The 54101-nt window shown below is 69.4% G+C and carries 59 protein-coding genes (1 of these 59 running past the window's edge); 22 read left to right on the top strand and 37 right to left on the bottom strand.

Annotation, left to right across the window (positions count from 1 at the left end):
• Positions 1–606, top strand: partial view of an AbrB family transcriptional regulator gene (locus Q0C38_RS12670; protein ID WP_291297465.1) — the 3' portion only. Its footprint begins 474 nt before the window's first position; 606 of the gene's 1080 nt are visible here — the last part of the coding sequence; its start codon lies beyond the left edge, outside the window; the stop codon is at positions 604–606.
• On the opposite strand, the gene Q0C38_RS12665 is transcribed toward Q0C38_RS12670, so the two are convergent.
• From Q0C38_RS12665 to Q0C38_RS12605, 14 genes are all read right to left on the bottom strand, one after another.
• A complete protein-coding gene (locus Q0C38_RS12665; protein WP_291297464.1) occupies positions 592–1434 on the bottom strand; it encodes an alpha/beta hydrolase in 843 nt (280 codons plus the stop codon). The two genes, Q0C38_RS12670 and Q0C38_RS12665, sit on opposite strands and share 15 nt — an antisense overlap.
• Positions 1435–1471: 37 nt before the next feature.
• A complete protein-coding gene (locus Q0C38_RS12660; RefSeq protein ID WP_291297463.1) occupies positions 1472–2512 on the bottom strand; it encodes a hypothetical protein in 1041 nt (346 codons plus the stop codon).
• Positions 2513–2580: 68 nt separating this feature from the next.
• The gene (locus Q0C38_RS12655; protein ID WP_291297462.1) at positions 2581–3267 is read right to left on the bottom strand and encodes an ABC transporter ATP-binding protein; all 687 of its coding nucleotides are present in this window, start codon (positions 3265–3267) and stop codon (positions 2581–2583) included.
• Positions 3260–4003 carry an ABC transporter ATP-binding protein gene (locus tag Q0C38_RS12650; protein ID WP_291297461.1) on the bottom strand — a complete coding sequence of 248 codons (744 nt, stop codon included), beginning with the start codon at positions 4001–4003 and terminating at the stop codon, positions 3260–3262. Before Q0C38_RS12650 ends, Q0C38_RS12655 begins: the two co-directional genes overlap by 8 nt.
• Positions 3996–4973, bottom strand: a complete 978-nt coding sequence (locus Q0C38_RS12645; RefSeq protein WP_291297460.1) for a branched-chain amino acid ABC transporter permease — start codon at positions 4971–4973, stop codon at positions 3996–3998. The genes Q0C38_RS12650 and Q0C38_RS12645 overlap by 8 nt, the downstream gene beginning before the upstream one ends.
• A complete protein-coding gene (locus Q0C38_RS12640) occupies positions 4966–5886 on the bottom strand; it encodes a branched-chain amino acid ABC transporter permease (protein ID WP_291297459.1) in 921 nt (306 codons plus the stop codon). The genes Q0C38_RS12645 and Q0C38_RS12640 overlap by 8 nt, the downstream gene beginning before the upstream one ends.
• A 40-nt stretch (positions 5887–5926) precedes the next feature.
• Positions 5927–7114 carry an ABC transporter substrate-binding protein gene (locus Q0C38_RS12635; RefSeq protein WP_291297458.1) on the bottom strand — a complete coding sequence of 396 codons (1188 nt, stop codon included), beginning with the start codon at positions 7112–7114 and terminating at the stop codon, positions 5927–5929.
• A gap of 35 nt (positions 7115–7149) precedes the next feature.
• Positions 7150–7788: a nitrile hydratase subunit alpha gene (gene nthA / locus Q0C38_RS12630; RefSeq protein WP_291297457.1), complete on the bottom strand. Its 639-nt coding sequence runs from the start codon at positions 7786–7788 to the stop codon at positions 7150–7152.
• Positions 7778–8086 carry an SH3-like domain-containing protein gene (locus tag Q0C38_RS23275; protein ID WP_366937263.1) on the bottom strand — a complete coding sequence of 103 codons (309 nt, stop codon included), beginning with the start codon at positions 8084–8086 and terminating at the stop codon, positions 7778–7780. Before Q0C38_RS23275 ends, nthA begins: the two co-directional genes overlap by 11 nt.
• Complete coding sequence (locus Q0C38_RS23270) at positions 8086–8412, bottom strand: nitrile hydratase (RefSeq protein WP_366937262.1); 327 nt, start codon at positions 8410–8412, stop codon at positions 8086–8088. The genes Q0C38_RS23275 and Q0C38_RS23270 overlap by 1 nt, the downstream gene beginning before the upstream one ends.
• Before the next feature lie 9 nt (positions 8413–8421).
• Positions 8422–9939: an amidase gene (locus Q0C38_RS12620; RefSeq protein ID WP_291297456.1), complete on the bottom strand. Its 1518-nt coding sequence runs from the start codon at positions 9937–9939 to the stop codon at positions 8422–8424.
• A gap of 11 nt (positions 9940–9950) precedes the next feature.
• Positions 9951–11552, bottom strand: coding sequence for a gamma-glutamyltransferase (gene ggt, locus Q0C38_RS12615; RefSeq protein ID WP_291297455.1), 1602 nt, complete (start codon positions 11550–11552; stop codon positions 9951–9953).
• A gap of 21 nt (positions 11553–11573) precedes the next feature.
• Positions 11574–12359, bottom strand: a complete 786-nt coding sequence (locus tag Q0C38_RS12610) for an SDR family NAD(P)-dependent oxidoreductase (protein WP_291297454.1) — start codon at positions 12357–12359, stop codon at positions 11574–11576.
• 42 nt (positions 12360–12401) lie between these two features.
• Positions 12402–13160, bottom strand: coding sequence for an SDR family NAD(P)-dependent oxidoreductase (locus tag Q0C38_RS12605; protein WP_291297453.1), 759 nt, complete (start codon positions 13158–13160; stop codon positions 12402–12404).
• Positions 13161–13288: 128 nt separating this feature from the next.
• On the opposite strand from Q0C38_RS12605, the gene Q0C38_RS12600 reads away from it, so the two are divergent.
• The 6 genes from Q0C38_RS12600 (at position 13289) to Q0C38_RS12575 (ending at position 17716) form a co-directional block, all read left to right on the top strand.
• A complete protein-coding gene (locus tag Q0C38_RS12600) occupies positions 13289–13642 on the top strand; it encodes a tRNA-binding protein (RefSeq protein ID WP_291297452.1) in 354 nt (117 codons plus the stop codon).
• A gap of 154 nt (positions 13643–13796) precedes the next feature.
• The gene (gene phnD, locus Q0C38_RS12595; RefSeq protein ID WP_291297451.1) at positions 13797–14777 is read left to right on the top strand and encodes a phosphate/phosphite/phosphonate ABC transporter substrate-binding protein; all 981 of its coding nucleotides are present in this window, start codon (positions 13797–13799) and stop codon (positions 14775–14777) included.
• Positions 14778–14815: 38 nt separating this feature from the next.
• Positions 14816–15610: a phosphonate ABC transporter ATP-binding protein gene (phnC, locus tag Q0C38_RS12590; RefSeq protein ID WP_291297450.1), complete on the top strand. Its 795-nt coding sequence runs from the start codon at positions 14816–14818 to the stop codon at positions 15608–15610.
• A gap of 2 nt (positions 15611–15612) precedes the next feature.
• Positions 15613–16431: a phosphonate ABC transporter, permease protein PhnE gene (phnE, locus tag Q0C38_RS12585; protein ID WP_291297449.1), complete on the top strand. Its 819-nt coding sequence runs from the start codon at positions 15613–15615 to the stop codon at positions 16429–16431.
• A 16-nt stretch (positions 16432–16447) separates the two neighbouring features.
• Positions 16448–17266 carry a phosphonate ABC transporter, permease protein PhnE gene (gene phnE / locus Q0C38_RS12580; protein WP_291297448.1) on the top strand — a complete coding sequence of 273 codons (819 nt, stop codon included), beginning with the start codon at positions 16448–16450 and terminating at the stop codon, positions 17264–17266.
• Between the two features lie 159 nt (positions 17267–17425).
• Positions 17426–17716: a DUF1330 domain-containing protein gene (locus tag Q0C38_RS12575; RefSeq protein WP_291297447.1), complete on the top strand. Its 291-nt coding sequence runs from the start codon at positions 17426–17428 to the stop codon at positions 17714–17716.
• A gap of 73 nt (positions 17717–17789) precedes the next feature.
• Here Q0C38_RS12575 and Q0C38_RS12570 read toward each other — a convergent pair whose 3' ends face one another.
• From Q0C38_RS12570 to Q0C38_RS12555, 4 genes are read right to left on the bottom strand one after another with little or no spacing between them, the layout of a single operon-like run.
• Complete coding sequence (locus Q0C38_RS12570) at positions 17790–18509, bottom strand: haloacid dehalogenase type II (protein WP_291297446.1); 720 nt, start codon at positions 18507–18509, stop codon at positions 17790–17792.
• Complete coding sequence (locus Q0C38_RS12565) at positions 18506–19309, bottom strand: ABC transporter ATP-binding protein (protein WP_291297445.1); 804 nt, start codon at positions 19307–19309, stop codon at positions 18506–18508. Before Q0C38_RS12565 ends, Q0C38_RS12570 begins: the two co-directional genes overlap by 4 nt.
• Complete coding sequence (locus tag Q0C38_RS12560) at positions 19309–20115, bottom strand: ABC transporter permease (protein ID WP_291297444.1); 807 nt, start codon at positions 20113–20115, stop codon at positions 19309–19311. Before Q0C38_RS12560 ends, Q0C38_RS12565 begins: the two co-directional genes overlap by 1 nt.
• Positions 20116–20128: 13 nt before the next feature.
• Positions 20129–21118 carry an ABC transporter substrate-binding protein gene (locus Q0C38_RS12555; protein ID WP_291297443.1) on the bottom strand — a complete coding sequence of 330 codons (990 nt, stop codon included), beginning with the start codon at positions 21116–21118 and terminating at the stop codon, positions 20129–20131.
• Between the two features lie 157 nt (positions 21119–21275).
• Between Q0C38_RS12555 and gpt the strand changes: the two genes are divergently transcribed.
• The 12 genes from gpt (at position 21276) to Q0C38_RS12495 (ending at position 31060) form a co-directional block, all read left to right on the top strand.
• Entirely contained in the window at positions 21276–21761 is a 486-nt protein-coding gene (gene gpt / locus Q0C38_RS12550) for a xanthine phosphoribosyltransferase (RefSeq protein ID WP_291297442.1), read from the top strand.
• Between the two features lies 1 nt (position 21762).
• Positions 21763–22983, top strand: coding sequence for an acyl-CoA dehydrogenase family protein (locus Q0C38_RS12545; RefSeq protein WP_291297441.1), 1221 nt, complete (start codon positions 21763–21765; stop codon positions 22981–22983).
• A gap of 5 nt (positions 22984–22988) precedes the next feature.
• Positions 22989–23450, top strand: coding sequence for a MaoC family dehydratase (locus Q0C38_RS12540; RefSeq protein ID WP_291297440.1), 462 nt, complete (start codon positions 22989–22991; stop codon positions 23448–23450).
• Positions 23447–24310, top strand: coding sequence for a CoA ester lyase (locus Q0C38_RS12535; protein WP_291297439.1), 864 nt, complete (start codon positions 23447–23449; stop codon positions 24308–24310). The genes Q0C38_RS12540 and Q0C38_RS12535 overlap by 4 nt, the downstream gene beginning before the upstream one ends.
• Before the next feature lie 91 nt (positions 24311–24401).
• On the top strand, positions 24402–24731 hold the full coding sequence (locus Q0C38_RS12530) for a hypothetical protein (RefSeq protein ID WP_291297438.1): 330 nt from the start codon (positions 24402–24404) through the stop codon (positions 24729–24731).
• 203 nt (positions 24732–24934) lie between these two features.
• Positions 24935–25465, top strand: a complete 531-nt coding sequence (locus tag Q0C38_RS12525) for a TRAP transporter small permease (RefSeq protein ID WP_291297437.1) — start codon at positions 24935–24937, stop codon at positions 25463–25465.
• Positions 25462–26751 carry a TRAP transporter large permease gene (locus tag Q0C38_RS12520; protein WP_291297436.1) on the top strand — a complete coding sequence of 430 codons (1290 nt, stop codon included), beginning with the start codon at positions 25462–25464 and terminating at the stop codon, positions 26749–26751. The genes Q0C38_RS12525 and Q0C38_RS12520 overlap by 4 nt, the downstream gene beginning before the upstream one ends.
• Positions 26752–26777: 26 nt before the next feature.
• Positions 26778–27824 carry a DctP family TRAP transporter solute-binding subunit gene (locus Q0C38_RS12515; RefSeq protein WP_291297435.1) on the top strand — a complete coding sequence of 349 codons (1047 nt, stop codon included), beginning with the start codon at positions 26778–26780 and terminating at the stop codon, positions 27822–27824.
• A gap of 3 nt (positions 27825–27827) precedes the next feature.
• Positions 27828–28790 carry a C-terminal binding protein gene (locus tag Q0C38_RS12510; protein ID WP_291297434.1) on the top strand — a complete coding sequence of 321 codons (963 nt, stop codon included), beginning with the start codon at positions 27828–27830 and terminating at the stop codon, positions 28788–28790.
• Positions 28791–28812: 22 nt separating this feature from the next.
• On the top strand, positions 28813–29433 hold the full coding sequence (locus tag Q0C38_RS12505) for a bifunctional 4-hydroxy-2-oxoglutarate aldolase/2-dehydro-3-deoxy-phosphogluconate aldolase (protein ID WP_291297433.1): 621 nt from the start codon (positions 28813–28815) through the stop codon (positions 29431–29433).
• A gap of 23 nt (positions 29434–29456) precedes the next feature.
• Positions 29457–30104, top strand: coding sequence for an RraA family protein (locus Q0C38_RS12500; protein WP_291297432.1), 648 nt, complete (start codon positions 29457–29459; stop codon positions 30102–30104).
• A 26-nt stretch (positions 30105–30130) separates the two neighbouring features.
• Positions 30131–31060, top strand: coding sequence for a sugar kinase (locus Q0C38_RS12495; protein WP_291297431.1), 930 nt, complete (start codon positions 30131–30133; stop codon positions 31058–31060).
• A 9-nt stretch (positions 31061–31069) separates the two neighbouring features.
• On the opposite strand, the gene Q0C38_RS12490 is transcribed toward Q0C38_RS12495, so the two are convergent.
• From Q0C38_RS12490 to Q0C38_RS12460, 7 genes are all read right to left on the bottom strand, one after another.
• Positions 31070–32539 (bottom strand): M81 family metallopeptidase, encoded by a 1470-nt coding sequence (locus Q0C38_RS12490; protein ID WP_291297430.1) that lies wholly within the window; start codon positions 32537–32539, stop codon positions 31070–31072.
• Positions 32540–32552: 13 nt separating this feature from the next.
• Positions 32553–33785, bottom strand: a complete 1233-nt coding sequence (locus Q0C38_RS12485; RefSeq protein ID WP_291297429.1) for a Zn-dependent hydrolase — start codon at positions 33783–33785, stop codon at positions 32553–32555.
• Positions 33785–35071, bottom strand: coding sequence for an ArgE/DapE family deacylase (locus Q0C38_RS12480; protein ID WP_291297428.1), 1287 nt, complete (start codon positions 35069–35071; stop codon positions 33785–33787). The genes Q0C38_RS12485 and Q0C38_RS12480 overlap by 1 nt, the downstream gene beginning before the upstream one ends.
• 13 nt (positions 35072–35084) lie before the next feature.
• Positions 35085–36698, bottom strand: coding sequence for an ABC transporter ATP-binding protein (locus Q0C38_RS12475; RefSeq protein ID WP_291297427.1), 1614 nt, complete (start codon positions 36696–36698; stop codon positions 35085–35087).
• Positions 36695–37540, bottom strand: a complete 846-nt coding sequence (locus tag Q0C38_RS12470) for an ABC transporter permease (RefSeq protein WP_291297426.1) — start codon at positions 37538–37540, stop codon at positions 36695–36697. The genes Q0C38_RS12475 and Q0C38_RS12470 overlap by 4 nt, the downstream gene beginning before the upstream one ends.
• Positions 37537–38520 (bottom strand): ABC transporter permease, encoded by a 984-nt coding sequence (locus Q0C38_RS12465; protein ID WP_291297425.1) that lies wholly within the window; start codon positions 38518–38520, stop codon positions 37537–37539. Before Q0C38_RS12465 ends, Q0C38_RS12470 begins: the two co-directional genes overlap by 4 nt.
• Before the next feature lie 151 nt (positions 38521–38671).
• On the bottom strand, positions 38672–40276 hold the full coding sequence (locus Q0C38_RS12460) for an ABC transporter substrate-binding protein (protein WP_291297424.1): 1605 nt from the start codon (positions 40274–40276) through the stop codon (positions 38672–38674).
• A gap of 113 nt (positions 40277–40389) precedes the next feature.
• On the opposite strand from Q0C38_RS12460, the gene Q0C38_RS12455 reads away from it, so the two are divergent.
• Positions 40390–41427, top strand: coding sequence for a histone deacetylase family protein (locus tag Q0C38_RS12455; RefSeq protein WP_291297423.1), 1038 nt, complete (start codon positions 40390–40392; stop codon positions 41425–41427).
• On the opposite strand, the gene Q0C38_RS12450 is transcribed toward Q0C38_RS12455, so the two are convergent.
• Genes Q0C38_RS12450 through Q0C38_RS12420 form a run of 7 tightly spaced genes read right to left on the bottom strand, consistent with a single transcriptional unit; the run spans position 41428 to position 47416 of the window.
• Positions 41428–42474: a low specificity L-threonine aldolase gene (locus Q0C38_RS12450; RefSeq protein WP_291297422.1), complete on the bottom strand. Its 1047-nt coding sequence runs from the start codon at positions 42472–42474 to the stop codon at positions 41428–41430. It abuts the gene before it with no gap.
• A 25-nt stretch (positions 42475–42499) separates the two neighbouring features.
• The gene (locus tag Q0C38_RS12445) at positions 42500–43165 is read right to left on the bottom strand and encodes a histidine phosphotransferase family protein (protein ID WP_291297421.1); all 666 of its coding nucleotides are present in this window, start codon (positions 43163–43165) and stop codon (positions 42500–42502) included.
• 42 nt (positions 43166–43207) lie between these two features.
• The gene (glp, locus tag Q0C38_RS12440; RefSeq protein ID WP_291297420.1) at positions 43208–44416 is read right to left on the bottom strand and encodes a gephyrin-like molybdotransferase Glp; all 1209 of its coding nucleotides are present in this window, start codon (positions 44414–44416) and stop codon (positions 43208–43210) included.
• Positions 44413–44946, bottom strand: coding sequence for a cyclic pyranopterin monophosphate synthase MoaC (gene moaC / locus Q0C38_RS12435; RefSeq protein WP_291297520.1), 534 nt, complete (start codon positions 44944–44946; stop codon positions 44413–44415). The genes glp and moaC overlap by 4 nt, the downstream gene beginning before the upstream one ends.
• 9 nt (positions 44947–44955) lie before the next feature.
• Positions 44956–45741, bottom strand: a complete 786-nt coding sequence (gene trpC, locus Q0C38_RS12430) for an indole-3-glycerol phosphate synthase TrpC (RefSeq protein WP_408870027.1) — start codon at positions 45739–45741, stop codon at positions 44956–44958.
• 32 nt (positions 45742–45773) lie between these two features.
• Entirely contained in the window at positions 45774–46823 is a 1050-nt protein-coding gene (trpD, locus tag Q0C38_RS12425; RefSeq protein WP_291297418.1) for an anthranilate phosphoribosyltransferase, read from the bottom strand.
• Positions 46820–47416, bottom strand: a complete 597-nt coding sequence (locus Q0C38_RS12420) for an aminodeoxychorismate/anthranilate synthase component II (protein WP_291297417.1) — start codon at positions 47414–47416, stop codon at positions 46820–46822. Before Q0C38_RS12420 ends, trpD begins: the two co-directional genes overlap by 4 nt.
• A 110-nt stretch (positions 47417–47526) precedes the next feature.
• Here Q0C38_RS12420 and Q0C38_RS12415 point away from each other — a divergent pair, with 110 nt between their 5' ends.
• The gene (locus Q0C38_RS12415) at positions 47527–48450 is read left to right on the top strand and encodes a divergent polysaccharide deacetylase family protein (protein ID WP_291297416.1); all 924 of its coding nucleotides are present in this window, start codon (positions 47527–47529) and stop codon (positions 48448–48450) included.
• Between the two features lie 56 nt (positions 48451–48506).
• Complete coding sequence (locus Q0C38_RS12410) at positions 48507–49697, top strand: amidase (RefSeq protein ID WP_291297415.1); 1191 nt, start codon at positions 48507–48509, stop codon at positions 49695–49697.
• A 4-nt stretch (positions 49698–49701) separates the two neighbouring features.
• Here Q0C38_RS12410 and Q0C38_RS12405 read toward each other — a convergent pair whose 3' ends face one another.
• The 5 genes from Q0C38_RS12405 to Q0C38_RS12385 form a co-directional block, all read right to left on the bottom strand.
• Positions 49702–50328 carry a glutathione S-transferase family protein gene (locus Q0C38_RS12405; RefSeq protein ID WP_291297414.1) on the bottom strand — a complete coding sequence of 209 codons (627 nt, stop codon included), beginning with the start codon at positions 50326–50328 and terminating at the stop codon, positions 49702–49704.
• A 58-nt stretch (positions 50329–50386) separates the two neighbouring features.
• Positions 50387–50863, bottom strand: a complete 477-nt coding sequence (locus tag Q0C38_RS12400) for a type II toxin-antitoxin system RatA family toxin (protein WP_291297413.1) — start codon at positions 50861–50863, stop codon at positions 50387–50389.
• Between the two features lie 55 nt (positions 50864–50918).
• Positions 50919–51902, bottom strand: a complete 984-nt coding sequence (gene lipA / locus Q0C38_RS12395; protein ID WP_291297412.1) for a lipoyl synthase — start codon at positions 51900–51902, stop codon at positions 50919–50921.
• A 4-nt stretch (positions 51903–51906) separates the two neighbouring features.
• Positions 51907–53304, bottom strand: coding sequence for a dihydrolipoyl dehydrogenase (gene lpdA / locus Q0C38_RS12390; RefSeq protein WP_291297411.1), 1398 nt, complete (start codon positions 53302–53304; stop codon positions 51907–51909).
• Between the two features lie 30 nt (positions 53305–53334).
• On the bottom strand, positions 53335–54101 hold a 767-nt coding region (locus Q0C38_RS12385; protein WP_291297410.1), incomplete at its 5' end, for a 2-oxo acid dehydrogenase subunit E2.

Raw genomic sequence — 54101 nt, 5'->3', positions numbered from 1 at the left:
GTGCTGATCTATCCGGCAGCGATGGCCGCGATCGCCACACCCGGCGGCGACATCTTCTCCTTCACCCCTCCCCCCGTCTCCTGGCCCATGGTGCCCGTGCTGCTGGCACTCACCGTCGCGGGTGCCTTCGCCACCAACCTCACCGGCATGGCGAACCCGTGGATGATGGGGCCGGTGTTCGTCTCGCTCGCGCTGGCCGTCATCGGCACGCCGCTGACGGGGCTGCCGGGGCCGGTGATCGACGCGGCCCAGGTGGCGATGGGGGCGACGCTGGGTGCGCGCATGACGCGCGAGTTCCTGCTGAAGAGCCGACGCCTGCTGATCGCGAGCGTGGTGAACATGCTGCTGATCGGGCTTCTCTGCGGCCTCATCGGGCTTGGCTGCATCGTCTTCGCGGGCCTGCCGGTCGGTGCGACCCTTCTCGGTACCGCGCCCGGCGGGATGCCGGAGATGGCGATCACGGCCAAGGTGATGAACCTCGGGGTGCCGCTCGTCCTCGGCTTCCACCTCGTGAGGCTGCTCATCTGCAACCTTTTCGTCGGGCCGTTCTACCGCTTCTATGCGTGGACGGAACGCAAGCTGGGGCTCGCCTCAGACCCCAAGTAGCCCCATCCCGGCCGCGAACAGCGCGCCCTCCGGTTCCGCCCAGGCATCCTGCACCGTGAAGTGGTTCCGCCCCGGCAACTCCAGCGCGGCCGCCTCCGCTCCGGCACGAGCCCAGCGGCGGGCGAGGCCCTGGCTCTGGCGCAGGAACTCCGCACTCTCCGCCCCGCCGACCGCGGCGATGATGCGCAGGCCCTTCGGCGGGGCGAGGTAGAGGGCCGAGAGGCGCGTCGCTTCCGCGAAATCGAGGTCGAGCGCCTGGTTCAGCGTGGTGCCGAGCAGCGGCGGCAGGTCGAACACACCCGAGGTCGGCAGGCAGCCCGCGAAGCCAAGGTCGTGCGCCCCGCGCGTTGCCCAGTCCGTCGCCGCGAGCGTGGCCGCGAGATGCCCGCCGGCGGAATGCCCACCCACCAGCCAGCGCCGCGAGAGGCCGAGCGCGTCTGCCTCGCGCCAGAGCGTGACGGTCGCTGTCCTCACATCCTCGATCAGTGCGGCGAGCGACACTTCCGGGCAGAGTGGATAGCCAGGCAGTGCCACCGCCACACCGCGGGCGAGCCAGGGCTCGACCATGAAGGCGAAGTCGCGCCTGTGCCGCCGCTGCCAGTAGCCGCCATGGATGAACACGAGAACCGGCGGCGCGCTCACCCCTTCGGGGCGGAACACGTCGATCATCCGCCGCTCGCCGGTGCCGTAGGGCAATGAGACGGGGCGATGCCGCAGCACGGAGGCGGCGGAGGTGGCGGCCCACCGCGCGGCGATGGCCGGATACTCCGGCACCATCGGAACGGTGGCGTATTGCTTTTCCAGGTAGCCGAAGGTCAAATCAGTCATGGTGTCCTCAATTCGAGATAGAATCCATGTTCCCCAACTAGATTTTGTGGCCTCTCTTACCTTTTTCGCTAACACAATACTTTCCAATATCCTGAAATTTAAGCAGACTCAAATCTTGAGTTGGCCATTTCTGTACATGGGAATCTTCCTTTATCCACGACAGTAAATGTTTCTGGATTTCGGAATCCGACAAAAAATCTGCTTTCGACACTTCAAGAGAAACGTGCTGATGTGGCTTGTCACGTGCACTCCTTCTTTTGCCATCTGGAATAGGTGAATCAGAATATTGGTTTTTTCGATATATCGGACCGCCGCTTTTAGTCTGTGCCAGTTCATCTATAAATTTTTTCTTGCTTCGTGCCGACGGGGCTATCTCGAGGAAATAATCGTAGGCTTCGTCCCCGGCGCGCTGGATGGTTTGCCCCTTCCAAAATTCACGGTCGATCGCGGGCATGGTGGTGATGGCCTCGTTGAAGATCGCCGGCACCTGCGCGGCGAGGAGAGCGGCCGCCAGGGGCGCGAACAGCGCCTGCTTGGCAACGAGGGTGGCTGCGAAGAAGTCGGCCATCTTCGCGGTGCCGTGCGCCCAGGCCTTCGGCACGGCCCAGACCCGGAAGCGCGTGGGGATGCGCGGGTCGGTGAAGTGCATCAGCTTCTCGCCCATGGCGAAGCGCGTGCGCTCGGCGACCGTGGTCATCGGGGTGGTGGCGTCATAGTCGATCACCACGACCATCACCTGCTGCAGCGCACGGGTGGCGGTGTCGGCGTCGACGAGCGTCTTCTCCATCCTCCGCCAGGCGCCGTTCGCGTTGCCCTGCCATTGGCCGTATTGCGGAACGATGTTCTCCGACACGTCGCAGCCGCCAAGCTCCAGCGCCATGATGTGGCCAAGGGCGAAGGCGGTGCCGGCGGTGTCGAACCCGTTGGCGCAGAGGGGGGGATTGTCGCGCCCCTGCGAGCTCTGCCGGACGATCTCGCCCACCATCATCACCGGGTTGGCGAACCCGGCCCCGTCATCGAGGAGGATGAAGCAATTGTCGGAAGCCTGTGTCAGCCCACGCCCGCCTGTGACGATCATTGCCTCGCCTCCATTGCACGCATGCAGCGTAGCAGCGCACCGGCGGACGCGGCAAAGCCCACGTTCCCCTACACGCCGATCAGGGCATGCAGGGTCTCGCGTTCATTCAGCAGCGCAGCCCCGGTGCCCTGCCAGGCGACGGCCCCCTTCTGCAGCACGGTGAAGCGCTCGGCGAGGCCGCTCAACGCGCGCACGTCCTTGTCGACGACCAGGATGGCCAGCCCCTCGGCCTTGAGCCTCGCAAGCACCGCCCAGATCTCCGCCCGCACCAGCGGGGCGAGCCCCTCCGTCGCCTCGTCGAGGATGAGCAGGCGCGGGTTGGTCATCAGAGCGCGGCCGATCGCGAGCATCTGCTGCTCGCCGCCAGAGAGCGTGCGCGCCGACTGTCCCGCACGCTCGCCCAGCCGCGGGAACAGCGCGGTGACGCGCGCGGCGTTCCAGTGCCCCGGGCGGGCTGTGGCGATGAGGTTCTCGCGCACGCTGAGGGTGGGAAACACCTGCCTGCCCTCCGGCACGAGGCCTAGGCCGAGCCGCGCGATGCGGTGGGGCGGCAGCCCGTTCAGCGCCACGCCGCCGAACCGCACGCGCCCGCTGGCCGGCGGCGTGAGGCCGAGGATGGTGCGGATGGTCGTCGTCTTGCCCATGCCGTTGCGGCCGACGAGCGCGACAGCCTCTCCCTCGCCCACGCTGAGGGAGACGCCGAACAGCACCTGTGCCGCGCCGTAGAAGGCGGTGATGTCGTTGGCTTCAAGCATCAACCACGTCACCGAGATAGGCCTCGCGCACCGCGCGGTTCGCACGGATCTCGGCCGGTGCGCCCGAGGCGATCACCCGCCCGCCGGCCAGCACGGTAATGCGGTCAGCCAGCGCGAACACGGTGTCCATGTCATGCTCGACCAGCAGCATCGCGATGCGGCCCTTCAGCGCCGCGAGCCGTGCGGCGAGCGCGGGGGTCTCGGCCGCACCCAGCCCCGCGGCGGGCTCGTCGAGCAGCAGCACGCGGGGGGCCTGCGACAGGGCGATGGCGAGTTCGAGCTGCCGCTGCTCGCCATGGCTGAGCAGCCCCGCCGGGATGTGTGCGCGGGAGGCGAGCCCCGCTGCGGCGAGTGACGCATCGGCATCGACGGTCAACCCCCGGTCGTTCCGCGCAGCGCGGAGAAAGCCCCAGTGCCAGCCCGATGCCGCCTGCACCGCGAGCATGACGTTCTCCCGCACCGTCAGGTCACGGCAGAGCTGCGTGATCTGGAAGCTGCGCGCGATGCCGCGGCGCGCGCGTGCGGCAGGGCCGAGACTGGTGATGTCTTCGCCAGCGAGCATCACGCTGCCACCATCGGGCCGCTGCTCGCCGGCCAGCATGGCGACGAGGGTGGACTTCCCAGCCCCGTTCGGGCCGATCACCGCGTGGCACTCTCCGGCCGCAAGCGTGAGCGTCACGTCCTCGTTCGCCGCGAGCGCGCCGAAACGCCGCGTCAGCCCTCGCGCTTCAAGCATGGCCACCCTTCCCCGCGACGACGCGCCAGAGCCCGCCGCGGAAGAAGAGGACGACGACCAGCAGCGCCGGCCCGAGGATCAGCATCCAATGCTCGGTCAGCGCCGCGAGCTCCTCCTCCGCCGCGAGAAGCGCGATGGCGCCGAGAACGGGGCCGAACAGCGTTCCCTGCCCGCCGAGGATCACCATCACCATCAGCTCGCCCGAGCGTTGCCAGGAGAGGAGATCGGGCGAGACGAAGGAGGATTGGTTGGCGAGCACCGCTCCCGCGAGCCCCGCGACCGCACCCGAGAGCGTGAATGCCGCGAGCCTGATGCGGTAGACCGGAACGCCAAGGGCCAGCGCACGACGCTCGTTCATCCGCGCGCCCTTCAACGCGAGGCCAAAGCGTGCGGCCATGGCAGAGCGTGCAAAGGCGAGGAACGCGACGAGAAGCGCGAGCGCGGCCCAGTAGAGCGGCGCGTCACCCGCCAGCGATGCGCCCACAAGAACGTTCCGCCCCGGCACCATCAGCCCGTCCGTCCCGCCGTATTGTGGGAGCGCGAGGACGAGGAAGAACACCATCTGCGCGAACGCCAGCGTGATCATGATGAAGTGCACGGCCCGCGTGCGCAGGCTGATCGCCCCGATCGCGGCGGCAAGCAACCCCGAGACGAGGGCGGCTGCCGGCCAGGCGACCAGCGCTTCCGCCGTGCCGCCGATGCGCACCGGCCAGTCGATCACCGCGGTGCCATCCGCCCTGTGGTGCAGCAGCACGCCGGCGACATAGGCGCCGGTGCCGAGGAAGGCGCCGTGGCCGAAACTCACCATCCCGCCATAGCCGAGCACGAGGTCGAGTGCGGCGGCCGCCAGCGCGTACGCCAGCATGCGCGTCAGCACCGACAGCAGGAACGCCTCGTCCATCGCCTCCAGCACGAAGGGTGCCGCGACCAGCAGCGCGAGGCCGACCGCGACGGCGGCGCGTTCACGCATGGCGGGGGAACAGACCCTGTGGCCGCACCGCGAGCACCACCGCCATCAGCAGGTAGACCGCGACGGAGCCGAGATTGGCCGCGACCTGGTCAGCGCTCGCGGGCGGCAGGAGGCCGCGCAGCAGCGTTGGCAGCAGCGCGCGTGCCCAGGTGTCGGTCAACCCCACCAGCAGGGCGCCCGCCATCGCCCCGCGCACGCTGCCCAGGCCACCGACAACGACGACGACGAAGGCGAGAATGAGGATCTGCTCGCCCATGCCCACCTGCACGGCGAGGATGGGGCCCGCCATCACGCCCGCCAGCCCCGCAAGCGCGCCACCCACCGCGAAGACGAGCGCGAAGAGAAGCCCGACATCGACGCCGAGTGCCTGCACCGTCTCGCGGTTCGTCGTGCCCGCGCGGATCAGCATGCCCGCCCGCGTCCGGCCGATCAGCCAGCCGAGGAACAGCGCCGCCCCGATGCCGGCGGCGATCACCACGAGCCGGTACGTGGGATAGGGGATGCCCGGCAGCACCTCGATCGTTCCGGCCAGCGCCGCCGGGGCAGAGAGGAAGATCGGTGCCGGGCCCCACAGCACCTTCACGCCTTCGTTGAAGGTGAGGATCAGCGCGTAGGTGGCGAGCACCTGGTCTAGATGGTCGCGCGCATAGAGGCGCCTGATGATGGTGAGCTCGAGGATCAGCGCGATCAGCGCGCCCGCCGCGGCGCCCGCGAGCACGCCGAGGGTGAACGAGCCGGTGCGCGCGGTGATGGTGGCGCCGACGAAGGCGCCGGCCATGTAGAGGCTGCCATGGGCGAGGTTGATCACGTCCATGATGCCAAAGATCAGCGTCAGGCCGGCGGCCATCAGGAACAGCATGACGCCGAACTGAAGCCCGTTCAGCGTCTGCTCGACGAAGAGTGTCGCGGTCATGAGAGAACGGCGGGAGGCCTGCGCCCCCCGCCCTGGGGGGTCAGGCCGGCAGCTTGCACTGCGCGGCGTAGGCGTCCTGGTGCGCCTCGAAGGCGGTGGCGATGGTGCGGTTCACCACGCGGCCCTGCGCGTCCTTCACCACCTCGCGCATGTAGATGTTCTGGATCGGGTGGTTGTTGTTGCCGAACTTGAACGATCCGCGGACGGACTGGAAATCCGCCTTCTTCACCGCCGCCGCAAAGGCGGCACGGTCGCCCACCCGCCCGCGTGTTGCCGCGATCGCCGAGCCGATCAGCAGCGCGACATCGTAGCCCTGGCTGGCATAGAGGCTCGGCAGGCGCTTGTACTCGGCCTCGAACGTGTCGACGAACTGGCGGTTCGCCGGCAGCGGCAGGTCGAGCGCCCACTGCGAGGAGTTGAAGCAGCCGAGCGCATCGTCGCCCACCGCCGGCAGAACGTCCTGGTCGAAGGAGAAGCCTGGGCCGAACAGCGGCGTGCGCGCGCGAAGTCCCGCGGCGGCGTACTGCTTGATGAAGTTGATGCCGAGCCCGCCCGGCAGGAAGATGTAGACGGCATCGGGTGCTGCCGCGCGAACGGCTGCAAGCTCGGCGGCGTAGTCGAGCTGGTCGAGGCGCGTGTAGGTCTCGCTTACCACCTCGCCCTTGAAGAAGCGCTTGAAGCCGGTGAGCGCGTCGCGGCCCGCCGGGTAGTTCGGCGCGATGAGGAAGGCGCGGCGGAGGCCCTTCTGCGTCACGTACTGCCCGACGGCCTCGTGGAGATTGTCGTTCTGCCAGGCGGCGTTGAAGTAGTTGGCGTTGCAGCCTTCGCCGGCGAGCTGGCTCGGCCCCGCATTGGCGCTGATATAGGTCGCGGCCGGCAGGATCACGGGCGCGGCGGCGAGCATGACGTTCGAGAACACGATCCCGGTCAGAACCTGGATGCGCTCACGCCGCACCATCCGCTCGGCGATCGCGCGGCCGTTTTCGGGCCGCAGCGCATCGTCAGCCACCACGACCTCGACGGGCACGCCGCCGAGGCGTCCGCCGGCGTTCTTCACCACGAGGTTGAACCCGTCGCGGATGTCGTTGCCGAGCGCGGCACCGGGGCCCGACAGCGTGGTGATCATGCCCACCTTGAGCGGGCCGGACTGGGCGATCGCGGGCGCGGCGAGGCCAAGAACGGGAAGTGCTGCGGCGGTGCCGAGCAGGCGCCGCCTCGAGGTCGTCATGCGAGCAATGGTCATGATGTGGTCCCCCAGGCAGATTATGCAGACGGAATGGCCGTGCCGATCATCGCATCGCGCGTCACGATCGCGGCGAGCTTCTCCTCGCTCCATCCCTCCGTTCCGGCAGGGCGCGCGGGCAGCACGAGGTAGCGCAGGTCGGCGGTGCTGTCATGCACCCGCACCTCGATCTCCTCCGGCACGGCCACGCCGAACTCGGCGAGGACGGCGCGCGGCTCGATCACGGCGCGGGAGCGGTATTCATAGGATTTGTACCAGTCGGGCGGGATGCCGAGCAGCATTTTCGGGTAGCAGGAGCAGAGGGTGCAGACGATGACGTTGTGCACCGACGCGGTATTCTCGACCACGTGCAGGTGAGTGCCCTGCAGGTCGACGCCAAGCTCGGAGCAGGCAGCGACGGGCGTGGCGATCAGGCGATCATGGAACGCAGGATCAGCCCAGGCGCGGGCGACGACGGCAGCGCCCATCGATGGCTGGATGCCGTCCATCCTGTCGATCTGCCGTGCCACCTCGCCGGGCGCAAGGATGCCGGCTTCCTCGAGCAGGAGCCTCAGCGCCCGTGCGGCGATCGCCTGGTCGGACGAGAACGACGGATCGTCCGGCGGCGGCGCGTGATCATGGTCATGCCCATGGTCATGGTCGTGCCCATCATGCGGCATGGATCGGCTCCAGCCAGTGCTCGTAGATCTCGACTTCGAGTGTGTCCTTCGCCGGCCCCTCGTAGCCCTGCCACAGCTGCGCCTGGGGAAAGCGCACGCGGTAGAGAACCTGCATCGGCAACCCGTCACCCCCAGTCGCCAGGCCCTCGGGGTTGCGGAACGGGCCCATCACTTCGGCCACCATCCCGTCCTGCCCGCGCACGTAGTGCGGCGTGCGGATATGCGCCCGGCCGACCGAGATGGCAGGCCGCGCGGCGACCACGCGCACGCGGTCACCGGGGCGGAAACGCGCGCCCATCAGCGTTGCCCCTTCAGCGCAGCGACCTTCGCCGCAAAGGCACCGGGCGCGATGATGCCCTTCAGCTCCATCGTGTGCACGACCGACCGCGTCCACCGCTCGTAATAGGAGAGGCGCGCGTAGTCCTCGCCCGACAGCTTTTCGATGCCGAGGCGAAGCTCATCGGCCGTCTGCAGCCCCTTGCGGCCGAGGAGGGTGCGGATCGCGTCCACCTCCTTCTCCCACGGCGCCAGCACATGTTCGGCGCGCGGCACGGGGCCTGACCAGCGATGGTCAGGATCGCCACCCATGTCATGCATGCCGCGTCGTTCAGGGTTCTCGCTCATGGCCTGACCTTAAGCCGCCTTGCCGACATGGGCGAGCATATCCGCACCAGGCAGGGTGTGGATTGAGGGCGCGCGGGCAAGCGTCTCGAGGTCGGGCAGCGGCCGGGCACAGGCCTCAATGCCTGCGAGCGCACGCTCGATCGCCGCGGCGGCCGCGAGCAGGAACGCATCCCCCCCACGCGGCCCGACGATCTGGATGCCGAAGGGAAGCCCGCGCGAATCGACGCCGCACGGAAGCACGATCGCCGGGTGGGTGGAAAGCGTCACGCCATAGGGCAGCGCCAGCCAGGAGTAGTAGGTGGCGAGCGTCTTACCGTCGATCTCCCGGGGGGCGAGCTCGGTCCACAGCGTCGGCTGCACCGTCATGGCCGGCGAGATGATGAGGTCGACATCACGGAAGAAGGCGCCCATCCGGCGATAGATGCCGGTGTGCAGCGTATGCGCCTCGGCCATGTCGGCGAGGCTGTAGCCGAGCCCCTCCTCCACGTTCGCGATCACGTTCGGCCCCAGCATGTGCGGGGCCGAGCGATAGACGGGCAGGTGCTTGGCCAGGAACGCCTCGGCGCGCAGCACGCCGAAGGCACGATCAGCACCCGCCATGTCGGGGCTGCCCTCGCCGGCCGAGGCGAAGATGCCCTTGAACTGGGCGATGCGGTCGGCGAACAGCGCGCGCACCGCGTTCGAGGTCGGCGCGAAGCCGAAATCGGGCGTGTAGGCAACGCGCAGCGTGCCGGGGTCGAGCTCGGCCAGCGGGTGGAACTCCTCCTCGCTCACCATCTTCCGCCCGAACACCGCGCGCGACAGCGGATCACGCGGATCGTCCGACGCCATCGCCGCGAGCATCATCGCAAGGTCGGGCACGTTGCGCGCCATCGGGCCCAGCATCGACGAGGGGTACCAGCCGAGGCCCCGCTTCTCCGACGGCACGAGCCCTGGCGAGGGCCGGAAGCCGACGATGCCGCAATAGGCAGCGGGGTTCCGCAACGATCCGCCAAGGTCGGAGCCGGAGGCCATCGGCACCATGCCGGTTGCCAGCGCGACGGCCGAGCCGCCCGAGGAGCCCGCGCAGGAGCGGGCCGGGTCGAACGGGTTGCCGGTCGGGCCGAAGACGGGGTTGATCGTGTTCGCACCCGCGCCGAATTCGGGCGTGTTGGTCTTGCCGAGGATCACCGCGCCGGCGGCGCGCAGGTTGGCCACCATGCCGCAATCGGCATCCGGCACGAAATCGGCGTATTGCGGGCTGCCATAGGTGGTGCGCAGCCCCTTGGTCTCCTCAAGGTCCTTGATGCCGACCGGGAGACCGTGCAGCAGCTCCAGCTTGTCCCCTTTCAGCACCGCCGCCTCGGCCGCCTTCGCGGCCGCGCGCGCGAGCGGCTCGTCGACCGACACCATCGCGTTGACGGCAGGATCGACGCGCTCGATCCGGCGCAGATGCGCATCGAGCAGATCGACCGGGCTGATCGCCTTCCGCCCGATCAGGCGCCGCTGCTCGATCGCGGTGAGGTCGCAGAGTGCCGTGTCGGTCATCCCGTATCTCCTCAAAAGCCCATCGCGCAGCCATCCTTGCGCGGGTCGGAGGCACCGCAGAGCGCGCCCGCCTTGTGATCGATCCAGATGGCCTGGCCGCCGCCATGCGGCTTGTCGAGCAGCTTCGGCGTGTGGCCCATCCGGGCCAGCACATCGACGGTGGCCGAGGGGATGCCACGCTCGACCTGCACCTCGCCCGCCCAGGGGAAGAGGCGCGGCGCGTCGAGCGCCTCCTGGATGTCCATGCCGTAGTCGAACACGTTGGCGAGGAGCGAGGTCTGCCCCATCGGCTGGTAATGCCCGCCCATCACGCCGAAGGGCATCACCGCGCGGCCATCCTTCATCAGCATGCCCGGAATGATCGTGTGCATCGGCCGCTTGTTCGGCGCGATGCAGTTCGGGTGCCCGCGCTCGACCCGGAAGCCGAAGCCGCGGTTGTGCAGCATCACGCCGGAGCCGGGGGCAAGGATGCCCGAACCGAAGCTCTGGAACAGCGAGTTGATGAACGAGCACGCATTGCCCTCGCCATCGACGACGCAGAGATACACCGTGTCGGCGTGCGCGGGCAGGATCTCGGCCATGCCGGCCGGCGGCAGCTCGCGCAGCGCCTTCCCTGGGTCGATCGCAGCCCGCAGCGCCGCGAGATAGCCGGGCGCTGTCAGTCGTGCGACGGGAACCTCGATCTGCGCCGGGTCGGCGAGGAAGGCGTCACGGTCACGATACACAAGGCGTGCCGCCTCGATCGCCCTGTGCCAGCGCTCCGGCGACATCGCCCCGGCCTCGGCCGGATCGAAGCCTTCGAGAATGCCGGCGAGCATGAGCACGAGCAGGCCCGAGCCGTTTGGCGGGCACTGCACGATCTCGTGGTCCTTCCACCTGCTGCTGATCGGCGTGACGAACTCGGCCGACGCGTTCGCAAAATCCTCCTCCGTGTGCAGCCCGCCACGGGCGCGCAGCTTCGCCACCATGTCGGCCGCCACGGCCCCCTCGTAGAAGCCCTTGGAGCCCGCGCGCGCGATGCGGCGCAGCGTCTCGGCAAGCTCCGGCTGGCGGAACACGTGGCCAGCCCTTGGCGCTGCGCCGCCCATCAGGAAGCGCTGGCGGCTGTCAGGGTCGGCGGCAAGCTTGTCAATCGCCCCCGCCCAGTCCGTCGCGACGCGGTCATGCACAGGGTGGCCATCCTCGGCGAGCCGGATCGCAGGCTGGAGCAGTTCGTCGAGCCCCTTTCGCCCATGCGCGGCGAGCAGTGCCTCCCACGCGCGCACGGCACCCGGAACGGTTACGGAATGAGCCGTATTCGGATCGAGAGCGGTGATGCCGTTGTTCTCGAACCAGTCGATCGATGCCCCGGCCGGCGCCTTGCCCGAGCCGTTCATCGCGATCACGCGGCCTGTGCCCGCCGGTGCGTAGAGGCAGAAGCAGTCACCGCCGATGCCGGTCGAGTGCGGCTCGACCACGCCGAGCACGGCGCAGGCAGCGATTGCGGCATCGAGCGCGTTGCCCCCCTGCCGCAGCACGTCGAGCGCGGTGAGTGTCGCGACGGGCATTGACGTCGCCGCCATGCCGCGCGTTCCGCGTGCTGGGCTCCGGCCGGCAGAATGGAAGTCACGCATCCGGATCGTTTCCTTGACTGGTCAGAGACAGCACATGCCGCCATCGATGAGAAGCGAGGCGCCGTTGATCAGCCCCGCCGCGGGAGAGGCAAGAAACACCGCTGCGCCCATGACATCCTCCACCTGCCCGATGCGGCCCATCGGGATGGCACGCACCGCGCGCGTCATGAACGCCTCGTCCGACAGTACGCCAGCGGTGAGCGGCGTCTCGATGAACGTCGGGCAGATGGCGTTCACGCGGATGCCCTTGGGGCCGAGCTCGGCCGCCATCGCCTTCGTCAGCCCCTCGAGCGCGTGCTTGGTGGCGGTGTAGATCGCGCGGTTGATGCCCGCGACATGGCCGTTGACGGAGGAGAGGTTCACGATCGCACCCCCCTTCCCTGCCGCCACCATCCCCTGCGCCACGGCCTGGGCCACCGTGACGGCGGCGGTGATGTTGAGGTCGATCAGCGCATCGACCGAGGCATCCTTCACCTCAAGGAACGGTTCGCGGATGTTCGTTCCCGCATTGTTCAGCAGGATGTCGAACGGGCCCATTGCGGCCACGAGGGCGCGCACGGCGGCACGATCCGTCACGTCGAGCGTATGCGCCGATGCCTTCAGCCCCTTGGCGGCGAGGCCGGCGACGGTCGCGTCCATCTCGGGGCGCGAGCGGGCGGCGAGCACCACCTCGGCTCCGGCCTCGGCGAAGGCGATGGCGATGGCCCGGCCGAGGCCCCTGCTCGCCCCCGTCACGAGGGCGCGCTGGCCATCGAGCCGGAAGCTTGGCGTCGTCGGAAACCGCGTCTCTGAGCCTGCAACGGCCATCCCGTTTCCCCCTTCTGTCACAGCTTTCTCGATGCCACGCTCCTACTGCGCGGTCCAGCCGCCATCGACCAGGAGGTGGGTGCCGGTGACCATGCCGGCCGCGGGCGAGCAGAGGAACACCACCGTCTGCGCGATCTCCTCCACCGTTGCCGGCCTTCCCATCGGGATGCGCCGGATCACACTCTGCCTTGCGGCATCGTCGGCGAAGGCGGCGGCGGTGAGTGCCGTCTCGACGAAGGTCGGGCCCACTGTAACCACGCGGATGCCATGGGGGGCGAGCTCGACCGCCATCGCCTTGGTCATGCCTTCCACCGCATGCTTGGTGCCGCAATAGACCGCCCGGTTCGGCCCGCCCACCACCCCCATCTGCGAGGAGGTGTTGACGATCACGCCAGGCCTGCCGGCATCGGCCATGCCCTTCGCCACCGCCTGCGCGACGAAGAAGGCCGCGCGCACGTTGATGCCGTAGACCTCGTCATAGGTCGCCTCGTCGACGGCCAGGAAGGGCTGCGGCCGGTTGATGCCGGCATTGTTGAACAGCGCATCGAACGGCCCGGCGGCAGCGATCGCGGCACGCACCGACGCCGTATCGGTCACGTCCAGCACCAGCGCCTCTGCCGACCCGCCGGCGGCGGCGATGCCGGCGACCGCTTCGTCAAGCTCATCCTTCGCCCGGGCGGCCAGCACCACGTGGGCGCCGGCCTCCGCCATCGCCTCTGCCGCCGCACGCCCGATGCCGCGGCTCGCGCCGGTGACGAGGGCGCGCATGCCATCGAGCCGGAAGCCTGGAAACCGTGCCATCATGCCACTCCCTTGCCGGGGCCACTGCGCCCCGGCAGGCGCGCGACGTCAAGCCATGGGCAACGTCAAGCCATGACAGCACGGGGGCGGCCGCGCATCATCGCCCCGCGCATGGGAGGGCGCCCCCGATGGAGAACGAGCCACAGCCACAGATTGCATGGGATGATTTCGCCCGCGTCGAGATCCGCGTCGGCACGGTGGTCGACGCGCAACCGTTCGCCGATGCGCGGAAGCCCTCGATCAAGCTCTGGGTCGATTTCGGGCCCGGCATCGGCACGCGGCAGACCTCGGCGCAGTTGACGGTGCACTACAAGCCCGATGCGCTGATCGGCCGCCAGGTGGCCGGCGTGCTGAACTTCCCGCTCAAGCGCATCGCCGGGTTCGAGAGCCAGTTCCTTGTGCTTGGCTTTCCCGACGAGAATGGCGGGGTCGTGCTGGTTCGGCCCGATTTCGCGGTCCCGAACGGCGGCAGGCTGTTCTGAGCACAGCCTCGGCGGCACGCACCATCCCCCCCTGGACGAAGGTGTCATGGTTCTGTCATTTGTGCGGACAACCGGGGCCACTTATGTGCGCCGCAGCAATGCCCGTGGGGAAACGGGTCGTGCTGCCAATGCCGGGAACAGGGAGACGGATAGGATGAAGACCATCGCCACGCTTGCCGCGATCGGCGTGATCGCTGGCGGCCTAGCTGCGGCACCCGCCGCGGCGCAGGAGCAGTGCCCCCGCGGCGCTCTCGACGCGCGGTTCTGCGACCGTGACGGCGACCTCGTTGCCGACGTGCCGACCGATCCGCGCCAGCTTGTCGATCCCGCGACGCTGATCTTTGCCTATACCCCGGTCGAGGACCCCGCTGTCTACCGCTCGGTGTGGCAGGGCTTCATGGATCACCTCGCGAAGGTGACGGGCAAGCGCGTGCAGTTCTTCTCGGTGCAGTCCAACGCCGCGCAGATCGAGGCGATGCGGGCAGGGCGCCTGCACATCGCGGGCTTCAACACGGGCTCGAATCCGCTGGCGGTGAACTGCGCCGGGTTCGTTCCGTTCGCGATGATGGCCTCGCGGCAGAACGAGTTCGGCTACAACATGGAGTTCATCGTCCAGGCCGACGGCCCGATCCGGCGGATGGAAGACCTCCGCGGGCGCACCGTTGCCTTCACCGCGCAGACCTCGAACTCGGGCTACAAGGCACCCTCTGCGCTGCTGCAGCAGAGCTTCGGCCTGATCGCCGACCGTGACTTCAAGCCCGCCTTCTCGGGCCGCCACGACAACTCGATCATCGGCGTCGCCAACCGCGACTACGACGCGGCGGCGATCGCCAACTCCGTGATGGCCCGCATGGTCGCGCGCAACGCGGTGGATGCGACGAAGATCCGCTCGATCTACAAGAGCGATCCGTTCCCGACCACGGGCTACGGCCACGCCCACAACCTCCGCCCCGAGCTTTCCGCGAAGGTGCGCGAGGCCTTCTTCAGCTTCGACTGGACCGGAACACCGCTGCTCGCCGAGTTCGAGAAGAGCCAGCCGCCGCAGGAGAAGTTCATGCCCATAACCTACCAGGAGCACTGGAAGGTAGTGCGCGAGATCGATTCCGCGATGAACGTTTCCTACGCCTGCCGCTAAGGAACATGGGGGCGGCGGAAACGCCGCCCCCTGGGCTCATGCTCCAGATCTCAGGCCTCACCAAGCGCTACGCCACCGGCGACCTTGCGCTGACCGACGTCTCCCTCACCGTGCCGGACGGCCAGGTGATGGCGCTGATCGGCCCCTCCGGCGCGGGGAAGTCGACGCTGATCCGCTGCGTCAACCGCCTCGTCGAGCCAACGGGCGGCAAGGTCGTGCTTAACGGCGATGACATCACCGCCCTCGGCCAGGGCGCGCTTCGCCGTGCACGGCGGCGGATGGGGATGATCTTCCAGGAATACGCGCTCGTCGAACGCCTCTCGGTGATGGAAAACGTGCTGTCCGGCCGGCTCGGCTATGTCGGGTTCTGGAGGAGCTATTTCCGCCGCTTTCCGCAGGCCGACATCACGGAAGCCTTCCGCCTGCTCGCGCGCGTCGGCCTCGACCACATGGTCGACAAGCGCGCCGATGCGCTCTCGGGCGGACAGCGGCAGCGCGTCGGCATCGTGCGCGCGCTGATGCAGAACCCCGAGCTCCTGCTCGTCGACGAGCCGACCGCGAGCCTCGACCCGAAGACGAGCCGCCAGATCATGCGGCTCGTCGTCGAGCTCTGCGGCGAGCGTGGGCTGGCCGCCATCATCAACATCCATGACGTGGCCCTGGCGCAGGCCTTCGCCCAGCGCATCGTTGGCCTCCAGGGCGGCCGCATCGTCTATGACGGCCCGCCCGACGGGCTCACCGCCGAGGTGCTGACGACGATCTACGGCGAGGAGGACTGGTCGAAGACCATGTCAAAGGTCGAGGAAGACGCCGAGACGGAACCGGCGGTCTGACCATGGAAGCCTCGATCGCTCTTTCCGGCGGTCCGATCCGCCGCTGGCGCCCGAAGCCGCTGATCGAGAACCCGTGGACGCGCTATGCCGTGTATCTCGCGGCCATCCTCTACGCGGGCATCGCGTTCGGGACACTCGACATCAACTGGGCCCGCGCGGCAGAAGGGTTCGAGCGTGGCGGGCGCTTCATCGCCGGCTTCTTCCCGCCCGATTTCGTCTCCAAGCGCGTCGAGATCACCGAGGGGCTGATCGAGAGCATCACCATGACGGTGGTCTCGACCGCCATCGGCATCGTGCTCTCGATCCCTGTCGCGCTCGGGGCAGCGCGGAACCTCGCACCGCTGCCGATCTACCTGTTCTGCCGCGCCATCATCGCGCTGAGCCGCACCTTCCAGGAGATCATCATCGCCATCGTGTTCGTGGCGATGGTGGGGTTCGGGCCACTCGCCGGCATGCTCACCCTCGCCTTCGCCACGATCGGGTTCATGGCCAAGCTGCTCGCCGAGGATATCGAGGACATCGAGGTCGCGCAGGCGGAAGCCGTGCGTGCCACCGGCGCCTCTTGGTTCCAGCTTCTCGCCTGGGGCATCCAGCCGCAGGTGCTGCCGCGGCTCATCGGGCTGTCCGCCTACCGGCTCGACATCAACTTCCGCGAGAGCGCGGTGCTCGGCCTCGTCGGGGCGGGCGGCATCGGGGATACGCTGAACAACAGCTTCGAACGCTACGAGTTCGATACGGCGGCGGCGATCATGCTGATCATCATCATCATCGTCATGGGCTGTGAATACAGCTCCTCCTGGATCCGCCGGAGAGTCCAGTAATGCCGAAGGTGCAGTAATGCCCGTCGCGGTCAGGGGCGGTGGCGAGAAGCTCTGGATGCGGCGCACCCGCGCAGGCGACATCGTCGCGTGGTTCGGCTGGCTCGTCGGTGTCGCGATCGTCGTCGCCTCATTCGAGCTGATCTCGCAGGTCACGATCTGGGCCTTCGTGTGGGATGCGCCGGCCCAGGGCGCCGACCTGATCGGGCGGATGTTCCCGCCGCGCTGGAGCTATGCGAGCCAGCTCTGGAAGCCGATGTGGGACACGATCAACATGGCGACGCTCGGCACGGGGCTTGCCGTGCTGCTGGGCGTTCCCGTTGCCTTCCTCGCCGCGCACAACACGACGCCGAGCGTGGTGTTCGTGCGCCCGACCGCGATCTTCGTCATCGTCTTCTCACGCTCGATCAACTCGCTGATCTGGGCGCTGCTGCTCGTCGTCGTGTTCGGTCCGGGAACGCTTGCCGGCATCCTCTCGATCGGGCTGCGCTCGATCGGCTTCATCGGCAAGCTGCTGTACGAGGCGATCGAGGAGATCGACACGACGCAGGTCGAGGCAATCACCGCCACGGGTGCGGGCCGCGGCCAGGTGCTCGCCTGGGGCATCGTGCCGCAGATCATGCCCGCCTTTGCCGGCATCACCGTGTTCCGGTGGGACATCAACATCCGGGAGGCGACGGTGCTGGGCCTCGTCGGCGCGGGCGGCATCGGGATGCAGCTGCAGGCGAGCATCAACGTGCTGGCCTGGCCGCAGGTGACGGTGATCTTCGCGCTGATCCTGGTGACGGTGCTGGCCAGCGAATGGCTGTCGGCCCGCGTGCGCCACGCGGTGATCTGAGGCGCCGACCCGCGGGCCATCGGGCTGCGCCCAGACACCACCAGCCGATCACGCTTGCGTCGCAACGCCTGGACGATCAGCCTGACGGCGCGCACGCCGGTCACTGGTCTTATCTCGCGTGCAGGAACGCATCGACAGCACAATGAGGAGACGGCGACGATGGCGAAGGCCTATTGGGTCGCGATGTATCGTTCGGTCAGCAACCCGGACGCGCTGGCTGCTTACGCCAAGCTCAGCGGTGCGGCCGTCACCGCCGCTGGCGGGCGCATCCTCGTGCGGGGAATGCCCGCGCACCTGTACGAGGCGGGGCTCCAGCAACGCACAGTGGTCATCGAGTTCGATAGCGTGGATCAGGCCCGGGCAGCGCATGACAGCACGGCCTATCAGGAAGCGCTGGCCGCGCTCGGTGATGGCGCCGAACGCGACATTCGCATCGTCGAAGGGGTGTGAGGGACCTTCGTAACAGCGGCGGCACGGAGGGCGGACGCGAGGTCGGACGACGGCTCGCGGCGTCGTCCGGGCGTCAGGAGCCGTGCAGGAGCGTGTCTGCGAGCGTCTCGAAGTCCGGCGCGACCACGTCCCAATCCCCCTCGGGGTGGAGGTCCTTCTCCTGCGCCGGGCCGTACTCGGTCAGGCGAGGGACGAAGGCGGTCGCGAGCCCGCGCGCCTGGGCGGCGGCGAGGTCGTTGTTGTGCGCCGCGACCAGCATCACCTCGCCCGGCTCGAGCCGGAGCATGGAAGCGGCACCGTCATAGGTGCGAGGGTCCGGCTTGTAGGCGCGGAAGCTCTCCGCCGAGAAGATGACGTCCCACGGCAACGCGGCGTGTTTCGCCATGTTCACCAGCAGAGCGACATTGCCGTTGGACAGCGTGCCGATGACGAAACGACGCTTCAGCCGCGCGAGGCCGGCGACGCTGTCGGGCCAGGGATTGAGCCTGTGCCAGGCGCGGTTCAAGTGCGCGCGCGCCGCCTCGTCGAGCCCGGCAAGGTCGAAGCGCGGCAGCAGGGCATCGAGCGCGGCGCGGTGCAGGTCATCGATCACCGTCCAGGGCAGTTCGCCGCGCGCGACGCGCTGCATCGCGGGCGCATATTCGCCGCGCCAGGCATCGGCGAGCGCGAGCCCGTCAGTCTCGACGCCGATCGTGCGTGCGGCGGCGGCGACTTCGCGCGCAACGGATGTGCGCCAGTCGACCACCGTGCCGAACACGTCGAACACGAGTGCCTTCACCGGCAGCGGCGTCATTTCCGCGCCCTCTCCTCCTCCTCGAACGCGCGGGTCGCCTTCGAGGCCTCCTCGCGGATCTGGTGGAGGATGTCGGCGCGCAGCGCGTTGAAGCGCGGGTCGGTCAGCACCTCGATGGTGCGTGGGCGCGGCAGGTCGACCACGATGCGCGAGCGGATGCGGCCAGGCCGCGCCGTCATCACATAGACCGTGTCGGCGAGGAAGATGGCCTCGTCGATGTCGTGGGTGATGAACAGCACCGTGCCACGCGCCTCGTCCCACACATGCAGCAGCAATTCCTGCATCTGCATCCGGGTCTGCGCGTCGAGCGCGCCGAAGGGCTCATCCATCAGGAACACGCGGGGCTTCAGGATCAGGCATCGGGCGATGCCGACGCGCTGCTTCATGCCGCCGGAGAGCTGGTCCGGAAGGTGGTTCTCGAACCCAGCGAGGCCGACGAGGCCGAGGAAGCGGCGGGCAAGCTCCTCCGTCTCCGGCTTCGGGCGGCCGAGCATGCGCGGCCCGAAGGTGACGTTCTCCCACACCGTCAGCCACGGAAAGAGGCTGGCTTCCTGGAACACCACCGCACGGTCGGGCCCGGGCTTCGACACGCCCTGGCCGAACACCCGCGCGCTGCCCTCCGTCAGGTCCTCGAAGCCGGCGATGACGTTCAGCAGCGTCGACTTGCCACAGCCCGAGGGGCCCAGGATGCAGGCGAACTCGCCTTCGGCGAGCGTCATGTCGATCGCGGCAAGGGCCTCGACGGCGCCTGCGCGTCCACCAAAGACCTTCCTGACGCCCTCGATGTCGACCGCTGCCATCAGCGTGCCCCGAACTGCTTCCAGTGAAGGACGCGATGGCCGGCGGCGACCAGCACGCGGTCGGAGATGAACCCCGCGAGCCCGATCGAGATCATGTCGGCGATCACCACGTCCATCCGCCCCACGTAGTAGGCATCCCAAAGCACGTAGCCGAGGCCGGATTTCACCGCGACGATCTCGGCCACGATCACCGCCGTCCAGGCGATGCCAAGGCCAAGCCGCATGCCGGTGAAGATCGACGGCAGCGCGTTGGGCAGAACGACGCGCAGCAGCAGTTGCCGCTCGGACGCGCCCATCATCCGTGCCGCGCGGATCAGGTTCTTCGGCGTGTCCCTGGCGCCCGCCGTGGTGTTGACCACGATCGGGAAGAACGCGCCGAGGCTGATCAGGAACACCGCCCCCGCATCGCGGATGCCGAACACCGCGATCGAGAACGGCAGCCAGGCGGTGATCGGGATCGGGCGGAGCGACTGGATCAGCGGGTCGACCGCCCCGGCGACGAGGCGGTTCCACCCGATCATGATGCCGATCGGCACGCCGAGGACGATCGCCGTGAGGAAGCCCATGAACACGCGCTTGGTGCTGAACAGCACCGTCTCGGCCCAGGTGCCGAGATAGGGGTTGAACCCCATGCCCCGCGCGCCGAAGGCCCAGTCCCACCACGTGGCGGCAACGAGGCTCGGCGCGGGGAGGATGCCCTGCGGCACCACGCCGGTCTGCCCGAGCACCTCCCACACCGCGACGAGGATGGCGGGGATGGCGAGCCCGAGCAGCGCCGGCGGTGCCGCGTTGGCAGCGACGGCCATCAGCGGCCAACCATCAGCGGCGGACGGACCGGATGATGCTCTCCTCGAAGAACTGGCCCATCTCGCCCGACACATCGCGCTGCAGCACGCCGAGGCGGTGGAACTCGCGCGCCTGCGCCTGGATCTGCGCCAGCGTGAGCGACTGTTCGAGCGTGAGATCATTCGCGACGTTGCGCGCCACCGCGGCATCGAGCCCGGTCCAGGCCGAGATGGCGGCGCCGAGCGCCTCCTTCGACGCCGACACCTCGTTCTGCGCCTGGAGATAGGCGAACACGAGCCGGCGCACCGCCTCGCGCTTGTTGTCGACCGCCGCGCGCGTCGCGCCCACCATGCCGAGCTCGGCGCCGACAGCCTTCGACTTCGAGTAGTCGAGAGCGGTCTGGCGGAACGCGACACCTTGCGCGATCGCCATGCTCTCGAACGGCTCCCAGCCGATGAAGAGGTCGATGTCGCCGCGCTGCATCGCCTGCACGAAGGGCTGGCCGCCGCCCTGGATATTCACGATGTTGAGCCGGCCGTAGTTGATGCCGGCTTCCGTCACGGCAGCGGCGAACTGGAACCACACGCCCGAGCCTGGTGCGATCGCCACCCGCTTGCCGTAGAGGTCCTCCCAGGTGTTCAGCGCCACGCCGTTGCGCACGATCGGGTTCTTGGGCGAAACCCCGACTCCGAACAGGCCGACGATGCCGCGCAGGTTCTGGCTCACCGCGATCGGCACGTCGGCCGGGCCGATCGAGCCGACCTCGATCGAGCCGGAGGCGAGTGCGGTGCGCACATCGGCGTAGCGGACGAAGTTCACCATCTCGACCTCCACGCCGAGCGGGCGGACGAGATCGGCAACGCGCGAGAACGGCGCGACATGCGGCACCTTCACGGCACCGACGGTGAGCTTCACCGGCGGGTTGAGGGGGGCGGGCGCGTCGATCAGCGACACTTGCGCGAAAGACGGCGTGGCGGCGAGGCAGAGCGCAAGCGCGCAGGCCACAGCGAAGCGGTTCGACATCCCGGAACTCCCCGTTTGCCCCGAAGGGCCGCCCAGTCGTTGCGCGGAACGCTAGCCGCTGTGGCGCGGCCTGTCACCCCACCGCCTCCCATGCTAAAGCGCCAGGGGGACAGGATCGGCCTTGCAGGACTGGCCGGAAAGCATCGGGAGGGGGCGCGTGAGCCCGAAATACTACACCGTCACGTGGGACCAGCTGCACCGCGATGGCAAGGCGCTGGCGTGGAAGCTGCTGCCGCGCGGGGCGTGGAACGGCATCGTCGCGATCACGCGCGGCGGCCTCATCCCGGCAGCGATCATTGCGCGCGAGCTCGATTGCCGGATCATCGAAACGGTCTCGATCATGACCTATGACGAGGAGGCCCGTGGCGAGCCGACGTTGACCAAGCCGCCCGTCGCTGCCGGCACGGGCGTTGGCTGGCTGATCGTCGATGACCTGGTAGACACGGGCACGACGGCAAAGGTCGTGCGTGCGCTGCTGCCGGACGCGCATTTCGCGACTGTCTACGCCAAGCCTGCCGGCAAGCTGCTGGTCGATGATTTCGTGACCGAAGTGAGCCAGGACACATGGATCCTGTTTCCCTGGGACACCGAGCCGCAATTCACCCCGCCGATCGCGAAAGTGGGCAACGGAGGGGCGCGCTGAGATGCGCGTGCTGCTACCCGCCACCCCCCTGCCCGACCATCTCGCCGCGGTGCGTGACACCGTCACCCGTCTGTTCGCCGCCCGGATCGTTCCGGAGATTGGCGGGTTCGAGGCGCGCGGCGAGTTTCCCCGCCCACTGGTGCGCGCGATGGGCGAGGCTGGCCTTTTCGGTGCGGCGTTCCCCGAGAGCATCGGCGGCTCCGACATGGGGTTCATGGCGGTGGCGGTGATCGCCGAGGAGATCAGCCGCATCCGCCCCGACCTCGGCTACTGCATGAACCTCCAGGCGATGACGTGCCCCTTCACCATCCTGAACTGGGGAACCGAGGAGCAGATCGCCCGCTTCGTTCCGGCCCTGATCGGCGGCGAGCGCATCGGGATGTTCGCGCTCACCGAACCCGGCGGCGGCTCAGACCCGGCGGGGGCCATGCGTACCACCGCGCGGCGGGAGGGTGACCGCTACATCCTCGACGGCTCGAAGCAATGGATCACCTTCAGCCACGAGGCGGACGCAGGGGTTCTCTTCGCCAAGACCGACGCTTCGGCAGGCCACAAGGGCATCACCGCCTTCATCGTCGAGCCGAAATCGGGGCCAGGCTACCGCGCCGACAAAATCCCGATGCGCAACCTCTCGCCCGTGCTGTCCTCCTGCTCGGTGTTCCTCGATGGCTTCGCCGTTCCGGCCGCGAACCGGCTTGGTGCCGAGGGAGAAGGCTTCCGCATCGCGATGAACGCGCTCGAGTATGGGCGGCTGACCGTCTCCGCCCGCCTGGTGGGTGCGGCGCAGGGCTGCCTCGACCACGCGCTCCTCTACGCCCGCGAGCGCGAGGTCGGCGGCCGCGCGATCGGGCGCTACCAGCTCGTGCAGGGCCTCGTCGCGGACATGGTGGCCGAGATCGCTGCAGCACGTGCGCTGGTGCGCGAGCTCGGCGAGACGATGGACGCAGGGCTTCCCGCCAACCGCATCGCGTCGCTCGCGAAATATGTCGCCTCGCGCGCGGCCAAGACGGCGGTCGCCAACGCGACCGAGATCTTCGGCGGCTATGCGCTGGCTGACGAGTATCCGATCAGCATGTTCAAGGGGTTCATCGAGATGCTGAATGTCGGCGAGGGATCGACCAACGTGCAGAAGGTGCTGATCGCGGAGGATGCGTTGGGCTTCAAGGATGCGAACCGTGCGTCGTTGCCCGCGCGGAAGTTCCGATCCTCCGTGGCGGAGTAGCGGCGATGGCGGGTCTCTGGTTCGAGGACTTCGCGGAAGGCATGGTGTTCGACCATCCGATCCGCCGCACCGTGACGGAGGGCGACAACGTCCTCTTCTGTTCCATCACCATGAATCCCGCCGCGCTGCATCTCGATGCTGAGGCAGCGAAGACAACGCCGTTCGGGCGGCCGATCGTGAACTCGCTCTACACGCTTGGGCTCATGGTCGGCATCTCGGTGCATGACACGACGCTGGGCACCACGGTCGCCAATCTCGGCTTCGAGGAGATCGCCTTCCCCGCGCCACTGTTCCACGGCGACACGGTGAACATCCGCTCCACGGTTCTCGGCGTTCGCGAGAGCAAGTCGCGGCCGAGCGAGGGGATCGTGACGTTCCTGCACGAGGCGTTCCGGCAGGATGGCGTTCTCGTCGCACGCTGCCGCCGCGCGGCGTTGATGCGGAAACGCCCGGAGGCATCGCCATGACCGCGCCGCGCGCCTTCCTGTTCGTGCCGGCCGACAGCGAGCGCAAGCTCGCAAAGGGGGCGGAGACCGGTGCGGATGCGCTGATCCTCGACCTCGAGGACAGCGTCGGCGCCGACCGCAAGCCGATCGCGCGCGACATGGCGGCGGCGTGGCTGGCCGCGCGCGCGGGGTCCGCGCCCCAGGGCTGGGTGCGGGTGAATGCATTCGACACTGGGCTGACCATGGGCGATCTCGCCGCCGTGGTGCGTGCGCGCCCCGATGGCATCGTGCTGCCCAAATGCACGGGCCCGGCCGATCTCCGCACGCTCGATGCCGCGCTCTCGGCGCTCGAGGCGCGCGAGGGGCTCGCCGACCGCGGCATCCGCGTGATGCCGATCGCGACGGAGACGCCAGCCGCCCTCTTCACCCTCGGCGGCTACGCAGGCTCCCCGCGCCTCGCGGCGATGACCTGGGGCGGCGAAGACCTCGCCGCGGGCGTGGCGGCGAAGGCCAACCGGCGCGACGACGGCAGCTGGGACGAGCTCTACCGGCTCGCCCGGAGCCTGACGCTCGCCGGTGCGGCGGCGGCCGGGGTGCCGGCGATCGACACGATCTACGCCGATTTCCGCAACGAGGCGGGCTTCGCCGCCGAATGTGCCGATGCCCGCCGCATGGGCTATGCCGGGCGCATGGCGATCCACCCCGCCCAGGTGCCGGTGATCCTTTCCACGTTCAGCCCGACGGCGGCGGAACGTGCCTGGGCCGATGCCGTGGTTGCCGGCTTCGCGGCATCGCCTGCCGCTGGCGTAATCTCGATCGAGGGGAGAATGGTCGATCGCCCGCATCTGGTGCAGGCGCGCCGAATACTCGGCCTTGGCTAGGCAAACCGCGGTGAATACACACGCGTGGATTGCAATTCTGCGGATTTTTACCTCTTATTAACCAAGACATGAATCAACCGGAGAGACGGCGATGGACGGTTCAGCGACAGTCATCCCCTTCCGCCCCCGCGCGGCGCTGGCCACGGCACCGACGCCGATCGCGACGGAAGCAGCCGACGGCCAGGCCCGCCTCGCCGCGGCGCTGGCCATGCTCGACACCGCACTTGCCGAACAGCGCGCGGCGATGGACCAGTTCCGCCTCGCCATCGGTGATCTCGACCGCGCCGTCTCAGGCCTCGAATGCGGCCTGGTGCGGTACGGCGACGAACTCGCCTGCCTGAACCACGATCTCGACCGACTCGGCATCGAGGCCCGCGCGCTCGAGGCCTGGGCCGACGAGGCGATCTCCAGCGGCCGCTGAGGTCCCCACGCGGGCGAGGACACGGCGTTGACGCGGCAGCATTGCATGCCCTGATATTCCCGCCGACGGTGGCGCGCCACCGCCGAGGGAACATCACGAAGGGCCAAGCATGCGCGCGCCGGTCGCCGCCACAGGGGGCATGAGCCCCGCGGAAAGCGGCACGTCGCCGTTCCCTCGTCTCGGGCGGCCGGGCGGGCCGCGCGGTGGCTGAGCCGCCGCCGCCGCCGTCGTTTCTGCACCGGGCCGACCGCGCCTTCATCGCGCTCAACCAGGCCGTGCTGGCGGCCCTGCTCGCGGCGATGGCGGCGCTCGTCTTCGCCAACGTCGTCGCGCGCTATCTCTTCAACGCCTCCTTCGGGTGGGTCGAGGAACTCACCCGCTACATGATGATCTGGCTCGCCTATCTCGGGGCCGGGCTGGCGTTGCGCCATGGCAACCATGTCGCGGTGATGCTGCTGGTCGATGCACTGCCGCGCACGCCCGCACTGCTGCTGCGCGGCCTCGTCGGCCTCGTGCTGGCGGGCTTCGTCGCGGCCCTTGCCTGGATCGGCTGGGAATACGCCGACTTCGCGATGCGGCAGCGCACCCCCGTGCTGCAATGGCCCACCGGCTATGTCTACCTCGCCATCCCGATCGGCTGCGTGCTGATGGCCGCCCACCTGCTGCTGTCGTTCCGCAGCTTTGCTGAAGGCCGCGCCGATCTCGCCCTACGGGGGCCGGACAGCGCCACATGAGCGGCCTGCTCGCCCTCGTCTTCGCCGGCGGCATGCTCGCGAGCCTGCCGATCGCCTTCGCCATGGGGCTGGCGGGCGCCGTCGTTCTCATCGCCGCCGACATCGCGAGCCCGCTGATCATCGCCCAGCGCCTGTTCAGCGGCATCGACAGTTTTCCGCTGATGGCGATTCCCTTCTTCATCCTGGCGGCCGAGCTGATGTCGGGCGGCGGCATCACCGACCTTTTGCTACGCTTCGCGGTGCAGGCGATTGGCCGCATCAAGGGCGGGCTCGGGCACGCCAACATCCTGATGAGCATCTTCTTCGCCGGCATCTCGGGCAGCGCGCTGGCCGATGCCGCGGGGCCGGGCAGCATCATCATCCGCATGATGCGCCAGGCGGGCTACGCCGCGCCCTACGCCGCGGCCGTGACGGCGGCGAGCGCGATCATCGCGCCGATCATTCCGCCCTCGATCATCATGGTGATCTACGCGCTCACGGACAATTCGGTCTCCGTCGGCGCGCTCTTCATGGCGGGTATCGTGCCCGGGCTGCTGATGGGCCTCGTCCTGGCCGTGACCAACCACCTGATCAGCGCCCGCCGCGGCTATGGCGGCGGCCAGCCGCGCAGGCCCTGGGGCGACTACCTGCGCCGTGACTGGACCGTGTTCCCCGCCCTCCTCCTGCCCTTCATCATCCTGGGCGGCATCCATGGCGGCGTGTTCACGCCGACCGAGGCGTCGGCCGTCGCGGTGTTCTACGCGCTGCTGATCGGGCTCGTCGTCACCCGCACGCTCACGCTGGCGATGCTGCCCGGCATCCTCGTCCGCACCGCGCTGATGACATCGGCCGTGCTGCTCATCATCTCGATGGCGAGCGTGTTCGCCTGGATGCTCACCTCGCTGCAGATCCCACAGGACATCTCGCGCTTCCTGCTGAGCCTCGGCCTGCCCAGGCTCGGGCTGCTCGTGGTGATCGCGCTGTTCCTGCTCGCCTGCGGCCTCGTGATCGATACGCTGCCGGCGGTGATCATCCTCGTGCCGATCCTCGCGCCCGTCGCGACGGCGGCCGGGATCGACCCGCTGCAATTCGCGATGGTGGTGATCCTGAACCTCACCATTGGCATGATCACGCCGCCGGTGGGCGGCGTGCTCTTCGTCATCACAGTGGTCGCACGCATCCCGATGGGGCAGATAGTGCGCGCCATCTGGCCCTTCCTGCTCGCCCACCTCGTGGTGCTTGCGGCGATCATCCTGTTCCCCGGCATCTCCAATGGGCTGCCCGGGCTGATGGGCTATACTCGGTGACAACAATGAACCCAGGAGGGAACATCATGACCACCATCTCGCGGCGCGATGCGCTGCTGCTGGCAGGTGCCGCCGGTGCCGCAACCCTCGCCGCTCCTGCGATCGTGAGCGCGCAGGCCACGCGAACGATCCGCTTCACCCATTTCCAGCCCGGCCGGCTCGACCAGCCGAAGCACGCCGCGGCGCTCGCGTTCAAGGCACATGTCGAGGCGGCGACAGGCGGGCGGCTGAAGGTGGACATCTTCCCCGCCGGGCAGCTCGGCAACGCGAACTCGGTGATGGAGCAGCTCGCCCTCGGCTCCCTCGAGATGGCGGTGGTGCATGACGGCGGCATCGCGCCGATCTTCAAGACGTTCGGCGTGTTCGCGCTGCCCTTCGCGTTCGATGACCAGTCGGTCGCCTGGTCGGTGCTCGACGGCGCCTATGGGCGGGAGGTGGCGGAGGCGATGCGGCGCGACACGCGCATCCGCCTCATGGCCTATGCCGACAACGGGGTGCGGCACTTCACCAACTCCAAGCGCGTGCTCAACAACCCCGAGGATCTGCGCGGCCTCAAGATCCGCGTCCAGCCGGCGCCGGTCTTCCTCCGCCTCGTCGAGGCCTTCGGCGCGTCGCCGTCCGCGATCGACTGGGCGGAGCTTCCCGCAGCCCTCGCCCAGGGAACGGTGGATGGCCAGGAGAATGGCGTGACCAACATCCTCGCCGGCTCGCTGTTCCAGCATCAGAAGTTCATCACGCTGAACGGCCATGTCTACTCGCTGCACGCCTACCTGATGAGCGACCGGTTCTGGGGCCGCCTCTCGGCCGAGGAGAAGGTTGCGGTGGCGCAAGGGGTCGACATCGCCAAGTGGATCCACCGCGGCATGACGACGGCCCAGGACGCGAACGCCGAAAGCATCCTGAAGGAGAAGGGCATGACCGTCACGGCACTCACCCCCGCGCAGCGTGACGCCTGGCGCCGCGTCGCGCAGCCGCCCGTGCGCGCCTATCTCGAGGGCGAGGTGGGCAAGGACTGGGTGGAGAAGCTGGTCGCGGCTGTTGAGCAGGCCAAGGCAGCGCAGCGGGCGGCCTGAGCCATGGCCCCGCAGCACCGCGTCGTCATCCTCGATGACGGCTACGCCGATTACGAGGCCGAGGCGGCGGTGCTCGCCACGATGGGGGCCGAGCTTCTGCTCCGCCCCTGCCGCGGCGATGCGGCGAAGGCAGCAGCGGAGATGGCAGAGGCCGACGCCGTGATGGTGCGGGAGACGCAGATCGATGCCGCGGCGATCGCGGGCACGAAGGCGCGCGTCATCGTCCGCTACGGCGTTGGCTACGACAACATCGACATCGCCGCTGCCGCCGCGCGCGGCATCCCCGTCTGCAACGTCCCCGACTACGGCATCGAGGAGGTGTCGGACCACGCGCTCGCGCTGATGCTCGCCGCCATCCGCCGCATCGCCGAGGCCGACAGGCGGGTGCGCGCGCAGGGCTGGGGCGTGCCGATGGACCGCAAGGTGCACCGCATCCGTGGCGGCACGCTCGGCCTCGTCGGCTATGGGCGCATCGGGGCGGCGTTCCACCGCAAGGCGGCCGCCCTCGGCTTCGCGCGCGTTCTGGTGCACGACCCGTTCCTGAAATCCCCGCCCGAGGGGGCCGAGCTGGTGAGCCTCGATGCCATCGCACGCGAGGCGGACGCGATCAGCCTGCACGCGCCGGCGACGAACGCGACGCGCCACATCATCGGCCGTGCCTTCCTCGCGCAGGTCAAACCCAACGCCGTTCTCGTGAACACCGCCCGCGGCGCGCTGGTCGACGAGGACGCACTCGCCGCCGCGCTCGCCGAGGGCAGGCTTCTCGCCGCCGGCCTCGACGTGTTCGAGAGCGAACCGCTCCGGCGCGATAGCAGGCTGCGCGGCCTCGACAACGTGGTGTTGACCGACCATGCCGCGTGGTACAGCGAACAGGCCATCGCCGATCTCCAGCGCAAGGCGGCCGAGGAGGTCGCGCGCGTGCTGCGCGGCGAAGCACCGCTGCACCAGGTCAATACGCCCCGCTGACACGTCCCGGAGACACTGCCGCATGAGCCATCCCCTTCTGCCGCGCCTGATCGATGCGCGCGTGGTTCCCGTCATCCGCACCCGCACGCAGGAGGCGGCCCGCACGGCCGTTGCATGGCTGCGCGAGGCGGGCTTCACCACCTTCGAGATCACGCTGTCCGTTCCCCGCGCGACGGAGCTGATCCGCGAGCTTGCGGCCGATCCAGCGCTGCTCGTCGGCGCCGGCACGGTCAAGACCGCGACGGAGGCCTATGCCTGCGGCGAGGCGGGTGCCAAGTTCATCGTCTGCCCCTGGAACGAGCCCGAGATCGTGCCGGCAGGCCGCCGCTTCGGCGCGCTCGTCATGCTGGGCGCGCTGACGCCCGACGAGGTGGTCGAGGCGCTCGAGGGATTCGCCGACGTGGTGAAGATCTTCCCGGCCGCCTCGATGGGCGGGCCCAACCACATCAAGGCGCTGAAGAGCGTGTTCCCCGACGTGTCGTTCTGCCCGACGGGCGGCGTCGATCCTGCCAATCTCCGCGCCTATCTCGATGCGGGGGCGTCGTTCGTCGGCATCGGCGGCAAGCTGGTCGACGAAGCACTGATCGCCAAGGGAGCGAAGGACGAGGTCATGGCGGCGGCGCACGCAGCGCTCGCCGCGTAACGAACGAGAGGGGAGAGCACGGGATGGACAAGGCAGTTCTCGACGGTTTCCGCACGGTGGCGATCGCCTCGATCGCCGATGCGCTCGACAAGGCGACGGGCCGCCGCGGCTACATGGCCGAGGCGATGAAGAACCGCATCAATGCCAGGCGAATGGTCGGCCCCGCCGTCACGGTGCTGCACGCACCGACGCGGGAATTCCTGCCGCCTCAGGCAGCGCTGGAGGCGATCGACGACAGCCCCGCGGGCAGCGTCATCTGCATCGGCATGCATGGCGACATCGATGTCGCGGTATGGGGTGGGCTGATGAGCGCCGGGGCGTTCGCGCGCAAGCACGCAGGCGCCGTGCTCGATGCCGGGGTGCGTGACCTCGCCGAGATCAGGCGCGACTATGACCTGCCGGTGTTCGCCCGCTGCGTCAGCCCCGGCACCTCGCTCGGCCGCACGCGCACCATTGCAGCCGCCATCCCGGTGATGGTGGGCGGCCTCGTCGTCACGCCTGGCGACATCATCGTCGGCGACGAGGATGGCGTCTGCGTCATCCCGCCCGATGCGGCAGCCGAGGTGCTCAGGCTCGCGCAGGAGATCGATGCGCGCGAGGCGGAGCAGGCGAAGCTGATCGTGGCTTCGGGCTCGCTCCGCGAGGGGTTGGCCAAGTACGGCCGCATCTGAGGAGCACACTGAAGGAGACGGGCGTGATGAGCGTCGACATCCTCGCGATGGGCGAGCCGATGCTGGAGTTCAACCAGCTTCCCCCGCAGGCCGATGGCCGCGTGCTGTTCCTGCAGGGCCATGGCGGCGACACCTCCAACGCCGCCATCGCCGCGGCGCGCCAGGGCGTGAGCGCGGGCTACATCACCGCGATCGGCCAGGATGCGGCAGGCGAGAGCTTCATGGCGCTCTGGGCCGAGGAGGGCATCGACACGGCGACGGTGATCCGCAGCGCGGACGCACCGACCGCCGTCTACTTCGTCACGCACGATACGAAGGGGCATCATTTCACCTTCTATCGCGCGGGCTCGGCGGCTTCGCGCTACACGCCGCGCGACGTGCCGGAGGCCGCCATCCGTTCGGCGAAGATCCTCTATGCATCCGGCATCAGCCAGGCGATCAGCGCCGCGGCGGCAGACGCTGTGTTCCACGCAATCGCGGTGGCGCGGAAGGCCGGCGTGAAGGTGGCCTACGACACCAACCTCCGCCTCCGCCTCTGGCCACCGGCGCGTGCGAGGGCAGTGATCGATGCCGCGATTTCGCAGGCCGACATGGCGTTTCCCTCGCGCGAGGATGCCGAGGTGCTCACCGGCATCAGCGACCCCGATGGCATCGCCGACTACTATCTGCGCCTGGGCTGCCCTCTCGTCGCGGTGAAATGCGGCCGCGATGGCGCACTGCTCGCCACCGCCGAGGGGCTTCGGCTGCGCGCACCGGCCCATGCCGTGAATGCGATCGACGCGACCGGGGCCGGCGACACGTTCTGCGGCGCCTTCATGGCCCGCACGGTGCTGGGCGATGGGCCTGCCGCAGCGCTCGCCTACGCCAACGCGGCAGCGGCGCTGTCGACCACCGGGTACGGTGCCGTCGCACCGATCCCGCGGACCAAAGCGGTGCGTGCTCTGATCGGCGCCTGATGACGGCGCTCAGGGGCGCAGCGCGAGGCCGGGCCTGAGCTTGGTGAACGGCAGTGCGGAAGGGTCCGCCACCACGGGTCCCGGGGCGAGCACGACCAGGATCTCCTTGGCGATCGGCTGGAAATCGGCCCGGAAATGCACTGATGACTTGAGCGCGATGATCGGCACGGCGGCGGGGTCGATGCCAACATGGCGGAACATCGCCTGATCGTAGGCCTGCATCTTCCGGCTGGCGACGACGACGAGGACGCCGGCCGTCTCGATCAGTGCCGTGGGGCCGAGATCGGCTGCGTTGCCACGCGTCATCGGCCCGGTGCAGGTGAAGCGCCCGTCGCCGAGGCGAAGCACGGTGAAGCGGCCGCGATAGGGCGCGCCGTCGCTCACGCCGCCGAGCACGAGGTCGATCGCCGCACCCTCGCCCGCGGCAAGTGCAGCTGCGGCCGATGCGGCATCGTTGATCACACCGATCACGGCGCCATGCGCCCCGCCGGCAACGAGCGCGGTGAGCAGACCCATCGTGTCGCCATGGCCGCCGCCGCCCGGATTGTCCTGCGTGTCGGCGAGCACGATCGGCGGCCCGCCGAGGCTCGCATGGCGCCGCGCGTAGGCAACCGCCTCGTCTGCCGCCCAGAGCCTGCCCGCGAGCGCACCGCGTTGGCCGACCACCATGCGCTTCAGCCGGTCCGCGGCATCGATCGCCGCTGCTTCATCGGCCGCATAGGCGGTGATCGCCGGCCCGCAGCCCTCGAAATCGGCGTAGGGGAAGCCCATCGAAAGGGAGAGATCCGCCGCACCACACGCGGCCATCAGTTCCGGCAGCACGGCATAGATCTGCTGCATCGGCGGCATCAGCGTGCATTGCGCGGTCACGGGGATCAGGAAGTCGAGCGGGGCAAACACGCGCGCCCATGGCCGCCCATGGGCGATGCGCGCAAACAGCAGGTGCATCGCCCGCGCGCCCGTCTCCTTCATGTCGACATGCGGGTAGGTGCGATACGCCGTCAGAACGTCAGCATGATCGACCATCGCGCGCGTGACATTGGCGTGCAGGTCGAGGCTGACCGCAATCGGCAGGTCGGGGCCGAGGCGCTCGCGCAAGCGGCGAAGCAGCTCGCCCTCGCCGTCCGGCGCGTTGGCGGCCATCATCGCGCCGTGCAGGTCGAGGTAGAGGCCGTCGAGCGGCATCGCGGCCGCGGCGCCATCGATGATCCAGCCAGCGATCGTATCGAACGCGGATTCCGTGACAGGGGCTGACGGCATGGCCATCCCCCAGGCGAGCGGGATCACGGTATGCCCCGCTGCCTGCGCTGCCTCGACCGCACCGGCCGCCGGTACACGCGTTCCCGCGATCGCCCCGATCACCGCAACCCCGCGCGAGAGCGGCGGGAACCCGCCCGGCTTCTCGAAGGCTGGGATGTCGGCCGGGAACTGCGCGAAGGAATGGCTCTCGTGCTGGAAGCCGGCAACCGCGATCCGCATCACCCCAAACCCCTCAGACGACCCCCGCCGCGGCGATCACCGCATCGGCCAGCACCTTGCAGCCGGCCTCCGCCCAGGCCTCGGTAATGCTCTCCGCCTCGTTGTGGCTCAACCCGCCATGGCAGGGGCAGAAGATCATCGCCGTCGGCACGCGGCGCGCGACATAGACGGCATCGTGGCCGATTCCCGTCGGCATGTCGCGCCACGAATAGCCGCGCACGATCGCCGCCTGCCGCACGCGGGCAACGAGGGCCTGGTCGAACGGCGTCTCGGGGAATGACCAGAAGCGCGTGACGGTCGCCGCCACCCCACGCGCGGCCGCGATCGCGCCGATGCGCGCGCGCAACGCTGCCTCCATCGCGGCGAGCGCGGCGGCCCGCGCGTGGCGGAGATCGACCGTGAACCAGGTGCGCCCGGGCACGACGTTGCGGCTGTCGGGCGAGACGGTGATGCGCCCGACCGTGCCGTTGCCGCCCATCTCGTGCGCGATTCCCTCGACGGCCACGATCATCTGGGAGGCGGCGACGAGGGCATCGCGCCGCTGCGCCATGCCGTTGCCGCCATGCGCCTCCGCGCCCGTGACCGTCACCTCGAACCACGCCTGGGCTGAGGCGCCCGTAACGACGCCGACATCGGCTCCCTCGGCCTCTAGATACGGCCCCTGCTCGATATGCAGTTCCAGGTAGGCACCAATCCGCTGCAGCAACGATGGTTCCGCCTCGCCGCGCCAGCCGATGCGGGCGAGCGCCTCGCCGAATACCGCCCCGGCCGGGTCGGTCTTGGCGAGGATCTCCGCCTCGTCGAACAGGCCCATCGCGACACCCGAGCCCATCATCGGCGGGGAGAAGCGGGCCCCCTCCTCGTTCGTCCAGTTGATCAGCAGCAGCGGCGCCTTCGTGACGACGCCCGCGTCGGCCAGCGCGCGCATCACCTCGAGCCCGGCGAGAACGCCCAGCACGCCGTCGAACTTCCCCCCCGTCGGCTGCGTGTCGAGATGGCTGCCGAACGCAACCGGCGGCAGCGACGGATCGGCGCCCTCCCGCAGGAAGGCCATGTTGCCGACGCGATCGACCGACAGGCGGAGGCCGAGCGCGTCGCACCATTGGCTGAGCATGCGGCGCCCCTCGCCGTCAGCCTCGGTCAGCGTCTGGCGGTTCGAGCCGCCGGCGATGCCAGGCCCGATCGCCGCCATCGCCATGATGCTCGACCAGAGCCGGCCGCCATCGATCGGTAGGTTCGTGGCCATCAGAGTTTCTCCGTGCCGCACCACGCGGCCATGGTCAGCGCGATCGTGGCCGTCACCGCATGCATGCTGGCAAGCCCCACGCTTTCGTCGATGCCGTGGATGGCATCCGCATCCGGCCCGAACACGGCGACGGGCGTTCCCTGGTAGAGGGTGAAGAAGCGCCCGTCCGTCAGCCCCGTCGCGGGATAGTCGCGCAGCGCCCCGCCCGTCACCTCGGCGAAGCTCTCGCGCGCGAGCCGCGCGATCGGCGCCGCGGGGTCGAACACGCACGGGTCGGCCATGAACCCGCCCCAGGAGAGCGTCACCCGCGCGCCCTTCGGCGCGAGCTCGGCCGCCGCCTCGGCGACGATCCGCTCGATGTCGCGCTTCGTCTCGGCAGCGGAATAGCTCATCATCACGCCGACGCGAAGCCCGATGCGAGCGCGCGAGGGAACCGAGCTGTTCCACTCCCCGCCCTCGATCGTGCCGAGGTTCACGTTCACCGGGTGGTTGATGCCACGGAACGCGGGGTGGATGCGCTCGGCGCGGTTGAGCGCCTCCTCGTGCGCGGCGAAGCGATCGGCGATCGCCATCGCCGCCTCGATCGCATTCAGCCCTGCCTGCTTCTCCCGCACATGCGCGGGCCGCCCCATCACCGTCACCCATGCCCAGACGACGCCGACCTCGGCGGTGTAGAGAGCGGGCATGCCGGGGCCAGGCTCTGGGATGATCACGGCATCGGGCTTGGGCATCGCGAGCATGGTGGCGAGCGCGCCGTTGCCCGTGCACTCCTCCTCCACCACGGCCTGGAGCTGAACCTGCCCGGCGGGCGCGAGCCCGGCGAGCGCAAGCGCGCGAAAGGCGATGATGTTCGAGACGAGACCCGCCTTCATGTCGCCGGACCCGCGCCCATACATTCGCCCATCACGTGTCACCGGCTCGAAGGGCGGCGCGGTCCAGAGCTCGGCCGCCCCTTCCGGCACGACATCGAGATGCGCCTGGAGGCAGAGGCTCCGCCCGCCGCCAGATCTCGGCGTGTGCGCGGCGGCGACATTGTCGCGCCCAGCGTAGGAGACGAGCGGCGGCGAGAAGCCCGGGTGGCCGGCAAGCGCCGCGGTGTCGGTCGGCACGCGCGTGACCGGCAGGCCCAGTGCCTCGAACAGACAAGCCGTATGATCGAGGCACGGCCCCTCGTTGCCAAGCGTACTCGGGAAGCGCACGAGCGCGGCGAGCATCGCCTCGGCCTCCGCCTCCAGCGACGTGGCTGCCTCGATGATCGCGCGCTTCACGCCCGGGTCGATCGTCATGGTGCTCTGTTCCTCAGGCCGCTTCGAGAGGCGGCGTCCAGGCCTTGCCGGGAATGGCGTCGAGCAGCTCGCGCGTGTAGGCGTGGCGCGGCGCGCCGAACACCTCTGCCGTCGGCCCCATCTCGACGATCCTGCCCCGCTGCATCACCGCAATCCTGTCGCACACCTGCGCAGCGACGCGAAGGTCATGCGTGATGAACAGCATCGTCAACCCAAGCCGCGTGCGGATCTCGTCGAGCAGGGCGAGGATCTGCGCCTGCACCGACACGTCGAGCGCGCTCACCGGCTCGTCGGCGATCAGGAGCTCGGGTTCGAGCGCGAGCGCGCGCGCGATGCCGATGCGCTGGCGCTGCCCGCCGGAGAACTCGTGCGGGAACCGGTCCATCGCGCCTGGGTCGAGCTGCACGAGCGCGAGCAGGTCGCGGGCTCGGGCGCGAGCCTGCTCGCGCGGAACGCCATGCGTCACGGGCCCTTCGGCGATGATGTCGCCCACCCGCCGCCGCGGGTTCAGTGAGGCATAGGGGTCCTGGAACACCATCTGGATGCGCGAACGATAGGGCTGCATCGCCCCGCGGCCGAGCGGCAGCAGGTCGGTGCCATGGAACAGGACCTGGCCCTCGTCGGGCGTCACGAGCTTGACGACGCAGCGCGCGAGCGTCGACTTGCCCGATCCGCTCTCGCCGACGAGACCGAGCGTCTCTCCCTTCTTCAGCGAGAACGCGGCATCGGCAACCGCAGCGACAGGTGTTCCACGGCGGAACAATCCACCGCCGCGACGGAAGGATTTCGCAACACCCGCGACCTTGAGCACCGTGTCGGCATGCGCCGCCTCGGCTGGCCGCACGCGCCCATGCGGCACGGCGGCGATCAGCGCCTTCGTGTAGGGGTGCTGCGGGGCATCGAGAACTGCCCTCGCCTCGCCCTGCTCGACCACGCGGCCGTGCTGCATCACCGCCACGCGATCGGCGATCTCGGCGACCACCCCGAAATCATGGGTGATGAACAGCACCCCTGTGCCGCGATCCTTCTGCAGGCCGCGGATCAGCCGCAGGATCTGCATCTGGGTGGTGACGTCGAGTGCCGTCGTCGGCTCGTCGGCGATCAGCACCGAGGGGCCGAGGGCAAGCGCCATGGCGATCATCACGCGCTGCCGCTGCCCGCCGGAGAGCCGGAACGGATAGGCATCGATGATCGAAGGCGGATCGGGCAGGCGAACGTCCTCGAGCAGGGCAAGCACCTTGGCGCGCACGTCGCCACGCTCGCCATGCACGCGGAACGCCTCGCCGATCTGGTCGCCAACGCGCATCAATGGGTTCAGCGCCGTCATCGGCTCCTGGAACACCATGCCGAGGCGCACGCCGCGCAGCCGCCGGAACGCCTCCGGCGAGAGCGCCAGCAGGTCGTTGCCCTCGAAGAGGATGCGGCCGGAGCGCACCGGCAGGCCCTTCGGCAGCAGCCCCATCACGGCGGATGCCGTCATCGACTTGCCCGACCCGCTCTCGCCCACGACGCAGAGGATTTCGCCCGGGTTCACGGCAAGCGACACGCCCTCGACCGCGTTCGCGCGATCGCCGCCGATGGGCAGGCCGATGGTGAGGTTCTCGATCGCGAGGATCGGCGCCGTCATGCGGGCAGCGTGCCGCGGCGGCGTGCGAGCCGCGGGTTCAGCGCGTCGTTCAGCCCCTCGCCGACGAGGTTCAGCGCAAGCACGGTGAGGAAGATGGCGACGCCAGGAAACACGCTCATCCACCAGGCGATGCGGATCACGCTGCGCCCCGAGCCGATCATGAAGCCCCAGGACATCAGGTTCGGGTCGCCGAGGCCGAGGAAGGAGAGAGAGCTTTCGAGCAGGATCGCGGTCGCGACCATCAGCGAGGCCAGCACGATGATGGGCGAGAGAGCGTTGGGCAGGATCTCGGTGAACATGATCGCGATCGGGCCGCGGCCGAGCACCTCGGCTGCCTGCACGAACTCGCGCGAGCGGAGGGAGAGGAACTCGGCGCGTACCACGCGCGTGACCGGCGGCCACGACACCACGGCGATGGCGACGACGATGGAGGTGATCGAGGGCGTGAAGATCGCGACAAGCACCACCGCCAGCACGAAGGACGGGATCGTCTGGAAGAACTCGGTGAAGCGCATGATCGCGTCATCGATCCACCCGCCGCCATAGCCCGCGACGGCGCCGAGCGTGACGCCGAGCGCAAGTGCCGCGACGGTCGACACGCCGCCGACGAGGAACGACACCAGCGCGCCATGCGCGATGCCGGCCGCAACGTCACGCCCGAGGCTGTCGGAGCCGAGCAGGAAGCCAGCTTCGCCCGGCCCCATGAAGGGGATGCCGCGCATCTCCCACGGGCTGAACGGGAACAGCACCGGGGCCAGCACCGCCATCAACCCGACCAGGACGAGGATGGCGAGCCCGACCAGCGCGCCGATGTTGCGCGCGAAGCGTTTCCAGAAGCTCATGCCACCTCCACGCGCGGATCGACCAGCGCATAGAGGAGGTCGGTGATCAGGTTGAACACCACGACCATGACGGCGGTGCAGAAGAACACGCCGAGCAGCGTGGCGTAGTCGCGCGCCAGCAGCGCATCGAAGGCAAGCCGGCCGATGCCTGGCCAGGCGAACACCGTCTCGACCAGGATCGATCCGCCGACGAGTTGCCCCGCCTGGATGCCGGCGAAGGTGATCACCGGCAGCAGCGCGTTGCGCAGCACATGCGCCCGCACGATCCGCCCCTCCGGCACGCCCTTGGCGCGTGCGGTGCGCACGAAATCCTGGTCCGCCACCTCGAGCATCGAGGCGCGGGCAAGGCGTGCATAGATCGCGAGGAAGAACAGACCGAGGGTGAGCGACGGCAGGATCAGGTGCTTGGCAACATCGGCCGCGTAGGCCAACCCGGTGAGGTCGGCGCCGACGGTGAACATCCCGAAGCTCGGCAGCCATTCGAGCCAGACGGAGAACACGAGAACGAGCAGCAACCCGACCCAGAAGATCGGCGTGGCATAGAATGTGAGTGCGATCACCGTGATGAGGCTGTCGGCCGCGCGGCCGACGCGGCGCGCGGCCATGACGCCGAGCGACACGCCGGCGGTGACGGCGAAGAGGAAGGCCGTCAGCGTCAACAGCAGCGTCGCGGGAAGGCGCTCGCCGATCAGTGTGGCCACGGGCTGCTGCTGGCGATGGCTGAACCCGAGATCGAGGGTGAGCATGTCGCGGAGGTAGATCAGCAGCTGCTCATGCATCGGCCGGTCGAGGCCGAACTGCGCGCGCAGCTGCTCCATGAACAGCGGGTCCGCAGCGCCTGACTGCCCGGCGATCACGCTCGCTGGGTCGCCGGGTGCCAGCCTGATCAACACGAACTGGAAGACGACGATCGCCAGAACCACGATCGCCGCCTTCACGCTTCGTGCCGCCAGGAACCTCAGGAGCTTGGCGGCACCCATGGCCGCTCAGAGCCCGCTTGAGAATGCGCTGACATGAGTCGCATGGCGCGGTGTCCGAGAACCGGCGCGCAGCGGCCTGATGGGCCGTGAGCAACGGAAGCGCAGGACACCAAAGCCAGGCGGCCATGTCAGTAGCATTGTCAACGGGCTCTCAGGAGGCGAAGAACACGTCGTCATACGGCGCATGCACGCCCGTGCCGCTGGTGATGACGTTGCGCAGGCGGCGGTCATGGATCGTGGGGAACACGAGCTCCATCAGCCACACGAGCGGAACGTCCTCGACCAGCCTCTTCTGCACGTCGCTGAACAGGCGCCGGCGATCATCGGCCGAGACGGCGTTGCGCGCCGCCTCGAACAGGCGATCGACCTCGGGGTTCGAATAGCCGGCGGTATTGGTGAAGGCCACCTTCTGGATGTTGGAGGTGACGTAGGTCCGCTCGACCCCCAGCGTCGGGTCACCCCACTGGTAGACGAAGTTGATCGTCGTCTCGAATTCCCACGCGGCGAGGCGGCGCACCCAGCCAGCGACATCGGTGCTCTCGAGCGTGACCTCGATGCCCACCTGCCGCAGCGCCTGGCGGAGGTATTCCGACAGTCGGTTCCACACCTCGCCATAGGGGATCTGCATCATCTTGATGGAGGCGCGGATGCCTTGCGCATTCGGGCGAAGCCCCATCGCGTCAAGCAGCGCCGTCGCCTCGCGCGGGTTGAAGCCGGGCATCTGCACTGACGGATCGTGGAAGCGCGTGGAGGAGGCAATCGGGCTGGTCGCCGGCTTGCCGACGCCGAACCAGAGGCGCTGGGCGATGAAGTTGCGGTCGATCGCATGCGCCATCGCACGGCGGAAGCGCGCGTCCTTCAGGTTGTCGAGGCGGTTGTTGATCTCGATCCACGACAGCGGCGCGAACAGCTCCCACCCGTTCTGGGCGACCTGGAGGTTCGCCTGCTGCTGGAAGCGCGGCACGTCGAACGGCTCGATGTCGTTCGACGACGTCATCTGCACCTGGCCCGTCTGCAGCGCGAGGCCGCGGCTCTGGCTGTCGGGAACGATGCGGTAGGTGATGCCGTCGAGATAGGGCTGGCCCTGCTTCCAGTACTGCTCGTTCCGGACAAGGCGGATGAAGTTGCCGCGCTGCCACTCGGCCATCCGGAACGGACCCGTTCCGATCGGCGTCGCGTTCGCCGGGTTGTTGCGATAGTCGGTGCCGTCATAGACGTGCTTCGGCACGATGGCGCAGCCGGTCACGTCGAAGATCAGCAGGAACGGCTCGAACGGCGCCTTCAGCGTGAAGCGCACGGTGTGCGCGTCAGGCGTCTCGGCCTTGTCGATGCGCTGGAGGATGGCGCGGGCGCGCGGGTTCACCTCCATGTGGAACTTCATCAGCGAGAACACCACGTCCTCCGACGTGAAGTCGCGCCCGTCATGCCACTTCACGCCCTGCTCGAGGGTGAAGGTGTAGACGAGGCCGTCATCGCTGCGCGTCCACGACTTCGCCAGCATCGGCGCAGGGTCGAGCTGCGGCGTGACGGTGAGCAGCCCCTGGTAGATCTTGGAGCCGACGATCAGCGTCGGCCCCTGGTTGTTCACGCCGAGGATGAGGATCGGCGGCTCGGGCGTGATGATCGTGCTCAGCACACCGCCGCGGCGGGGTGCCACGCCCTGGGCGCGGGCCTCGGCGAGCGTCATCAGCACGGGCGAGGCAGCGGCACCGGCAAGCAGCGTGCGGCGCGCGATCGGGCGCATGGCGTCGGTCATCGTCTCTGATCCCCAGTTGTTCAACGTCCCTGTTGGCGGGAAGGCTATCGCGCGCGACGATGCCACCGCAAGCCAGGGCGCCCGCCCCGGCAGAACGAGGGGCCTTTTGCACGATGCGCGTGTTCTATCAGGCGGACCAGTTGCGCCACGATCCGCAGTTCTTCCTCATGCGCGGCAGGGTGGTGCCCTGCTTCGAGGTGCCCCAGCGCGCAACCGCGCTGCTGGCGGGGGCCGAGGCGCTGGGGCTTGCGATCGTCACCGCGCCGGTCACGGAACCGAAGCTGCTGGGACGCGTGCACACGCCCGACTATCTCGCCTTCCTGCGCGATGGCTGGCGCGAATGGGCGGCCCTGCCCCAGCCGGGGCCCGAGATCGTCCCCAACATCCACCCGACGCCCGAGATGATCGCCCAAGGTGGCCGCGTCGGCACCGGGATCGTTTCGCAGGCGGGCTGGTACACCGCCGACACGGCCTGCGCGATCGGCGAGCCGACCTGGGCCTCGGCCATCGCCGCCGCTGCCTGTGCCGATGCCGCTGCCGCCGAGGTGGCGGCGGGCGCCCGGTCCGCCTACGCGCTCTGCCGCCCACCAGGCCACCATGCCTATGCCGGCCGCGCGGGCGGGCACTGCTTCCTCAACAACAGCGCGCTTGCGGCCGCGCATCTCCGTCAGGCGGGTGCCGCGCGCGTTGCCGTGCTCGACATCGACAGCCATCACGGCAACGGCACGCAGGGAATTTTCTGGGATCGGAACGACGTGCTGACCGTCAGCGTCCACGGCGATCCGAACTTCTACTATCCCTGGTATGTCGGGCATGGGGAGGAGATCGGCGGGGCCGGCGCGGAGGGCTGCAACCTTAACCACCCCCTGCCCCGCGGTGCCGGCGACGGCCCGTGGCTTGCCGCGATCGAGAGCGGATGCGCCGCGATCCGCCGCTTCGGGGCCGATGCCCTGGTCCTCGCACTCGGCTTCGACGCCTCGGCCGACGAGCCGCTCGGCTTCCTCGACGTCAGCGATGACGGGTTCGCGCGTGCGGGCGCGCTCGCCGCGGGCCTGGGCCTGCCGACGGTGATCGTGCAGGAGGGCGGCTACGCCGTCGCCTCCCTGCCCCGCCTGCTCGGGCGGTTCATGGGAGGCTTCGGAGGCGGATAGTCACGCCGCCTTCCGCGCGCGCGTGACCACACGCTCGGCCATATCAAGCGCGGTGCGGATATCGGCCTCCGAGATGTCGAGATGGGTGCAGGCGCGCACGCGCATCGGCCCCTGCGCGCCCATCCGCACGCCCTCTGCCTCGATCGCGCGCGAGAACGCCTCCGCCGTCATGCCGGTGCCGCTCACGTCGAAGAACACCAGGTTCGTCTCCGGCGTCTCTGCCGTGATGCCGGGCAGCTGGCCGAGGCCGGTGGCGAGCATCGTCGCGTTGGCGTGATCCTCCGCCAGCCGCTCGACGTTGTGGTCGAGCGCGTAGAGGCAGCCGGCCGCGCAGATCCCACCCTGGCGCATGGCCCCACCCATGCGCTGCTTCCAGCGCCAGGCCTCGGTGATCATGTCGCGCGAGCCGCACAGCACCGCGCCGAGCGGCGCGCCGAGGCCCTTGGTGAAGTCGAGCCAGGCGGTGTCGAAGCCAGCGGCATGCTGCTTCGCCGCGATGCCGGAGGCGACGACGGCGTTCATCAGCCGCGCGCCGTCGAGATGCGTGGCAAGCCCGTGCCGCTTCGCCGCCGCGGCAACCGCGTCCAGCTGCGCGACAGGCCAGACCGACCCACCACCCATGTTGGCGGTCTGCTCCGCCGTCATCAGCTTCGTGTTCGGCGAATAGCGGTTGCGGAAGCGCACGCCGGCTTCCACCATCTCGGGCGTGAACTGGCCACGCACGGAGGGAAGCGGGCTGACCAGCACGCCCGCAAGCGCCGCAGGCGCGCCACCCTCGTAGGCGAGGATGTGGCAGTCGGATGCGCCGATCACCTCGTCGCCCGGCCGGCAATGCACGAGAACCGCCACCTCGTTGCACATCGTGCCTGACGGCATGAAGACGGCGGCTTCCTTGCCCATCAGGTCGGCCATGCGCTCGCACAGTGCGTTCACCGAGGGATCCTCGCCGCGCTGCTCGTCGCCCACCTCGGCGGCGGCGATCGCGGCCCGCATCGCGGCCGTGGGCTTCGTCTGGGTGTCGGAGTAGAGGTTGATCAGCCCGCGCATCGCCATGGTCCTTCCAGGTGTTCGTTCAGCCGCGCGCGAACCGCAGCAGCGGCACGCCAGCGCCCATCAGCAACGACGGGGTGTAGCCCGCCTCGCGCGCGAGCAGCACCGCCATCGGCCCCATCAGCTCGCGCGAGCCGCCGGCGATCGCGGCGGCAACGGGGTCAGCCCCGCCCAGCACAGTGGTCAGCGATGGCGGCCAGGCGGCGTTGGTTCCGGCGACGGCGAAGGCAACGTCCTCCGTCCCGCCGTGACAGGCGATCGTACCGCCACGCTTCAGCGCCTCGCCCGCCACCATCAGCGCGGCGAGCACCGCCCGCCCCGAGGCCGGGTCGAACACCGTTGCGGGCGCAAGCCCGGCGAGGTTGAGCTCGGCCCTGCCGCCGCCGACCACGCCGCCGGCGAGCCGCGCGATGTCCTGCGCCACGAGCGGCGTGGTCGATGCGGTGAAGATGGCGCGCTGCAGATGGATCCGGGCGGCGATCGCCTCCGCCCCCTCGCGCATCATCGCCATTGCTTCGCCGCCGCCGCCGGCCGCGTTGCCCGCCTCGGCCTCGAGGCGCGACAGCTCGGCCGCATTGCCGACGATCGAAAGCGGGCCGCTGACATCGTGGCAGAGCCGCGCGGCGATGATCTCGGCGAACCGCAAGGCTGCGTCCGCCGCAGCCGCACTCGCCCCGTTGGCCGTCATGCCATCCCCCAACCCTCAGGCGTGAAGCGCCCGCAACCCCGGCTAGATGTCTCTCCCGCCGAGCACGATCACGTCAACCACTTCCCCTTGCGCAACCGCTGGCGCGTTCGGCGCGCGCAGGATCAGCGCGTCAGCAGCGGCCAGGATCGCCATCTGCGAACTGTCCTGCCGCGCCGCCGGCGTTGCCACCAGGTCGCCCTCCCCGTCACGCGCAAGGCTGGCGCGGAGATGATCGGCGCGATGGTCATTGGCCGGCAGCGCCCCGCCGGCCCGCGCGCGGATCGTCGCCGGCGCCTCGCCCGGAAGGCCGAGCAGGCGCTCGATCGCCGGCACGAGGAACAGGATGGCGCACACCGTCGCCGACACGGGGTTGCCGGGAAGCCCGATGAGGGCTGCCTCGCCAACCCGGCCGAACATGAAGGGCTTGCCCGGGCGCATCGCGATCTTCCAGAAATCGAGCGACAAGCCGAGGGGTTCGAGCGCCGGCCGCACCAGGTCATGCGCGCCGACGGACGCGCCGCCGGAGGTGACGATGAGATCAGCCCCGCGCGCGGCGCCAACAGCGGCCCCGATCGCGGCGGGATCGTCCGGTGCCACGGGCAGCGTCACCGGGTCGCCGCCGGCTGCGCGCACGATCGCATCAAGGACAAAGCTGTTGGAGGAGACGACGCCGCCCGCGGGCACCGGGTCCCCCGGCAGGGCGATCTCGTCGCCGGTTGCGAGGATCGCGACGCGCGGGCGACGGCGGACGGTGAGCCAGGCATGCCCAGCCGAGGCGGCGATGCCGACATCGCGCGCCGTCAACCGCCTCGGGGGCGCCAGCAGAATGGCTCCCGCCGCGAAGTCACCGGCGCGCGGGCGGATATGGGCTCCCGTGCGCGGGACGATTCGGATCTCGACGGCGTCATCGCCCTCGTCCGTGTCCTCCTGGATCACCACCGTGTCGGCGCCGCCGGGGAGCACGCTGCCGGTGAAGAGGCGAACTGCCTCGCCCGGTGCGAGCGCTCCAACGAAGGGATGGCCAGCGGGCGCGCTCCCCACGACGCGCAGCTGGGTGGGGGCGGCCGTGCAATCGGCCGCGCGCACGGCGTAGCCATCCATCGCCGACACGTCCGTCCCCGGCTTGTCCATCCGCGCGGTGACGGGGGCTGCGAGAACGCGCTGCCAGGCAGCGGCGAGCGAGACCGTTTCGGTGCCGAGCGGCGACAGGGCGGCGAGGATGCGCTCGCGCGCCGCATCGACCGAGATCACGGCGCGGCGCCACCGGAAGGGGCATCCCCGCCCGCCGCAGGCGCATCCCCGCCCGCCGCAGGCGCGTCCCACCTGCCACTGCGGCCGCCGGATTTGTGGGCAAGGCCGATGCCCTCGATCCGCATGCCGCGGTCGATCGCCTTGCACATGTCATAGACGGTCAGCGCCGCGACCGAGACGGCCGTCAACGCCTCCATCTCCACACCCGTTCGCCCCGTCACCTTCACGGTCGCGGTGATGCGCACTGTGTCGTCGCCCTCGGGCGCGAGCGTAAGCGTGACGGAGGCAAGCGGCAGCGGATGGCAGAGGGGGATCAGGTCAGCCGTGCGCTTGGCCGCCATGATGCCGGCGAGCTGGGCGACGGCGAGAACGTCACCCTTGGCGATGCCACGGTCACGGATCGCTGTGAGCGTCGCGGGCGCCATCACCACGCGGCCTTCGGCGATGGCAACGCGCGCCGTCACGTCCTTGGCCGACACATCCACCATCACGGCGTTGCCGGCAGCGTCGAAATGCGTCAGCCCCGACATCGGTTCCACTCAGGCCAGCAGCGCGCGCGTCGCGGCGGCGACATCGGCCTGGCGCATCAGGCTCTCGCCGACGAGGAACACCCGCGCGCCCGCCGCCTCCATGCGCGCGAGATCAGCGGGTGTGGCAAGCCCGCTCTCCGCCACCATGATGCGGTCAGCCGGCACGCGGGGGGCCAGCCGTTCCGTCGTCGCAAGATCGGTCTTGAGCGTGCGCAGGTCGCGGTTGTTGATGCCGAGCAGCGGCGTGCGGAGCCTGAGCGCGCGGTCGAGCTCCCTCTCGTCATGCACCTCGACCAGCACGTCCATGCCGAGATCGACAGCGAGCGTCTCGAGGGCCACGGCATCGGCATCCGACAGGCAGGCCATGATGAGCAGGATCGCATCCGCCCCCATCGCGCGCGCCTCGAGCACCTGCCAGGGATCGAGCATGAAGTCCTTGCGCAGCGCCGGCATCGGCACCGCGTCGCGGGCAGCGACGAGGTACTCGGGCGCGCCCTGGAAGAACGGACGGTCGGTCAGCACCGAGAGGCAGGTGGCACCACCGGCCTCGTAGGCGCGCGCGAGCGTTGCGGCATCGAAATCGGCGCGGATGAGGCCGGCGGAGGGAGAGGCCTTCTTGATCTCGGCGATCAGCCCGTAGCGGGTCGCGGCGGCCGCGCGCAGCGCCGCGGTGAAGCCTCGCGGCGGCGGTGCCGCCAGCGCCTCGCGCTCGAGCAGGCCGGCGGGCCGTGCCGCCTTCAGCGGCGCGAGATCGGCCAGCGTGCGGGCGCAGATCCGCGCGAGCGCATCGGGGATCGCAGAGGGGGGCGTGCGTTCGGCGACGTCATTCATCGGTCAGTTCCCGTGGTGATCCGCACGAGGTCATCGAGGGCGGCAGCAGCAGCACCGCTGTCGATCGCGCGCGCGGCGATCACGGCCCCCTCGCGCAGGTCGACGGCACGGCCGGCGATCATGAGCGAGGCAGCGGCGTTCAGCAGCACGGCGTTGCGGTAGGGCCCGTCCATGCCGCCGAGCACAGCGCGCAGCGCCTCGGCATTCTCCGCCGCATCGCCGCCCTTCAGCGCGGCGGGGTTGCCGAGCGGCAGGCCGGCATCCTCTGGCGTGATGGTGAACTCGCGCACAGCACCTTCCTCCCATGCGGCGACATGGGAGGGGCCGGTGATGGTGAGTTCGTCGAGCCCGTCGGAGCCATGCACGACCCACGCACGCTCTGCCCCGAGACGGCCCAGCGTCTCGGCGAGCGGCCGCACCCAGCGCTTGGCGAACACGCCCATCAGCTGGCGCGTCACGCCCGCGGGGTTCGAGAGCGGCCCGAGCAGGTTGAAGATCGTGCGCGTGCCAAGCTCGACCCTGGGGCCGGCGACGTGGCGCATCGCCGCGTGGTGGCGCGGGGCGAGCAGGAAGGCGACGCGCGCCTCCGCCATCGCCTGCTCGATCACGGGAAAAGGCGCATCGAGGTTCACGCCCAGCGCGCCGAGGACATCGGCGGCACCCGAGCGCGAGGAGACAGCGCGGTTGCCGTGCTTGGCGACCGCCACGCCCGCACCGGCGACGACGAAGGCAACGGCGGTGGAGATGTTCAGCGTGCCCGCCGCATCGCCGCCCGTGCCGCAGACATCGATCGCGCCCTCGGGCGCCGTCACGCGGCCCATGCGCGCGCGCATCGCCCGCGCGGCCCCCGTGATCTCCGCCACCGTCTCGCCGCGGACGCGGAGCGCCATGAGGAAGCCGGCGATCTGCGCGGGCGTTGCCTCGCCGGCCATCAGCAGGTCGAAGGCGGCCTCTGCCTCGGCCTCGGTCAGCGCCGCGCCGTCGGCAAGCCGCGCAATGACCGGCTTGAGGGTGCGGCCAGCTGCCTCGGCGGCGATCGCGTTCATGCCGGAACGGGGACCCTGTTCTGCCTGCGCGCCAGCGCCATGAAGTTCCGCAGGATCGTGTGCCCGTGCTCGGAGGCGATGCTCTCGGGGTGGAACTGAACGCCGTAGAGCGGCAGCGTCGCGTGGCGAAGCGCCATCACCAGCCCCTCGGCGTTCATGGCCGTCGGCACCAGCGCATCGGGCATCGTCTCCCGATCGACCACCAGCGAGTGATAGCGCGTGGCGCGGAACCCGTTCGGCACGCCCTCGAAGAGGTCGGTGCCGCCATGCTCGACCGTGTCGACCTTGCCGTGCCACGGCGTCGGCGCGCGCACCACCTTGCCGCCGAAGGCCTGGCCGATCGCCTGGTGGCCAAGGCACACGCCGAGGATCGGCACCTTTCCCGCCCCTTCGCGGATGACATCGAGGCAGATGCCGGCACGGTCGGGGTCGCACGGACCCGGGCTCAGCACGATGGCATCGGGCCGGCGCGCCAGGGCTTCGGCTGCCGTCAGCGCATCGTTGCGCACAACCTCCACTTCCTCGCCGATATCGCCGAGGAAGTGGAACAGGTTGAAGGTGAAGCTGTCGTAGTTGTCGATGAGCAGGATCATGGTCGCCGCAGGATGCGCGGCGGGCCCGCGGGGGTCAACGCCGCCGTCCCGGCGGGGAGTCTTTCCAATTTCCTGGCCTCCTTCGGAGTCGATCCGGCATCACACTTGCGATGCGGAAACGGGGACATCGGAGGCGGATCGAGGCGCTGGCCACGGCGCTGCCGCAGCGCTTTGCCGCGCTGGCCCGACGGGCCGGGCTGCTCACCCTGCTCGGCGCTTTTTTCGCCTATCCGGGCGCTCTTGCGGCCGATGCGGTACTCGTCGCGCTGTTCGTGCCGGACGAGCCGGGCTTCACCCCGGCCTCCCTCCCCGTCCCCCGCCCCGCGCAGCACGCCTCGGTCGCGATCGTGATCGACGACATGGGCCTCAACCGGCGCTTGAGCGAGCGCACCATCCGGCTTCCCGCGACGCTGACCCTCGCCTACCTGCCCTACGCGCCCGACCTCGGCGGCCAGACGCGGGCGGCGACCGCGGCGGGCCACGAGGTGATCCTGCACATGCCGATGGAGCCCTTGGGGAACCACGATCCTGGCCCCGACGCGCTCCGCCCCTCGCTGCCGGCGGAGGAGAACCTGCGCCGCCTCCGCGCCGCGCTGGCCGCGGTGCCGGTGGCGGTCGGGGTGAACAACCACATGGGCAGCCGCTTCACCGAGGATGCCGCCGCACTCGCCCCCATCCTCGCCGAGATCGGCGCGCGCGGCCTCTATTTCCTCGACAGCCGCACGTCCCCCCGCAGCCTCGCCTTCACCACCGCCCAGGGCCTCGGCCTTCCCACCCTCGGGCGCGACGTGTTCCTCGACGACAGCGACGTGCCGGAGGCGATCGCGCGGCAGATCGCGGCGATCGAGGCACGCGCGCGGCGGACCGGCAGCGTGATCGCGATCGGCCATCCGCGCGAGGCGACGCTCGCTGCCCTCGAGGCCTGGACGATGGAGGCGGAGGCGCGCGGCTTCCGCACCATCGCGCTGTCCGCCAGGCTGCCCGGGCACCGCGCGGCCCAGCGCCAGGGGTGGTCGCTGGGGGGTGGGCGCTAGCATCTGGCGGCAGCGCCGCTAGAGTGCGCGCCGCAACTGGTGGGGGAGTGTTTCCGATGAGCGAGCCGAGCGATCCTGTTGGTGCCTTCATGCCGGGGCCGCGCATCACCCTGGCCGGCGCCGGCTCAGGCCCCCTCGCCGGCCTCACCTTCGGATTGAAGGACCTCTACGACGTCGCGGGCCATGTCTCGACCTTCGGCAACCCCGATTGGGGGCGAACGCACGCGCCCGCCGCCATCACCGCCCCCTGCGTGACGATGCTGACGGAGGCCGGCGCGACGATGGTGGGCAAGACCGTCACGGTCGAGCTCGCCGCAGGGCTGACGGGCGAGAACCTCTGGTACGGGATGCCGACCAACCCCGCGGCGCCTGATCGCGTGCCCGGCGGTTCCTCATCCGGCTCGGCGGCCGGCCTCGCGGCGGGGCTGTTCGACTTCGCGATGGGCTCCGACACGGCGGGCAGCGTGCGCATCCCGGCGAGCTATTGCGGCGTCTATGGCATCCGCCCGACCTGGGGGCTGGTGAATGCCTGCGGCGTCCTGCCGCTCGGCCCGAGCTTCGATACGGTGGGCTGGTTCGCGCGCGAGGCCTCTCTGCTGCGCCGCGTGGGCGAGGTGCTGTTGCCGCTCGACGCCTCGCGGTCGCTCGGCGGACTGCTCAAGGTCGAGGAAGCGTGGATGAACGCCGAGCCTGCCGTCGCCACGGCACTCAGGCCCGCGCTCGAGACGCTCGAGGCGCATTTCGGCCGGGCGATGCAGGTCGAAGTCGCGGTCGAGGGCTTGCATGCCTTCTTCGATGCGTTCCGCGCCTGCAACAACGAGGAGAACCTCTCCTCCCTCGGCGCCTGGGTGTATTCGACCAAGCCGAAGCTCTCCCCCACTGTGCAGGGCAGGTTCGATACGGCCCCACACCAGCCTGCGGCCAAGTCGGCGTGGGCGCGGCATCTGCGCGCGTCGGCAGGTGCCCGCATCCGTACCCTGCTCGGCGGCGGCGGCGTGATGGTGTTCCCGACCTCGCCGCTGATCCCGCCGAAGCGCGACGTCGGCGCGGACGAGATCCAGCACCTGCGCGAGAGGACGATCGGCGTCACCTCGATCAGCGGGTTCTCGGGCGCACCGGAGGTGACGCTGCCGGTCGCGCGCGTGTCGGGCGCACCTGTCGGGCTCTCGCTTGTCGCCGCACCCGGATCGGATCGCGCGCTGCTGGCCTTCGCCGAGCAGGCTGCCTCGGTTCTGGGGCTGTCCTGAGCGACTATCGCGGCCCGAAATGCCGGTGGTAGGCCTCTGCCACCGGTGGATGGGTCGCAACGGCGTGGGTGATCGCGGCGATGGTCGGGCAATGCGCATCCACCCACGCACCCGGCCCGTTCGACCAGCGCGACATCACCGCCACCTGGGCATCGAGAACGCCGAAGCGCTCGCCCGTGGCGAAGGGCGCGGGTTTCAGCGCGGCATCGAGGAGTGACCAGATGCGGCGTGTCTCGGCCATCGCGCGCGCGCCAACGCCGGCGGGGTCATCTGCGAATCGGGCGGGATAATCCCAGCGCGTGACGGCGGGGTAGAGCTCGGCTGCCAGCAGCACCATCCAGCGCAGCGCCTCTGCCCGCGCTGGCGAGAAGATGGGGGGCATCAGCCCGGCATCGGGATGGGCCTCGGCGACAACCAGCGCGCAGGCGAGGCTCTCGGTCACCACCGTGCCATCGGGCAGCAGCATCGCCGGCAGCCGGCCCATCGGGTTGATGGCGCGATAGGCCTCGCCCAGCTGCGTATCGCCCTCGAGCGGGACGCGGCGGAATTCGAACGCGACACCGGCCGCGGCGAGACAGAGCTCGACGATCGCGCTGCCGCTGCGGCGGTCACCGTAAATCACGTATCCCATGAGTGGAGTCTCGCGCCCGCCGTCGCCGTGGTCCACACGCAAAACGGTGAGAGCGCGATCAGCCCGTCGGGCTTGGCGCCGGCGGGGCGGAAGGAGCGGGCGAGGTCGGGCCATAGACGCGCCTGGCCCGGCGCTCGAAGGCAGCGACCATCACGCGCACCGCCTCGTTGAACACCACGCCGATGGCAGCCTGGAGGATGCGGCTCTTGAACTCGAAATCGACGTAGAAATCGACTGTCGTTCCATGGGCTTCGGGCACGAACTTCCAGTGATTGTTGAGGTACCGGAAGGGCCCCTCCTCATAGCGCACATGGATATGGCCCGGCCGGTCGAGTGCGACGTGGCTGGTAAACCGCTCGCGGAACACCTTGAAGCCGATCACGAGGTCAGCCACCAGGTGGGTGTCGGACTTCTCGCGGATGCGCGCGCCGACGCACCACGGCAGGAACTCAGGGTAACGGCCAACATCGGCGACCAGGTCGAAAAGCTGGTCGGGCCGGTAGGGCATGAAGGTCTTTTGCGCGTGTGTCGGCATCGCAATCTAATCTAGGCACATGAAGGGTGAAGGAAAGCGGAAAGCTGCGTTGCGCTCAGCGCGCCCGCGCCGCCATTGCCCCCACCTGCGCCTCGCGGGCCGCGCGCAGCGCCGCGAAGTCGCTGTCGGCGTGGTAGGAGCTGCGCGTCAGCGGGCTCGCGGCCACCATGGCGAAGCCCTTGCCGCGGGCGACCGCGCCGTACTCGGCGAACTCCTCCGGCGTGACGAAGCGCGCCACAGCCGCGTGCTTCACCGTCGGCTGGAGGTACTGGCCGAGGGTGAGGAAATCGACATCCGCGGCGCGAAGATCGTCCATCACCTGCATCAGCTCCGCCCGCTCCTCGCCAAGGCCGACCATGAGGCCTGACTTGGTGAAGATCGACGCGTCCATCTCCTTCACCCGCGACAGCAGGCGCAGCGACACGAAATAGCGCGCACCGGGGCGGATGGAGGGGTAGAGGCGCGGCACCGTCTCGAGGTTGTGGTTGAACACGTCAGGCCGCGCGGCCACCACGGTCTCGATCGCGCCGTCGCCTTTCCGGAGGAAATCGGGCGTCAGGATCTCGATGGTGGTGCCGGGCGTCGCCGCCCGGATGGCGCGGATCACGGCGGCGAAGTGTTCCGCCCCGCCATCGGCGAGGTCGTCACGATCGACCGAGGTGATCACGACGTGGCGAAGCCCCATCTGCGCCACCGCATCGGCCACGCGCGTGGGCTCGGTGGCATCGAGGGGGTTGGGCATGCCGGTGGCGACATTGCAGAAGCTGCACGCGCGCGTGCAGGTGTCGCCCATGATCATCATCGTCGCGTGGCGCTGTGACCAGCACTCGCCGATGTTCGGGCACGCCGCCTCCTCGCAGACGGTGACGAGGCCCTTCTCGCGGATCAGCGCGCGCGTCTCGACATAGATCGGGTGCGTCGGCGCCTTCACCCTGATCCAGGCGGGTTTCCGCTGGATCGGGTTGTCGGGCCTGTTCGCCTTCTCGGGGTGCCGCTCGGCGGCACTTCTCCGGTGGTCGATCTCGATGCGCGTGCTCATGGGATCAGATGTGGATCACCCGGCCATAGGCATCAAGGACGCTCTCGTGCATCGCCTCCGACAGCGTCGGGTGCGGGAACACGGTGTGCATCAGTTCCGCTTCCGTGAGCTCGGCCGTGCGTGCGATGGCGTAGCCCTGGATCATCTCCGTCACCTCAGGCCCCACCATGTGGGCGCCGAGGAGCTCGCCCGTCTTCGCGTCGAAGATGGTCTTGATCAGCCCCTCCGGCTCGCCCATCGCGATGGCCTTGCCGTTGCCGATGAAGGGGAAGCGCCCCACCCGAAGCTCATGCCCCTTGGCCTTCGCCGCGGCTTCGGTGAGGCCGACGCTCGCCACCTGCGGGCGGCAATAGGTGCAGCCGGGAATGTTCGTCGGGTCGATCGCGTGCGGGTGGAGGCCGGCGATCGCCTCGACGCAGACCACGCCTTCGTGCGAGGCCTTGTGCGCGAGCCAGGGCGGGCCGGTGAGGTCGCCGATGGCGTACACGCCAGGCTCACCGGTGCGGCTGTAGCCGTCGGTCACCACATGCGTGCGCTCGACCTTCACCTTCGTGCCCTCGAGGCCGAGGTTCTCCACGTTGCCGACGATGCCGACGGCGCTGATCACCACCTCGACCACGATCTCGGTGACCTTGCCGCCCTTCTCCTCGACCGTCACGGTCGCGCCAGAACTGGTCTTGGCGACCTTCTTCACCGAGGCGCCGGTGAGCACCGTCATCCCCTGCTTCACGAAGGCCTTGTGCGCGAAGGCGGAGATCTCCTCGTCCTCCACCGGCAGCACACGGTCCATCACCTCGACCACGGTCACCTTCGCACCCATGTTCGCGTAGAAGGACGCGAACTCGATGCCGATCGCACCCGAGCCGATCACGAGCAGCGATTTCGGCATGGCGGCTGGCACCATCGCCTCGCGATAGGTCCAGATCGTCTTGCCGTCGGGCTCGATGCCGGGCAGCACGCGGGCGCGGGCCCCGGTGGCCAGGATGATGTGCGGCGCGGTGAGTGACGCGACGTCCTTGCCGTCCTTCGTGACGCGCACGGTGCGTGGCCCGGCGAGACCGCCGTGGCCGTCGAGCACCGTGACCTTGTTCTTCTTCAGCAGGTGCTTCACGCCGCCCGAGAGCTGGTTCGCCACGCCGCGCGAGCGCTTGATCACCTTCTGGAAATCGAAGCGCGGATTGTCGGCAGCGAACCCGTAGGCATCGAGGCTGTGCAGCAGGTGGTTGATCTCGGAGGTCCGCAGCAGCGCCTTCGTGGGGATGCAGCCCCAGTTGAGACAGATGCCGCCGAGATGCTCGCGCTCGACGAGCGCCACCTTCATCTTGAGCTGCGAGGCGCGGATGGCCGCGACATAGCCGCCGGGCCCGCCACCCACCACGATCAGGTCATACGCGTCAGCCATGCTGTCTTCCCCCGGTTGCCGTGGCCACGCTCAGAGCATGATTTGCAGCGGGTCCTCAATAATGCTCTTGAACACGCCGAGCCACTCGGCGGCCAGCGCGCCGTCGATCACGCGGTGGTCGACGCTGATCGTCACCGTCATCACCGTTGCAATCGCGAGCGCGCCGTCCTTCACCACCGGCCGCTGCTCGCCAGCGCTCACGGCCAGGATCGCTGCCTGGGGCGGGTTGATGATGGCGGCGAAATCCTTCACCCCCAGCATGCCCATGTTGCTGATCGAGAACGATCCGCCCTGGAATTCCTCGGGCTTCAGCTTGCCGGCCTTGGCGCGCGCGGCGAGGTCCTTCATCTCGGCCGAGATCGCCGCCAGGCCCTTCTGGTCGGCGTGGCGGATGATCGGCGTGATCAGCCCATCGGGGATCGAGACGGCGACCGAGATGTCCACGTCGTCGTAGTGGACCATGCCCTCATCGGTCCATGACGCGTTGACGGTCGGCATGCGGCGGAGTGCGAGCGCGGTCGCCTTGATGACCAGGTCGTTCACCGAGAGCTTGAACGCGCCCGACCCCTCCTTCGGCGACTTGGCGTTGAGCGCGGCGCGGAGCTTCATCAGCGCGTCGAGCTCGACATCTCGCGTCGCGTAGAAATGCGGCACGGTCGCCTTGCTCTCGCTGAGGCGGCGGGCGATCACCTTCCGCATCGTCGAATGCGGAACGACCTTGTGCGGGGCGGTGATGGGGGCGGCCGGCGCGGCCGGCTTCGGCGCCGGTGCGGCCGGCGCTGCGGCAGGCGCGGGCG

Source organism: Elioraea sp., assembly GCF_022842375.1.
Classification (GTDB): Bacteria; Pseudomonadota; Alphaproteobacteria; order Acetobacterales; family Acetobacteraceae; genus Elioraea_A.
This window is presented reverse-complemented; position numbering and strand designations above follow the sequence as displayed.

Excerpts from the sequence above, each read along its gene's own strand:
- Q0C38_RS12665 (WP_291297464.1), bottom strand. The coding sequence starts at position 1,434 with ATGACTGATTTGACCTTCGGCTACCTGGAAAAGCAATACGCCACCGTT.
- Q0C38_RS12660 (WP_291297463.1), bottom strand. The coding sequence starts at position 2,512 with ATGATCGTCACAGGCGGGCGTGGGCTGACACAGGCTTCCGACAATTGC.
- Q0C38_RS12655 (WP_291297462.1), bottom strand. The coding sequence starts at position 3,267 with ATGCTTGAAGCCAACGACATCACCGCCTTCTACGGCGCGGCACAGGTG.
- Q0C38_RS12650 (WP_291297461.1), bottom strand. The coding sequence starts at position 4,003 with ATGCTTGAAGCGCGAGGGCTGACGCGGCGTTTCGGCGCGCTCGCGGCG.
- Q0C38_RS12645 (WP_291297460.1), bottom strand. The coding sequence starts at position 4,973 with ATGCGTGAACGCGCCGCCGTCGCGGTCGGCCTCGCGCTGCTGGTCGCG.
- Q0C38_RS12640 (WP_291297459.1), bottom strand. The coding sequence starts at position 5,886 with ATGACCGCGACACTCTTCGTCGAGCAGACGCTGAACGGGCTTCAGTTC.
- Q0C38_RS12635 (WP_291297458.1), bottom strand. The coding sequence starts at position 7,114 with ATGACGACCTCGAGGCGGCGCCTGCTCGGCACCGCCGCAGCACTTCCC.
- nthA (WP_291297457.1), bottom strand. The coding sequence starts at position 7,788 with ATGCCGCATGATGGGCACGACCATGACCATGGGCATGACCATGATCAC.
- Q0C38_RS23275 (WP_366937263.1), bottom strand. The coding sequence starts at position 8,086 with ATGGGCGCGCGTTTCCGCCCCGGTGACCGCGTGCGCGTGGTCGCCGCG.
- Q0C38_RS23270 (WP_366937262.1), bottom strand. The coding sequence starts at position 8,412 with ATGAGCGAGAACCCTGAACGACGCGGCATGCATGACATGGGTGGCGAT.
- Q0C38_RS12620 (WP_291297456.1), bottom strand. The coding sequence starts at position 9,939 with ATGACCGACACGGCACTCTGCGACCTCACCGCGATCGAGCAGCGGCGC.
- ggt (WP_291297455.1), bottom strand. The coding sequence starts at position 11,552 with ATGCGTGACTTCCATTCTGCCGGCCGGAGCCCAGCACGCGGAACGCGC.
- Q0C38_RS12610 (WP_291297454.1), bottom strand. The coding sequence starts at position 12,359 with ATGGCCGTTGCAGGCTCAGAGACGCGGTTTCCGACGACGCCAAGCTTC.
- Q0C38_RS12605 (WP_291297453.1), bottom strand. The coding sequence starts at position 13,160 with ATGGCACGGTTTCCAGGCTTCCGGCTCGATGGCATGCGCGCCCTCGTC.
- Q0C38_RS12600 (WP_291297452.1), top strand. The coding sequence starts at position 13,289 with ATGGAGAACGAGCCACAGCCACAGATTGCATGGGATGATTTCGCCCGC.
- phnD (WP_291297451.1), top strand. The coding sequence starts at position 13,797 with ATGAAGACCATCGCCACGCTTGCCGCGATCGGCGTGATCGCTGGCGGC.
- phnC (WP_291297450.1), top strand. The coding sequence starts at position 14,816 with ATGCTCCAGATCTCAGGCCTCACCAAGCGCTACGCCACCGGCGACCTT.
- phnE (WP_291297449.1), top strand. The coding sequence starts at position 15,613 with ATGGAAGCCTCGATCGCTCTTTCCGGCGGTCCGATCCGCCGCTGGCGC.
- phnE (WP_291297448.1), top strand. The coding sequence starts at position 16,448 with ATGCCCGTCGCGGTCAGGGGCGGTGGCGAGAAGCTCTGGATGCGGCGC.
- Q0C38_RS12575 (WP_291297447.1), top strand. The coding sequence starts at position 17,426 with ATGGCGAAGGCCTATTGGGTCGCGATGTATCGTTCGGTCAGCAACCCG.
- Q0C38_RS12570 (WP_291297446.1), bottom strand. The coding sequence starts at position 18,509 with ATGACGCCGCTGCCGGTGAAGGCACTCGTGTTCGACGTGTTCGGCACG.
- Q0C38_RS12565 (WP_291297445.1), bottom strand. The coding sequence starts at position 19,309 with ATGGCAGCGGTCGACATCGAGGGCGTCAGGAAGGTCTTTGGTGGACGC.
- Q0C38_RS12560 (WP_291297444.1), bottom strand. The coding sequence starts at position 20,115 with ATGGCCGTCGCTGCCAACGCGGCACCGCCGGCGCTGCTCGGGCTCGCC.
- Q0C38_RS12555 (WP_291297443.1), bottom strand. The coding sequence starts at position 21,118 with ATGTCGAACCGCTTCGCTGTGGCCTGCGCGCTTGCGCTCTGCCTCGCC.
- Q0C38_RS12545 (WP_291297441.1), top strand. The coding sequence starts at position 21,763 with ATGCGCGTGCTGCTACCCGCCACCCCCCTGCCCGACCATCTCGCCGCG.
- Q0C38_RS12540 (WP_291297440.1), top strand. The coding sequence starts at position 22,989 with ATGGCGGGTCTCTGGTTCGAGGACTTCGCGGAAGGCATGGTGTTCGAC.
- Q0C38_RS12535 (WP_291297439.1), top strand. The coding sequence starts at position 23,447 with ATGACCGCGCCGCGCGCCTTCCTGTTCGTGCCGGCCGACAGCGAGCGC.
- Q0C38_RS12530 (WP_291297438.1), top strand. The coding sequence starts at position 24,402 with ATGGACGGTTCAGCGACAGTCATCCCCTTCCGCCCCCGCGCGGCGCTG.
- Q0C38_RS12520 (WP_291297436.1), top strand. The coding sequence starts at position 25,462 with ATGAGCGGCCTGCTCGCCCTCGTCTTCGCCGGCGGCATGCTCGCGAGC.
- Q0C38_RS12515 (WP_291297435.1), top strand. The coding sequence starts at position 26,778 with ATGACCACCATCTCGCGGCGCGATGCGCTGCTGCTGGCAGGTGCCGCC.
- Q0C38_RS12510 (WP_291297434.1), top strand. The coding sequence starts at position 27,828 with ATGGCCCCGCAGCACCGCGTCGTCATCCTCGATGACGGCTACGCCGAT.
- Q0C38_RS12505 (WP_291297433.1), top strand. The coding sequence starts at position 28,813 with ATGAGCCATCCCCTTCTGCCGCGCCTGATCGATGCGCGCGTGGTTCCC.
- Q0C38_RS12500 (WP_291297432.1), top strand. The coding sequence starts at position 29,457 with ATGGACAAGGCAGTTCTCGACGGTTTCCGCACGGTGGCGATCGCCTCG.
- Q0C38_RS12495 (WP_291297431.1), top strand. The coding sequence starts at position 30,131 with ATGAGCGTCGACATCCTCGCGATGGGCGAGCCGATGCTGGAGTTCAAC.
- Q0C38_RS12490 (WP_291297430.1), bottom strand. The coding sequence starts at position 32,539 with ATGCGGATCGCGGTTGCCGGCTTCCAGCACGAGAGCCATTCCTTCGCG.
- Q0C38_RS12485 (WP_291297429.1), bottom strand. The coding sequence starts at position 33,785 with ATGGCCACGAACCTACCGATCGATGGCGGCCGGCTCTGGTCGAGCATC.
- Q0C38_RS12480 (WP_291297428.1), bottom strand. The coding sequence starts at position 35,071 with ATGACGATCGACCCGGGCGTGAAGCGCGCGATCATCGAGGCAGCCACG.
- Q0C38_RS12475 (WP_291297427.1), bottom strand. The coding sequence starts at position 36,698 with ATGACGGCGCCGATCCTCGCGATCGAGAACCTCACCATCGGCCTGCCC.
- Q0C38_RS12470 (WP_291297426.1), bottom strand. The coding sequence starts at position 37,540 with ATGAGCTTCTGGAAACGCTTCGCGCGCAACATCGGCGCGCTGGTCGGG.
- Q0C38_RS12465 (WP_291297425.1), bottom strand. The coding sequence starts at position 38,520 with ATGGGTGCCGCCAAGCTCCTGAGGTTCCTGGCGGCACGAAGCGTGAAG.
- Q0C38_RS12460 (WP_291297424.1), bottom strand. The coding sequence starts at position 40,276 with ATGACCGACGCCATGCGCCCGATCGCGCGCCGCACGCTGCTTGCCGGT.
- Q0C38_RS12455 (WP_291297423.1), top strand. The coding sequence starts at position 40,390 with ATGCGCGTGTTCTATCAGGCGGACCAGTTGCGCCACGATCCGCAGTTC.
- Q0C38_RS12450 (WP_291297422.1), bottom strand. The coding sequence starts at position 42,474 with ATGCGCGGGCTGATCAACCTCTACTCCGACACCCAGACGAAGCCCACG.
- Q0C38_RS12445 (WP_291297421.1), bottom strand. The coding sequence starts at position 43,165 with ATGACGGCCAACGGGGCGAGTGCGGCTGCGGCGGACGCAGCCTTGCGG.
- moaC (WP_291297520.1), bottom strand. The coding sequence starts at position 44,946 with ATGTCGGGGCTGACGCATTTCGACGCTGCCGGCAACGCCGTGATGGTG.
- trpD (WP_291297418.1), bottom strand. The coding sequence starts at position 46,823 with ATGAACGCGATCGCCGCCGAGGCAGCTGGCCGCACCCTCAAGCCGGTC.
- Q0C38_RS12420 (WP_291297417.1), bottom strand. The coding sequence starts at position 47,416 with ATGATCCTGCTCATCGACAACTACGACAGCTTCACCTTCAACCTGTTC.
- Q0C38_RS12415 (WP_291297416.1), top strand. The coding sequence starts at position 47,527 with ATGCGGAAACGGGGACATCGGAGGCGGATCGAGGCGCTGGCCACGGCG.
- Q0C38_RS12410 (WP_291297415.1), top strand. The coding sequence starts at position 48,507 with ATGAGCGAGCCGAGCGATCCTGTTGGTGCCTTCATGCCGGGGCCGCGC.
- Q0C38_RS12405 (WP_291297414.1), bottom strand. The coding sequence starts at position 50,328 with ATGGGATACGTGATTTACGGTGACCGCCGCAGCGGCAGCGCGATCGTC.
- Q0C38_RS12400 (WP_291297413.1), bottom strand. The coding sequence starts at position 50,863 with ATGCCGACACACGCGCAAAAGACCTTCATGCCCTACCGGCCCGACCAG.
- lipA (WP_291297412.1), bottom strand. The coding sequence starts at position 51,902 with ATGAGCACGCGCATCGAGATCGACCACCGGAGAAGTGCCGCCGAGCGG.
- lpdA (WP_291297411.1), bottom strand. The coding sequence starts at position 53,304 with ATGGCTGACGCGTATGACCTGATCGTGGTGGGTGGCGGGCCCGGCGGC.